This is a genomic window from Rhizobium sp. AAP116, from assembly GCF_001295785.1.
Lineage (GTDB): Bacteria > Pseudomonadota > Alphaproteobacteria > Rhizobiales > Rhizobiaceae > Allorhizobium.
On the sequence record NZ_LJIB01000002.1, the window covers coordinates 56295 to 113965 of the forward strand.

Sequence of the window (57671 nt, forward strand, 5' to 3'; positions counted from 1 at the left end):
CGGTACCTTGCCTCCCCTCGACACCTCGGCTGCGTCAGCGCCCGCTCCCCCGGCGGCTCCCGCACCGGCCGAGGTGGCCGAGGCGGCGAGCGACCCGGCCCCCGTACCTGCGGCAACCGTGCCTGCAGCCGATGTTCCTGCTGTCGCTCCGGCTGCCGCGCCAATTGAAACTGCGGCCCTGGATCCGGCCCTTGTCGGGCAAGGCGAAGCCGCTTTCAAGAAGTGCTCGGCCTGCCACAAGGTGGGCGAGGGTGCAAAGAATGGAACCGGGCCCATGCTCAACGGCATCTTCGGAGCCGCCGCCGGTCATGCCGAGAAATTCAAGTATTCCAAGGCGCTCACGGACAAGGCGGCAGAAGGACTTGTCTGGAACGAGGCCGAACTGGACGCCTTCCTCGAAAACCCGAAGGGCTTCATGAAGGGCACGAAGATGGCTTTTGCCGGGCTCAAGAAGCCGGATGAGCGTGCGGCGATCATCGCCTATCTGCGCAGCCTGGGGAACTGACACAATGGCAAGCCGTGGCTCGATCAGGCTTGCTCTCGTTATCGGCCTTCTGGCTTGGGAACCCGCTATCGCCCAGGAGTTGGGCAATTCGGCCGACGGCGCTCGCCTTTTCAAGCGCGAGTGCTCGTCCTGCCATCAGGTCGGCGCAGGTGCTCGAAATCGGGTAGGACCACAGCTCAACGGGGTTTTCGGCCGCAGAGCCGGGAGCATTGAGGGCTTCAAGTACTCGAAGTCGATCACCCGCATGGGGCAGGACGGCCTGGAGTGGCACCTTGAAACACTCGACGCCTATCTCACCAACCCGAAGAGCCTGGTTTCAGGCACGCGGATGAACTACCGCGGCGTCATAGAGCCTGAAGACCGCTCGGCGATCTTGGCCTATCTGCGGGAATGGTCGGACAGCCCGCGCGATATTCCCGAAGCCGATCCGACGGTGAGCAAACCAGAAGTCGATCTGGACCCGTCCATCCTCGGGATCAAGGGTGATCGCGAATATGGCGAGTACCTGTCCTCCGAGTGCACGACGTGCCACCAGAGCGACGGCTCCGACAAGGGCATTCCATCGATCACCAACTGGCCCGCTGCCGATTTTGTCGTCGCCATGCATGCCTACAAGCGCAAGCTCAGGCCGCATCCGGTGATGCAGATGATGGCAGGTCGTCTGTCGGAAGAAGAGATCGCCGCCCTCGCCGCCTATTTCGAAGAGGTTCAATAACCACGGGCGGGATCAACCGCTCAGGGAACGACAAAAGGGGAGAACGCTCATGAAACTGACACGACGTACACTCATCGGATCGGGCCTGACGGCTGCAGCACTTCTCGCGGCACCCTCGGTTTTCGGTCAGGCAAAGCCGAAGATCGTGATCATCGGCGGTGGAGCAGGCGGTGCGACGGCGGCTCGCTATCTCGCCAAGGACGGTGCAGGCGCGCTGGATGTGACGCTGGTGGAAGCCAATCCAATCTACACGACCTGCTTCTTCTCCAACCTTTATCTCGGTGGGTTCCGCGAGTTTGAAAGCCTTCAGCATGGATATGACAAGATCGCAGCCGGCGGCGTGACCGTCATCAATGATCTCGCCACCGGTGTCGATCGCAACGCCCGCACAGTGACGCTGGCGGGTGGCCAGACGCTTCCCTATGATCGGCTGATCCTGTCTCCCGGTATCGACTTCAAGGATGGGTCCGTGCCGGGCTGGTCGGTCGAGGCGGCGGAAAAGATGCCGCATGCCTACAAGGCCGGGCCGCAGACGCAACTGCTGAAGTCGATGGTGGAGGCGATGCCGGCTGGTGGCGTCTTTGCGATGATTGCGCCGCCCAATCCTTACCGTTGTCCTCCCGGTCCTTACGAGCGGATCAGCATGATCGCTCATTTGCTGAAACAGAAAAACCCGACCGCCAAGATCATGGTGCTCGATCCGAAGGATAAATACTCGAAGCAGGCCCTCTTCGAAGAAGGCTGGGCGAAGCATTATGACGGTATGATCGAGTGGATCGGCCCGGATTTCGGGGGCGGTGCGGTCGAGGTTCGTCCGGACAGCATGGAAATCGTGGTCGACGGGACGGTGGAAAAGATCGATGCCTGCAACGTGATCCCCGGCCAGATTGCGGGCAAGATCGCCCAGATCGCAGCCGTCACCGACGACAAGGGCTGGGCTCCCGTGCATCCGGAAAACATGAAATCCAAGATGGACGACAATGTCTATGTGCTCGGCGATTCCAGCGCTCAAGGCGACATGCCGAAGTCCGGTTTTTCGGCGAACAGTCAGGCCAAGGTTGCGGCCATGTCCATTCGCGGCGAGCTCCTCGGATCGAAGGTGTTCCCGGCGAAATACTCAAATACCTGCTGGTCGCTGATTGCGCCCGACGACGGCGTCAAGGTCGGCGCGTCCTATCAGCCTACGCCCGAGAAGATCGCGTCCGCGGAAAGCTTCATCAGCCAGACGGGCGAGGATGCGGCTTTGCGCAAGGCGACCTACGAGGAAAGCCTCGGCTGGTACGAGGGTATCACCACAGACATGTTCGGCTGATTGAAGACAAGGGAGGCGGCCTCAGGGCTGCCTCCATCCTTTGGAGGGAATGATGTTGCTGCGGCGTAGATTTCTGGCAGGCATGGGTGCTTTCGGCGCGGCCGCGCTCCTGGGGCCGCAACGTGTATGGGCGTCCGCGCAGATAGCATTCGGTGACGTCCGGATCGACACGCTTTCGGACGGAAACCTGATGCTGCCGGCTGACTTCATCCTTGGCGGCATGCCGGAGGAAGAACTCAAGGTGGTCGTCGAGGCCTTCGGCTTGTCGAGGGATCAACTGACCCCGCCATGCAACGTTACCCTGTTGCGTGACGGAACCCATACCGTTCTGTTCGATGTGGGGGCCGGCCCCGATTTTCAGCCCTCAGCCGGTAAACTGGCCGAAGCCCTGAACCTGCTCGATGTGCCTGCCGAAGATGTCACGCATGTGGTGTTCACCCATGCTCATCCGGATCATCTGTGGGGCGTGCTTGATGAATTCGACGAACCGGTTTTTGTCAATGCCGCTCACCTGATCGGAAGGACAGAGTTCGATTATTGGACAAATCCGGACACGGTTGCCTCCATCGATTCGGCGCGCACGACGTTTGCTGTCGGCGCGGCCCGCCGCTTGTCGGCAATGGTCGAAAACCTGACGCTGCTGGAGGATGGCGCTGACGTCCTTCCCGGTGTCATCGCTCATCTCACGCCGGGCCATACTCCGGGTCACATGTCGTTTCGCGTGGGGGAGGGGAAGGACGCCGTCATGGTTGTCGGGGATGCGATCGGCAACCACCACGTGGCTTTCGTCCATCCCGAATGGAAATCCGGTTCTGACCAGGATGCCGAGATGGCCGCGCGAACACGAATGATGCTGCTTGACGACATGGCTAGGGACAAGACTGCGATCATCGGCTTTCATCTGCCGGATGGTGGCATCGGCCGTGTCGAGAAAGAGGGTCAAGGCTACCGGTTCGTCGCCGGGGCCTGAGCCATGCCGATGACATCGGTGCTGGTCGTGGACTGGTCGATCAGGAAATCCGTCAACACGGCTCCCACCCACATCCAGAAGAGGGCGAGCCAGGCAGTTGCTGCAAACACCGAGCCGCCCGTTACGCCTGCCCCGATCGCACAGCCGCCGGCCAGCATTGCGCCAAAACCCATGAGCACCGCGCCCAGCATCGAGCGGCGCATCTGTGTCTCGTGGGTGAAACCTTCGAATTTCAGCTGCCGGGAAAGGAGCGCGGACAGGAATGCTCCGAACACGACCCCAGGAATCAGGCCGATCTCGAAATCGAGTGCATGGTCTTCCGTCAGGAGGAACATCAGGGTGCTTGCCGAAGGGCCGGAGAAGGTGAGGGAATTGACTGTCACGGGCTCGAAAGCGGATTGTGCCAGAGAGAATGTGAAGATCCAACCAACCGCGACCGCGAAGCCCACGCCAGCGGCAAAGAACAATTTCGTCCATCCAATCTGGCGCCGAATGGCGAGAAACACGGCGAATGCAGCCGTTACCAGTCCGAGTATCAGCCCGCTTCCTGCCGGCGCGCCGATCATGGCAAGTAGATCGACATTCTGGCCGGCCGGCGTCGTCCAGAGTGCAGCAAGATAGCTGCGCGCTGGAGCAAGCCAACCGTGCAGGGCCATCTGGGCAACGACGGCAAAGATCAGCCCCGAGATGAGTGAGCGCAGATTTCCAGTGGAGGCGAGGACCAGCAATCGGCCCGAACATCCCCTGGCGAGCACCATGCCGACGCCGAACATCAGCCCGCCGATGACGGCACCCGACCAACTGCCGGTGATCGACATCACCCGTGACGCGGACGGATCGAACAGGCCGGCCAAAATGGCAGCCTGCACCCAGACGACGGCAGTCGAAAAGGTCAATAGCCACACCGCCATCCGGGGCCCGACCTCGCGTCTGGCGACTTCGACAGTGGCTGCGCGCAGGCAGAAGGATGACCTCTGCGCGGAGAAGCCGAAGATCGCTCCCGTGATTGCACCCAAGAGCGCGCCCAGCTCCGCCTCGTCAAGGAGATCGAGTAGCTGTGCGAAATCCATTTTGAGTCCTGCCGATTACCGCGCGACAATAGAAATATAAGGATAGTTTGAATTATATATGTCGTCAATTCTTCGTTGGCTCTAACGGTGACAGTACCCGGGTCCTCAGCGTGATTGCACCACTGCACTAAACAGCTTCAGATCCGGCATCGACAGGGAGGGTCACGGTTGCCCGCAGGCCACCTTCTGCCCGGTTAGCCAGTTCCACATCCCCGCCCTGGGCACGTAGAATGTCGCGCGCAATCGTCAGGCCGAGACCGTGTCCACCGGTGTCGCGGGAACGGGACGCCTCAAGGCGCTCGAACGGGCTGAATACGCGTTGCAGGTCCTCCAGGGGAATTCCAGGGCCGTCGTCATCGATATGAATGCGGGCGATGGATCCGTCCAATTCACCACTGATGTGAACGTTGCCGCCGTATCTCTGGGCATTTTCGATCAGATTGCGAACGGCGCGGCGCACCGGTAGCTCCCGCAATGGTGTCGTGACGACCGGCATGCTGCCGAGCGTCACCGGGTTCGCCGTCGTGTTGAGCTCGCCCGCGAGGTGGGCGACGAGTGCGAAGGGGTCGGACGGACGCTTGTCACCCGCTTCGCTGAGGCCCCGCGCATAGGCGAGGGTCGTTTCGGTCATCTCCTGCATTTCATCGAGAATGCGGGCGATCCGCTCGCGCAGCTGATCCTCATCGACGAATTCGGCTTGCAGCCTGAGAGCCGTGATCGGGCTTCGCAGATCGTGGCCAAGCGCTGCCAGAATGCGGGTCCGCTCGTGGACTGCGTTCACAAGGCGTGCATGCAGACTGTGGAGTGCCTTCGCCAGGACCTTCACTTCGCTTGGACCGGTTTCGATGCGCTCCGGTGGGCCCCGGTCCAGATCCAGGGCGTCTGCAGTGCCGGCAAGCTGCCGCAAGGGAAGGGTGATGCGTGCCACCAGGAAACGCATGACGATCCAGACGGCGAGGGCAGAGAGGATCGCGCCGAGCAAAAGCCGCGGCGGCATGAATGCGCCTGGCCGCTCCAGGGAGGCCTCGATGTTGAGCCATTGACCGTCCGACGTCGGAAGAGACAAGCGCAGGATTGCTGGTATGAGGCCAGTCCGTCGCGCGAACGCCGTCACGGGTTCATAGCCTGGATGCTCGACCGAACCGCCACGCGCTTCCAGCTCCATGCGCGCGTCTTCATCTGATGTCCCAGCGACGACGGTTGGCGTGTCGCTCAGCCGGAATATCACGCGTTCAGATCCGGCTGCCGAAAGAACGTCGTTCCTCGCCGGTTCAGGGATCGTCGGCAGGAGACCGACCAGGCGTTGACCCTGCCTTACAATATCCGCCCTTTGCTCCTCCACATGGGAGAGGCCCCGCTCGGCACCGAACAAGGCGAGGAACAGGATCTGGGTAAAGATCAGCGCGGCAAGTGTGGTCAGTCCGATCTGGGCGCTGAGATCCCTGGGCCATCCAACTCTCATGGCAAGACTGCCACGTCACAGGCGAGGCTGTAGCCTCCCGCCCGTATCGTTGTGATGATCGTCGGGTGTCCCGGATCGGGCTCGATCTTGCGACGCAGCCGGCTGATCTGGTTGTCGATCGCCCGATCAAAGACGTCTGGGGCCCGACCCTCGGTCAGATCCATCAACTGATCTCGGGACAGGACAAACCGGGGGCGTTCGAGGAAGACGATGAGAAGACGGAACTCCGTAGAGCTCAATGATATCTGCTTTTCGTCCTCGTCACGTGTCAGCTCCCGCGTATCCGTGTTCAGTGTCCATCCGGAAAAGGAAAGGCGTCGGCCGGAAAGGCTGCCGGCGAGGCTGGTCGTTCGACCGGTCCGCCGCAAGATGGCCTTGACCCTTGCCAGCAATTCTCTCGGGCTGAAGGGTTTCGGCAGGTAGTCGTCAGCTCCGACCTCAAGGCCGACAATGCGATCCGTCTCTTCGGCCAAGGCACTGAGCATCAGGATCGGTGGCCCACCTGCGCTGCTCAGCCGACGTGCGATCGAAAGGCCGTCTTCACCCGGCATCATGACGTCCAGGATCACGAGATCGAAGCGTCCGCCATGCAGGCACTTGTCCATCTCGGTCGCGTCGCGCGCAGCCGTGGTCCGGAAACCGTTCTTTTCCAGGTAGCGGACCAGTCCGTCGCGGATGTCGCGATGGTCGTCGACGATCAGGATATGGGGACTTGGGTCGCTCGAGGTCATGGCACGTTTCTAGCGCATGATGGGGACCGTGTTCCACTCCTCCTTTGTCACGCCGGGTGTCAGTCCGCCGATCTGCGACAAACCGTTACAAAAGGGACCGCAGACGGCATCATCGTGCGACATGCATCCGTCATCACATGTCCATCGCAGTCGAGGGGGATGAAACAAACTTCGCCGCTCAAGACGCGCAAACAAGATCCGATGAAGAGGAACGCAAAATGCATAGTCTCAAGAAAACTCTGATCGCTGCCATGGCTCTGGCTGCTTCCGCCGCACCCCTGATGGCTCAGCAGCAGGGCAATCCTGGCGCCCACTTCCTAGAGAACTGGGATCTCAACGGAAATGGCGAAGCCACCCTTTCCGAATTGCAGTCCAAGCGCGGCGACGTCTTCCTCACCTTCGATTCCAACGAGGACGGGTTTATCGATGCCGATGAATACGTGTATTTCGACGAGGCGCGCGCCAACGACATGAAGGCCAATGCCGGCGGACATGGTGGGCATGGTGGCAGAGCCGACCGGGCGTCCCAGGGAATGACACTTCAGAACAACGACGCCGACCAGGACGGCAAGGTGTCGCGGGACGAATTCCTCGGGGGTGTCGTCGCCTGGATGGGCATGCTGGACCGGAACACAGACGGCGTCGTGACCACGGCTGATTTCGGTCGATAAAAGCCAGGCTTGCGTGGCTTTGTCGAATCTTTCCTCACCAGACATCCGCTTGGATGTCTGGTGAGGCTCGCAAACGCACGATATCGAACAACAAAAATATAGGTCTTTTTATATGTGTCTTGTTGCAGCCTAATCGCTGAGGCATCTTTACCGGTTGGGAAGATCGGGACGAAGGTCTTGAAGTCAACATCCCATTCAAAGATCGGCAGGAACGGGTGACCTGCAATATCAGCCACTGATGAAAAAAAGCCTCCCGATCGATCTGAACCTGTCCGAGCCAAAATTACCTCGACAGCGCAGCTGGTTTCGCAAGTGGTAACTGCTGGTGCTGCTGGTCCCAGTCTTCATGTTCTCAGGTGCTGTGCTGGGAATGTCTTTTCAGCTGACGGGATGGCAGAAGTTTCACGCGCTGGCGGGCTTCGACGCCGTCGCAATTCACGTCAAGCAAGGCCATGTCGACGAGTTTCTCGATGCTTTCCGGATCAACTATGAAGGAACCCGCCGCGAACCGGGAAACCTTCGCCTTGACGTGCTACGCAGCCCCGAGGATGACCACCGCAAGACCGCGCATTACTTGGAATGCGTCCGCCACATTGATCCCATCATCACAGGCCCGCGGACGAAAACCTTCTACAATGTGGAGATGGCCGATTTTGCGACGGACTGTCCCATTCAGTTGGCGCGGCCTTGCATATCGGATGGCAAGTCGTGCCGTGGACGAGTAAGTTTCGGACGGACATAGTGTATGTCCGCCCGTTTTGCTTAAGTCTGCTTCAGACGGATCTGATGGCACCACCATCCACGCGGATCTTGCTTCCCGTAACATAGGAGGCTGGCTCGGAGGCCAGGAAGATGGCAACGGCGGCAAATTCCTCCGGCCGGCCATAGCGTCCCGCCGGAATGCCGGCTGCGGATTCGGCGGCGACCTCCTCGACACTCTTGGCTGAGCGGCTGGCTGCGGCTGCGTCGAGTTCGTCCACCCTTTGTGTGTGAATGCGCCCCGGAAGAATCACGTTTACAGTCACGCCTTCCGCGGCCACTTCCGCAGCGAGTGTTTTCGACCAGCCGATCAGGGCCGAGCGAATGCCATTGGACAGCGCCAGCCGTGCGATCGGCTGCTCTACGCCAGAGGAGGCGATCGATATGATCCGACCCCAGCGCTTTTCCCGCATGCCAGGCAGAAGACTGGTGGTCAGATGGAAGATGTTGGCGGCCATCGTCTCGAAATGATTGAGCCAGTCCGTCCGTTTCGCATCGACGGCTGCGGCCGGTGGCGGGCCGCCAGAATTGTTGACGAGGATGTCGACACCCCCATCTGCTACGAGCGACTGGACGGCCTTATTCACGCTGTCGATATCGGAGAGGTCGAGCTGGAGCGGGATGACGGTGCCTGACGTTGGTGCGAGCTCGGAAGCCCATGCCGAGATGGCCGAGGTGTTGCGGGCGGCGGCATGGACCGTCACCCCTTCTTCCGCGAGCCCTCGGGCGATCGCGGCACCCAGTCCGCGGCTTGCACCCAGCACGAGAGCGTTTTTGTTTTTCAAGCCGAGTTCCATCAGCCGAGTTCCTTCAATCGTCTGTCCTGGCGTGCGATGAGGCGCTCGATCTCGCTGATATCGGCGGGAGACAGGGCTCCCCCCGGTTTGCGCAGTGCCGGCGTAGCGATCGCGCCGCGTTTCGCCATGATGTATTTCCGGATGGCGAGGCCGAGGCCCGGTTGCTGTTCGTAGCGCGCGAGGGGAAGATAAGCGTCGAAGATGTCCTGCGCGCGCTCCGGATTTCCCTGCTCGTTATAGTGGACGACGTCGCGCATCATTTCCGGATAGGCAAAGCCTGTCATGGCGCCGTCTGCCCCGCGCGCCATCTCCTCGGGCAGGAAGACGCCGCCATTGCCGCACAGGATTGATATGCGCCTCTTGCCGGTCGTCTCCGAGGCGGTCCTTAGTGCGGTAATCTTGGAAAGACCGGGCCAGTCCTCGTGTTTGAGGCAGACGCAGGTCGGGATCTGATCGATGATCGTCTGGATGACGGAGACGGGGATGGTGACGCTCGTGACGAGCGGGAAATCCTGCAGCACGAAAGGCGTATCGCCGATGAACTCCGCCGCCTGCTTGTAGTAGGTGACGATCTGCTGATCGTTGCGCAGGGACGAGGGCGGAGCGATCATCACACCTGCCGCGCCGTCATCCATGACCATCAAGGTCAGGGCCTGCATCTGGGCAAAGCCCGCAGCAGAGACGCCCGCCACAACCGGCACGCGGCCATCGACCCTGCGAAGGATACGGCGGACATAGGTCTGCGATTCCTCGATGGTCAGCTTTTGCGCTTCGCCCATCATCCCAAGCACGGTCAGTCCCGTTGCGCCGCGCTCGAGGTAGAAATCGACCATGCGGTCCGTGCTTTCCAGATCGAGATCACCCGTCTCCGTGAAAGGGGTGAGGGCTATGACGTAGACGCCTTTTGCCTCTTCATTCAGCCTCATCATTGGCTGTCTCCTTGATGTTTCGGATATCGTGCATGGCCAAAGAAGCCTTCGGGTTGGCCAATCATGTTTTCGAGCCCCATGCGCTCCATCAGCAACCGGGCTTGCCTGTCGGCTTCTGCGACGACCTCATCGAGGTCGGTCAGCAGAGGGCGGCCGCCTTCGAGCAGGATCTGCCCGTCGATCACAACGGTGTCGACGTCATTGCCGTTGGCGAAGTAGGCAAGGTGGAAGATCGGCATCTGGTAGGGCGCGAGGTGAGGGCGCTGCATATCCACCACCACGATATCGGCTTTCTTGCCGACATCAAGGGAGCCAAGGTCCCGATCGAGCCCCAGGGCTGTCGCTGCATCGATCGTCACCATTTCGAGGGCCTTGCCCGGAGGCAGGACCGAGGGATCGCGAAAATGCGTGCGGTGATAGTGCATGCATTGCTGCATGTGCCGGAACATGTCCGCCGATCGGTCTGGCGCAGTTGCATCGGAGCCGATGGCCACCACAGCACCAGCCTCGATCAGTTCGATCGCCGGGCACCGGCCGAGGATGGACGCGATGGCGCTGGGGTTATGGGCGATGCGGGTGCCGGTATCGGCAATGATCCGGATTTCTTCAGGCGTGATGTCGATGGCGTGGGACAGAAGCGCGTCCGGTCCGAGGATGCCGAGCTTTTCGGCGCGGGAGACGGAGCCCTTCCAGTGGCCATCCTGGGTGAAGGCCACGCCCGCCTCGCGCGAGAGCGCCCGCACGGCCTTGGTTTGTGCGACTGCTGCTTCGTAGTCTGCGGCTGACATGTCGCGCTGATGTTCGTCACGCAGGACGGGGGTGAGCAAGGCGATCTTCAGGCGTCCGCGCCCGTGCCACAGATCAAGCAGTTTCCGGCTGACGGCAAACTGCTCCTCGAAGGTTACAGGCCGTTCTGACGCCTTGCCGTCGTGCCACGATGCATAGGTTCGCGGATGCGGAGGGCGAGTCGGTCCGACGGCGACGACCGAGCGCGTGCCGATTTCAGCGACGCCCTCGCAATGGGCGCTCCCATAGGCGACATCATCCGTCCGCATGATCGTGTCGCCGCCACCGAGAAGCGAAACGCCGGTGGTGACGCCGAAGCGCAGGCGTTCGAGGGCGGCAAGCCGCGCCTCTGCGAACCAGAATTCCGGTGTCGAGCCGACAGTATAGGCAGCGTTGCAGATCTCTTCCCAGTGATTGCCTTGCTCCATGCCCATGGTCTTGATCAGACCGTGGCCGGCATGGGCATGCACGTCGATCATGCCGGGCATCACTACCTTGCCTTGGGCGTCGATGTTGCGCTCGGCCTGGTATTCTCTGGCGATCTCTTCCTCATGCCCGACCGCGACGATACGATCGTCGAGAACTGCCAGCGCCCCCTTGTCGAGGACGCGGCGACTGCCGTCCATGGTGAGGATGGTTCCGCCGCTGATGATCAGATCGACGCGCCTCATGATGTTCTCTTCCCGGACTGGAAGTCAGGGAGCCGGGTCACGTCGATCACGCAATCCTGTCGCATGCGCCAGTCCGGCCAGGACCCGGACAGGCCTGTCACCCTCAGGGGATTGTAGAGATAGAGCCATGGGGGATCCACTTGCAGCGCGCGGAAGGCTCTCTCGAAAGTCTCCGCACGTTCACGTGGATCAACAGTTGCCCGCCCCGCGTCGAGCAAGTCTTCGGCCTCGGCATTGTGAAAGCCCAGCCACCAGGAGCCTTGGGCTCTGTGATCGATCTTCTCGGCTAGGATGCGGAAGGTGCCCAAGGGGCTTGAATCGAAGACGCACATGTCGCGCACCTGCTTCAGGCGGACACCATGCGCATAGGCTTCGCGGTCTGTGTGGCGGTGAACGTTCAGCGTCACACCAATTGGGGCAAGCTGCTCCGCAAGAGCGGCTGTCAGTGCCTCGGCTTCATCGGGAAGGCGTGTCGGGCAGTCGACCTCGATGGTCAGGCTTTCGGCAAAGCCGGCCTCGGCAAGCAGCTTTTTTGCCTGATCGCGGTCAGGGCGCAGATCCTCCGATGGCAGGCTGCCGAAATGCACGGGGCTGACGAAGCCGGTCAGTGGCTTTGCTGCACCTCTCACCACCCGATCGATCAGGGCCTGGCGGTCAATCGCCAGATTGAGAGCGCGGCGGACGCGGCTATCGGTCAGCGGCCCCTTGAAGGCATTGAAGAGATAGATGATGGCGACGGGGACGAGCGATGTGACCCGCGTATGCCTGGCCGTTTCTTCGAGCGCCTTGGATGCTTCGAAATCGAGGCTGTTTGCCACCTGCGCCTGGCCGGAGATCAGCATCTCCAGCCGCGCTTCCCGGTTTGGTTCCAGGCGGAACGTCAGTTCGACATTGGCTGGTCGCTCGCCATGCCAGCTATCGAAACGCTGGAGGTGCAGGGCATGGCCGGGTTCGTAGGAAACCAGGTGGTACGGCCCTGTGCCGACCGGCTGCGCTGTGTCTCCCGCCTCGTAGCGGTCCAGTGCCGAGGGAGCGACCACGTAGCCGTAAACCAGGATATCGAGGAGATCGGCGATCGGCTTCGACAGGCGGATGGCGACTGTCAGGGGATCGACTGCCTCGATCTCCGCGTCTCCGAGATACTGATGCCAGACCCCGGGCGCGCCGAGCGTGTAGCCTTTGTCAGGACGGGCCATGCGTGTCAGGGATTGGCAGACGGCCGTCGCATCGCAGGGGGTGCCATCGTGAAAGCTCAAGCCTTCCCTCAGCCTGAATATCCAGTGTCGCGCATCCGGTGTAACATCCCAGGAGCTTGCGAGTGCTGGCACGTAGCCACCATCCTTGCCATAGCGCACAAGCCCGTCGAACAGGGCGTCGAAGAGGGCCAGCATGTCATTCGCATCGGTGCAGTCATGCGGGTCTTCGAGGGCAAGGCGCGGTTGAACAATGACGACGGGCGAACTCACTGGCTTTTCCTTTCGGCATCGTTCCGATCATGGAGGTGGCATGCAACGGCGCTGCCATCCGGCTGGGGCGTCAACACCGGACGGTCGACCGCGCATCGATCGAATGCCATGGGGCAGCGGGTCCTGAAACAGCAGCCGGAGGGCAGGCGCAGTGCGCTTGGCACTTCGCCGACGATTTCAATCTTCGGTTTTGCCAGCGACTTGTCGATGGTCGGCGCGGCCGAAAGCAGAACCTGCGTGTAGGGGTGTTTCGGCTGGCTGAACAACTGGTCGCGGCTGGCCGTCTCCACCATGAAGCCGAGATACATGACGCCGATCCGGTCGGCGATGTGGTGAACCACCGAGAGGTCGTGCGAGACGAAGAGATAGGAGAGGCCGAACTCGTCGCGCAGGTCCATCATCAGGTTGAGGATCTGCGCCTGGATCGAGACGTCGAGCGCCGAGACGGGCTCGTCGGCGATGATGATTTTTGGCCGGACCGACAACGCTCGTGCGATGCCGATCCGCTGCCGCTGACCTCCGGAAAACTGATGCGGGTAGCGTCCAGCCTGTTCGGCATTGAGGCCGACCTTTGCCAGAAGTGCGATGGCTTCGTCATTGAGTTCGCGCCGGCTGAGCTTGCCCCCGGCCTGAGCGCGCCTCGGCTCCATCACGATGTCCCTGACCCGCTGCCGGGGGTCGAGGGAGGCATAAGGGTCCTGGAAGATCATCTGCAACTTGCGCCGGATCGGGCGCATTTCGCGAAACTGCATCCGAGAAATGTCTTCGCCGTCGATCCGGATCTCGCCTGATGTCGGCTCGTAGATCCGGGCAATCGTCTTGGCCACGGTCGACTTGCCGCAGCCGGATTCTCCGACCAGCGCCATGACCTCGCCGGGCGCAATCGACAGGTCGACACCGTTGACCGCCCGCAATTGCTTCTGGGGAGCGAGAAGCTTTCCCTTTCCAAACTGTAGCCGATCGAAAAGACCTCCCACGGGAAAGGCTTTGACCAGACCTCGAACTTCAAGCACGGGGGTTGTCATAACGCCGTCTCCTCCAGCGGGAAGTGGCAGGCTGCATCGAGCGAGCCGCGTACGGGGGTGAGCGCCGGCGTTTCTGCCGAGCAGATGGCCTGGGCCCGGAAGCACCGGTCCCTGAAGCTGCATCCCTTTCCGAGCGTGCGGATGTCCGGCACAGTGCCGGGTATCTGGCTGAGACGTTCCCGGCGATCGGTGATCTTGGGAATGCTGTCGAGGAGCCCGCGCGTATAGGGATGGGCAGGGGACTCGATGATCTCGCTCGTGAGTCCCCGCTCGACGACCTTGCCGCAATAAAGCACGACCACCCGGTCCGCCATCTCGGAGACGACGGCGAGATCGTGGGTCACGAGGATCATGGCTGCTCCGCGCTCGACAATCTGGCGACGCATGAGCTTGAGGATCTGGGCCTGGACGGTAACGTCGAGGGCCGTGGTCGGTTCATCCGCAATGATCAGGCGGGAACCGGCAAGGAGCGCGATGGCAATCACGACGCGTTGGCGCATGCCGCCCGAAAACTGGTGCGGATAGGCGTCGAGGCGGCTGGCGGCCTCCGAGATGCCGACATCCTCGAGCATCTCGATGCAGCGAGCACGTCGTGCCTTCTGGTCTAGGTCGGTATGCAGGCGCAGCATTTCGTCCATCTGGCGCCCGACCGTATAGACCGGGTTGAGAGACGTCATGGGGTCCTGGAACACCATGGCGATCTGGCCACCGCGCACAGCGCGCATCTGGTCCTCGCTCTTGCGCGTCAGATCTTCGCCGGCAAAGACAATGCTGCCTGCCTCAATCCGTCCGGGTGGGTCAATGAGGCCGAGAATGGAAAATCCGATGACGGATTTCCCACCGCCGGACTCGCCGACAAGGCCGATCACCTCGCCCGGGCGGACGTCGAAGCTGACGCCGTCGACGGCTTTCACCACGCCGCCGAACGTATGGAAATGTGTCTTCAAATCCCGGACTTCGAGAAGTGCTTCACCCATGGTCGCTGTTTCCTTCGTCATCTCAGCCGCGGATTGAGTTCGTCCCGCAGGAAGTCGCCGAACAGGTTGATGCCGAAGACGAGGAACATGATGAACAGTCCGGGAAAGGCAGAGGTCCACCAGATGCCCGAGAACAGGACGTCGAAGCCCTCCTTGACGAGAAGGCCGAGCGAGGGCTCGGTGATGGGGACGCCGACGCCAAGGAAACTGAGCGAGGCTTCGATCAGAATGAAGGTACCAACCTGGATCGTAGCGACCACGATGAGCGGCGTCATGACGTTCGGCAGCACGTGGCGCAGGATGATCGCGCCGTTTCCGAGCCCCGCCACCTTGGCCGCCTGGATGTATTCCTTCTGGATCTCGCTCAATGTCGATCCGCGAACGGTACGGGCGTAAACCACCCAGCCGACGGCGGTGAGCGCGATCAGAACCATGCCGATGCCCGTCCCGAAGGCCGACATGAGGAAGAGCGCGATCAGCATCGAGGGAAACGACAGCTGAATGTCTGCGATGCGCATGATGATGCTGTCCACCATGCCGCCGTAGTAGCCGGAGATCAGCCCGAGTGCCGTCCCGATCACGCAGGAGAAGATCATGGCGGCGAGGCCGATGAAGGCGGAAATCCGCGCGCCATAAACTATGGATGCGAGCACGTCGCGACCCTGCCCATCTGTCCCGAGCAGATACCTGCTATCACCACCCTCCAGCCATACCGGCGGCTTGAAGCTGTCCATCAGCTCCAGCTGGGATACGTCATAGGGATCCTGGGCGACAAGCAGCGGCCCGAATGTCGCAAGCAGGGCGAAGAAGGCGAGCAGTGCGCTTCCGAAGACGGCCGGCAGGTTTCGGCGGTAGTGAAAGAAGAATTCCGAAGAGAAGAACCCGGTCATGCGATCCTCACTTCACGGTAATGCGGGGGTCGATCAGCGTGTAGACGATGTCGACGATGAAATTGATGGCTACGAAGATGAAGGCAGTCAGCATCAGGTAAACGACGATGACGGGGCGGTCGCCGCGGTAGATGGAATCGATCAGCAGCTTGCCCGTGCCGGGCCATGCGAAGATGGTTTCGGTGATCGTTGCGAAGGCTATGAGGTCACCGAGCTGCAGGCCGAAGATCGTCACGACCGGAATGAGAGCGTTCTTCAGGCCGTGCCTGAACAGGATGTTCTGGCGGGATGCGCCTTTGGCACGGGCGAACCGCATATAGTCCTGCCGCATCACCTCCATCATGCCCGCACGGGTCATGCGCAGCATGATGGCTAGGGTGGCCAGCGCCAGTGTCACGGATGGCAGGATGATGTGCGACCAGCCGTCCGCCGTGAAGATCGATATGCGCAGCCCTAGGATTTCGACCGTATCGCCGCGTCCGGAGGAGGGCAGAAACTGGTAGCGGACGGAGAAGAAGAAGATCAGCATCATGCCCACCCAGAACCCGGGGAGGGAAATGCCGAGCAGTGAGCCCGCCATGATGCCGCGAGACAGCGGCTTGTTCGGATTGGCCCCGGCATAGACGCCAAGCGGCACGGCGATCACCGTCGCCAGCATGATTGCCACGAGCACCATCTCGATCGTTGCCGGCAGACGCTCCAGGATGAGGTCCATGGCGGGCTGGCGGAACACATAGGAGCGCCCGAAATCGCCCTGCAGCATGTTGCCGAGGAAGATGAAATACTGGCTCAGAAGGGATCGATCGAGACCCAGCAGACGGCGGGCCTGTTCGATCTCGGCGGTGGTGGAATCGATCGGGATCACCATGAAGACGGGATCGCCGGTAAAGCTCATCATCAGGAAGACGATGACCGATACGCAAAAGAGTACCAGCACCATCTGCAGGAGCCGCTTGATCGTATAACCCAGCAAGGCAGTGTCCCGTCATGAAGAAGTGAGAAATTCGGGACTGTCTCCCTAAAGGTCGACAGTCCCGCGCTCGTTCGGGTCGGGGCTTATTCCTTGACGTCGATCTCGTAGGCCCAGAGGAACTTGTCCGCACGCGGTGTCATCTCGACATTGGTCTTTGCGGCATAGAGATCCTGCTCGTAGTGGATCGGGATCATCGGGATGTCTTCCATCAGGATCTTGGTGACTTCCTGCAGGTATCCGTCGCGCTCTTCAAGCTTGGAGGTCGCATCGGCCTTGTCGATCAATTCGTCCACCTTCGGATTGGAATAGGATCCGCGGTTGACCTGGCCATAGCCTTCCTTCTTGTCGCGCGAGTAGAACATAACGCTGTACATCGAGCCGCCGTCACCGGAGGGAACGTCCCAGCCGCTCATGATCATGCTCGACATGTCGCTGGGAACCCGGATATAGCCGAAGAAGTTGGACTTCGGCATCAGGTTGAGCTTGAGATCGACCTTGATCTTGCCCAACATCGACGCAAGCGCCTGCGCGATCTGCTGATCGTTGACATAGCGGTTGTTGGTGGTGTCGAGGGTCACCGTGAAGCCATCGGCGTAGCCGGCCTCCGCCATGAGAGCTGCCGCCTTCTCAAGATCGAAGGGATACATGTCTCGGAAGCTTGCGCCGTCGACATAGCCCGTGTGGGAAGCAGGGATGTATTGCTCTGACGGCGTCGACAGGCCGTTCATGATGATCTTGTTGATCGCATTGACGTCGATCGCACGGACCATCGCTTCACGGACGCGACGATCCATCATCGGGTTCTTGTCGAGCGCGATGGTCGGGCTCTTCTCACGATGGTCGATGGAGACCACGACGTTCAGCAGGCTCGGCTTGGTCATGACCTTGTAGCGGTCATCCGTCTTGACGCGGTCGACGTCGCGGACGTTGAGATCCTGGATGACATCGACTTCGCCGGTCAGCAGGGCTGCCGTGCGGGTGGCGCCATTGGTGATCGGACGGAACGTGACTTCTTCGATCTTCGGCGCACCGGCGAAGTAGTCGGCATTGGCGGCAAGCGTGATGTGATCTTCCTTGATCCATTCGACCAGCTTGTAGGGGCCGGTGCCGACAGGCTTCAAGTCCAGCTGCTCGTCGCCCACTTCCTTCGCATACTTCTCGCTGAGGATCAGGACGGCTGCCAGATCGTTTGGCAGGACTGCGTATGGCTTGGGTGTCTTGATTTCGACCGTGTAGTCATCGACCGCCGTGAAGGACGCGATGTTGGCACCGAGATTGGCCATCAGCGACTTCTTCAGCCGGTCCAGGGTGAAGACGACGTCGGACGCCTTGAAGTCTTCACCATTGTGGAACTTGACGCCCTGGCGCAGCTTGAACACCCAGGTCGTGTCATCCTTGAGCTCCCAGCTCTCTGCAAGGCCGGGTCCGAAGGACAGGTCGGCATTGCGGCGGACCAGGGGATCGTAGATGTGGTAGAACATGATGTTGCTGGACAGCTCCTCGCCCGCCTGGGGGTCGAGATTGACGGCGTCCGACGTCAGGCCGACGGTCAGTTCCTTGGCATGGACCAGGCCGCCCAGGGCCGTCGAGCTCAAGAGGACGAATGCGGCAAGGGCCGCGATACGTCCAGATTTCATGCGAAGATTCAGCATTCTTAGTTCCCCTTTTTTGGTATGCCGACACGTTTGCATGCGCGTTTTCACCGAAGTACGGATTGCACCTCGATCTGGTAGCCTTCCGGATCTTCCAGCACGAAGGCTCGAATTCCGAGAGAGACGCTGTCCTTTGGTTCCGTCAGCCCGATCGCGTTCTGGCTCGAGAGAAAGCGATGCCAGGCGTCGACATCGGGCACGCGTATGCAAAGCTGCACAGGCTTGATCGGATTGGCGCGATGCATTCCGCGGGTCTCGTCGACAAGACCGACATAGGCATGCTCGGCAATTCTCAGGATCTTCGACCAGCCCTGATCGATCTCGAGCGGGAAGCCCATGACCTCTGTGTAGAAGTCCAACGCTCTGGGCAGGTCGACGTAGTAGAAGAAGGTGATGGCCTTCTCGACGATACCGTCATCGGGCCGGGTGGGTGCCTCAGTCATGTTGTGAGATCCTTGGGAAACCATGTGCTTTCGCTGCGGCGCAGATAGCGTCCGCTGCCGGGCGTGTTGAGAACCGATTGGCCGTCATAGGCGAGCCTGCCCGCGTGATAGGTTGCGGCCACCCGGGCGGCGAAACGTCGTCCGTCATAGGGGCTCCAGTTGAGGCCGTCCTGGGCACGGCTCGCGTCCCAGACATCGTCCTCCTCGGCGAGGATCGTGATGTCGGCATCGGCACCGGGGACGAGAGCCCCCTTGCGTGGATAAAGGCCGAAGAAGCGGGCGGGGCGTTCGGCGAGATATTTGGCGCTGTAATGCGCAGCATCGACGCCGCGCTGTTTTGCGACGGTGTAGAAGGCAGGCAGCAGCGTCTCCATTCCGGGTACGCCCGCTCCGGCATCGAAGATGCTGTCGGTGAACTTGTTGTCGATCGGCCAGCTGGAATGATCGGAGCTGACAAAGGCAATCCGGCCCTCGATCAGTTCCTGCCAGAGCCGATCGATCTGGCCGGGGCGAATGGGTGGGTTGACCTTCATCCGCGCGCCGAGCTCTTCACCGTCGCGTTCGGGATCGAACCAAAGGTAATGAACACAGAGTTCGCCGGTCGCCCTGAAGCCCTCTTGCGCATAATTGTCGACCAGCTTGAAGCCGCGCGGCGTGCTGATATGGACGATGTGGGCATGTCCGCCGGCATTGGCGGCGAGTTCGAGGAAGTGCACGGTCGATGCCAGTTCCGCGACTTCAGGCCGGCTCGACGAATGCGCGGTGATGCCGTTTCGACCCTCGGCCCTTGCGCGCGAAACCCGTGAGCGCACGATTTCCTGGTCTTCGTTGTGCAATCCAAGCGGCAGGTCGGTTGTGGAAAGGGCTTCCAGCAGGTCGAGGGCGAGGGCCGCATCGATCCTCGGAAAACGGGTGGGGCTGCTCTCGAAAGCGGAGATCTTGAAGGCAACGACGCCACCATCGGCGAGCGATTGCACTTCGTTCAGGGATTGCCCGGGCATGACCGTGCCGTAGAGCGCGACATCGCAATGGGCAAAGCGTTCCACGGCTTCGACCTTGGCGTCCAGATGCTCCCTGGCGCTCAGCGGGGTCGGGTTGTCGTAAGGCATATCGACGATGGTCGTGACCCCGCCGGCAATGGCAGATCGGGTCGTCGGTTCGATCCCGGGGAGGCCGAGATAGCTGCCCGCATGGGTCTGGCCGTCAACGATCCCCGGCAGGACGAAAGCGTCTCCAGCGTCGTGCACGGTGGCGGCTGCAGGGGCTTCGCCTTCTCCGATTGCGTGGATGATCGAGCCTGAGATCGCGACCCAGCCATTGAAGATGGTCGTTTCAGGCGTAACGATCCGCCCACGAATGATGAGATCAATGCTCAAAGCGCCCTCCTGCGATAGCCGAGTTCAGCCTGCATACAGGCAAGCGCGACGCCGGCCTGAACCGGGTCGATGACGGGCAAGCCCAGTTCTGTCTGCAAAGCCTCGCGGTAAGTCCCGAGGCCGGCGCAGCCGAGGATGACTGCCTCGGCACCATCCTTATCGCGAAGCACGGAGGCGATGCGCGTGACAGGAATGACAGCGTCTTGGGCGATGAGTTCAGCAACGGTCATGTCGATCGACCGATCGCCCGCGAGCCTGCCATCGAGTTGAAGGTCCTCAAGGTAACGCCTGTGGCGGTCAATCGAGGACGGTCCCATCGACACGATCCCGAAACGCTGTCCAAGCCCGAGCGCTGTCAGATACGCCGCTTCAGCAATGCCGACGACCGGGACATTCGTGGCGGCTCGTACGGCCGAAATGCCGGGATCCGAAAAGCATGCGATGACGATGGCGTCTGCCTTTGCCGCTTGCACAGCTTCGATCAGCATCGGCACGACTTCGGCGACATGGGCATCCGTTTCGATACCCACAGGCGCGCCCTCGAGCTCAGTGCAGCGGATTTCGTGGCCATTGCCTTCGAACGGTTTCAGGCACGCCTCCATCGAGCGTGTGACTACCTTCGAGCTGTTCGGATTGATCACCAGGATCTGTGCCACTGTTCCTCCAGGGACGGCTCTCCCAAGTCGTCATGCTGTGATATGCATCGTAGTATACTACGAAATATCTCATGTCAAAGGCCGGCCGCCTTGCGAAGTCAGAAAAAGTGGAGGAAGACAGAATGGGGCGTAAAGCCTTATGATCCACGAGTGGGTCCACAGACCCCATCGAGTTTGGAGAGAAGCCGTCTTGCAGAGCCTCAGCGTTGAAAGTGATACCTCGCCGGCCCGGCAGAAGAAAATTTCCCTGACGGAGACCGCATATGTTTCTCTGCGTGCGCGGGTGCTTTCCGGCTCTTTGAGGCCCGGGGCCGAGTTTTCCGAGCTCGAGCTGGCAGACCAGCTTGCCATGAGCAAGACGCCGGTGCGGGAAGCGCTCGGTCGATTGGTGGCGGAGGGGCTGATCGAAGCCTTTCCGAGGCGTGGCTACCGGGTCACGCCCGTGACGGTAAAGGACATCAATGATCTCTTTGCGATCCGCGCGATGACCGAAGGCACGGCCGCCGCCATGGCCGCGCTCAATCTTTCAGCTGCAGACCTCGATCGGCTCGAAGCGCTGGCGGAAGCCCGCTACGACCCGCACCAGGGCGAGAGTGTGCAGTCCTTCGTCAAGGCCAACCGCGATTTCCACCTGGCGATCGCCGAGGGCGCGAACAATCCGCGGCTGTTGGCGCTGGTTGCCGCGCATCTCGACGAATGCACGCGTCTCTTCTACCTCGGCGCCGTTAGTCGCGACGTCAATCCGGAAACCAGCGCTGATCATCGACACATTGTCGATGTCTTGCGCCTGCGTGACCCCGACCTTGCCCGTGCGGCGATGGTCGAACACAGCGAGCACACACAGAAGGGCGTGCTGAAGGCCCTGATTTCTAGCGACACCACGGCGCTGACGCTATAGTGAGAGGCCGAGCATGCCGCGCCATATGTGGGGGTTTGCACAATTCTCTGCGCGATCAGGCCGCCGCAACCAAAACATCCAGACGCAGGAAACTGAACGCGGTTTTGCGTGTTTGCGCTATGGGCGGATCTCACAAGACCGATAATCCATGCTCTGATCCCCCTGGAGTGTGCCCCGTCTGTTGTCGAAAACGGCGGAAATCATGATCGGCTCCAGGCTTGTTGGAAGGCCAGCGGGAACATCAGTCGCCGGTCGGAGAGCAGGCGTTTCGGACCGCTCTCGATCTTCAGCGGGCTACCGGCCTTTCAAGTGGCTCGCTTACTGCGCTCGACGGTGGCTGGAGTGAGAAGGCATCGGCTAGAGCGCAGGCCGCTCGAAGCGTGCGAGATCGGGCTGCCACAGGTCCTGAACCTCCAGCATGTGGCGGGCCTGACAGTAAAGGGAGAAAATCGTGGTCAGTGATACGACCAGATCGGGACGATCAACAGATGCTCGGTCAAAGGCCCTGACCAGAGCGTATTCAGCCGGTCCTCGCTTCACAAGCTCCCGGGCGAGCAACGCTGTTGGCCCGGCGAAAAGCGCTTGGCGCTGGAAGTCCTTCCTTTCGCCGGAAAGAGCCACATAACGCTCAAGGCGGGTCATGAAGTGAATGGGTGCGAATAATCGGTTGAGAAGCCACGTCATCCCCGATCGCAATTGCTCCTTGCTCATCTGAGCTGGAATGATGTTCGTGCTGATAAGTGAGGCTGAGTGATCGGATCCTTCGGTCAGGCGTCCCTCTTTGAGCAAGCGCGTATGAAGCGGGGTTGTCTCGGGCGCGACGAGCACTCCTGGACTGATCAGAGGAAGAGGCATGCTCTGGATAAAGTCGAACTGCCGTTCAAAGATATCGACACCATCCTGATCGAAGCCGACGATGATGCCCCCATACACCATCATGCCATGTTGAACGATCGTTTCGACCTGAGCAATCATGTCGTGCCGCAGGTTCTGGCGCTTGCCTGCCTCGGCGAGGCTTTGTTCATTGGGTGTTTCGATGCCGACAAACAGGGTTTCGAAACCGGAATTTCGCATCAATGCGAGAATGTCGTGGTCGCGACTGATATCGATGGATACCTGCGTAGCGAAAGCTAGGCGCTCGTCCGGTGGGCGCGTATTCCAGTCCAGAAGCCGTTCAAGTAGCGCTCTGGTGCGTCGTCGCATCACCGTCAGATTGTCATCAGCGAAGAAGACACCGCGAACACCGCGATCACGCAGGATATCGAGTTCAGCGGTAATCTGGTCCGGCTCCTTCCATCTCTGCTTGCGCCCGAGATACTGGATCACGTCACAGAATTCGCAGTCGAACGGACACCCGCGAGACGTCTGGACCTGTGCAGACCAGGTCCGCTCGAGCGGATAAAGGTCCCAGCGCGGCACAGGTGAATCGACAAGCGCAGGCTTGCCTCCTTGATAAGTGGACTTGTATTTCCCTAAGGCGAGCTCTTCGAAGAGCTCGCCGGCAATCTCTTCGATCTCGCCGATGACGAGAATGTCGCAATGCTCTCTCAGGGCATCCGGGGACAAAGAGGCATAGGAGCCCCCGATCAGCACGATCTTGCCGCGGCGTCTGAACTCTGCCGCAAGCTCGATCATCCGGGCCTGTTGGGTCACTTTCCCCGTGATGCCGACGTATCGAGCCGGATGGGAGAAATCGACAGGATCGAGACGCTCCTCGCAGATCGTCACCTTCCAGTTGTCAGGGGCGAAGGCTGCGACTGTCGGGGTTGCCAGATCGGCAATCGCTGTCGCATTGACACCCGTCCATGCGCCGAGAACCTCCAGGCCAAAATAGCCCGGAGCGTTTTCTGCCGGATTGATCAGATAGATTTCGTGCATTGCGCAGGTAACCGCAGCGGGTGAGACCTCAGGAGAAGCAGACCTTGACGTTACGTCTGCCTCCCCCAAGCATTCCGGGTTTTGTTCTGTCTTCCTGCCCCGCGTTGGGGCGGACACCATGGCAAGGGTGCTACTCGCGCAAGCCCTTAACCGAAGGATATTTTCTGACCGCTCGACTGCTTGATCCTCGGCGGAGCCATGATTCCCCCTGCGACGAGTTCCAACTCGTCATCAGACAGTTCATCATTTGTGGAAGCGTGATGGGCCAATGCCACGCTTAGCTCCTCGCTGGTGAACGAGAACCCTTCGCGCTCTCCAAGGGCAACGACGGCGTCTGCACCTTCCTGCAAGGCCACAGTCGCCTGCGCCTCCAAGGCCTGGTCGCTCCGCACGTGTTCGTAGAATTTTTCCAAAGCATCGATCGACATCATATGTCCTTTCTAGTTTTCAATTGTGAGCGGGATATACGCTTGAGGGTCCATGTGATCTCAAGATGGTTTCGACCCTGTCAGCGATCGGGGCAAAGCGGCGGCGGGTCAGGTGGACCATGCGTGGCCGCGAGGTGTCGGTGTAGTAAAGGGCCAGCGACTGGGGGCCGAAGAGCTCAACCTGCTTCCTGTAGCAGTGAAAATAGGCACCCACGGCGATGGCCGTGTGCCAATAGCTCGGATCGAGAAAGGCCTCAAAATACTCGATCAAAGGATCGGTTGGAGTGCCGTTCAAGCTCTCCGAGCCGGACAAGGTTTGCCAGCGCTCGCTGGAGGGGCCGGCCAGTACCCAGCCGACCAGTTCGCCCTGACGGCGCACCAAGCAACTGACTTCTGGCTCCAGTCGCGGCCACAGTCGCAATGGCCCTTGCATTTGCGCAGCATCATCGACAGCCAACAGATCCTTGACCCTTTGTTCGTCGGCGGCAGTCAGGCACAGCGGATCGAAACTGTAGACTGATTGCTTTGTCAGCTTCTCAGAGACCGGCGCCCAGCTTCCGACTGCCCCCACCATTGGGCCGGCTCTTCCGAGTACGAAAAGCCCGTCTTCGACTGGCGCGGTCCAGCCGGCCCGGACCAGCAGAGCACAAAGAGCTTCATGCCTTAGTCCGCGCTCCACAAATCGCACGGACATGGAGAGCGCGCCGCGTCCAAGCGCATCAGCCATCCAGGTTTCAAGAAGCCGCTGGCCTAGCCCCCTGCGGCGGTGCGCTGTTGCCACAATCAGTGACACCAGTTCTGCCTGTCCCTTATCGTCCACGAAGCCGAGTGCCAGGCCTACCGGTAAGCCTGCAACGACCGCGCCAATGGCAAACCAGCGGGGCGGAAGTTTCGCCATCAATGGACGCAGGCGCGGAAAGGTCAATTGAGAAAACAGGCTGGCATTGCCTTGAAGAGACAGGAGCCGAGCCTCGCCGCATGAGGCGGCCGGTAGGGAGGCTGCGTCAGCAAGCAGTGACGTTCCTCTGTGTGTCTTGTCCGTGATCATCAGCATGCACCTTTGGTCACCGGATATCTCCCGGCACCTGATTGGCCGGCAATGTGAAGCGACAGGTTGCTGATGAAAAGTGATCTGCGACGTATCTCTCCGTTGCGCCCAGATTTGGCCTCGCTGTTCGAAACCGATTGGTCGCACTTGCAATCGAGATCCGATAAGCCCTCAAATTACTGTTTTGGCTGAAGGGGCAAGCCACACCATGACGAAGATGCAGCGGGGAGACTTGGTCGATGAGCGCTGACAAGCTCTTTCGTCAGGAAGCGCTCCAGAAGCTTGCTTCCCCTGAACGGCTTGATGAAGCCGTACAAATCAATTCCAGAGGAACCTGGATTGCGGTCACGGCATTCGTAGCGCTTGCCTTACTCTTTGGGCTGTGGAGCGTGCTTGGACGAATTCCCTCGCGTGTCGAAGGACAAGGGATATTGCTCCTTTCGGGGGGAAACGTCATCGACACAGTCGCGCTCGCATCGGGCACTCTTGTCACGCAAGGTGTGGCGGCTGGTGCGGCTGTCACGCCGGACATGACGATCGCGCGGATCGAGCAACCTGACATCGCGCTACGTTTGGCCGACATGAACCGTCGCCTTGAAACACTGATTGCAAACCGGCAGCAAGCATTGCTGGATGAAGAACAGCTGCGTCAGGCAAGACTTTCCAATACGAAAGCACGACGTGTTGCCTATGAAGGAAGGTCGCGAGACGCCCGACAGCGCCTCGAGGCCTATCAGGCGCAACTGAAACGGCAGGAAAATCTGGTCGCCACTGGTGCGCTGGCTGTTGCAACCTTGCAGCAGACGCGCGAACAAATAGAGCTTGCGTCCCAGGATCTGTCCAATGTCGAAGCCAGCCTTCTGGAGATGGAGGCCTCAGGCTTTGCCTCGGATGCCGAGAGCCGGCGTCTGATCAGCACGCTTGATCAGGAAGTCAGCAAGGTTGAGGCAGAGCGGGATCAACTCGCGCAGACGCTGAGTGAATTCGGCAAGGTTCGTGCGCTTCAGTCTGGAACGCTGGTCGAATGGAAGGTCCCGTCCGGCACCTTTGTCGTGTCCGGAGCACCGGTCGCAAGCATCGCAACGGGCGGTGGCGGCTTGGAAATGCGCCTTTTCTTGCCACCGGCCAGTGGCAAACGGGTGCGGCCGGGCATGCGCGTCGACATCGAAATTTCCGGTCTGCCGCGCGAGCAATGGGGAACGCTGACCGGCCATGTCCACTCCGTCTCCGATTTTCCGGCGACCCGGGAGGGAATGCGCGCCATCCTGCAGAACGACACGCTGGTCTCAAGTTTCTCGTCAGATGGGGCACCTTTCACAGCGGTGATAACGCTTGATACAGATCCTTCTGCGGTGAGCGGCTATCGCTGGGTTGGAGGACCAGGCCCGGCCCAGGCGCTCAGCCATGGTGCCATCGGCAAAGCCAAGGTCACCATCGAAGAGCGCGCTCCCATCGATTTCCTGGTCCCCATGCTTCGCAGACTCGCGAGCGCATAACATGGCACCACGACCTCATGCCAAGCGGCGCAAGCCGGTGCCGACTATTCTGCAGATCGAACAGACCGAATGTGGGGTCGCTTGTCTCGCCATGATCCTGGCGTCATATGGGATGCATATCGGCCTCGAGCGACTGCGCGAAATGGCCGGTGTCTCGCGTGATGGCACGAGAGCAAGCAACCTCTTGAAGGCTGCTCGCAGAGTAGGCCTGACGGCGAAGGGGTTTCGCAAAGAGCCTGAACAACTCCACGAAGTTCCATGGCCCGCCATCCTGCACTGGAACTTCAACCACTTCGTGGTTCTTGAGGGTCTCAACGCAAGTTTCGCCTATCTCAACGATCCCGCGACTGGTCGGCGCAAGATCCCTCTGGATGAGCTCCGCCAGGCATTTACCGGTGTCGTCATTGCGTGTGAACCAGGCGCCGACTTCGAACCCTCAGGAGCGCAGCCATCCGTTCTTTCCGCTCTAGCGGAGCGGCTCGCAGGCACCCGGGCACTCTTGCCGCAGATCATCATCGCATCCGGTCTCCTGGTCCTGCCCGGGGTCGCTCTACCGGTGCTGTCCCGGGTCTTTGTCGATGACATATTGACCACCCGACAGACAGACTGGATCATCCCCTTCACTGTCCTCCTGGCGACCATCACGCTTGCGCAGGCGGCGCTCGTCCTGCTGCAACAGATGCTGTTGGCAAGGCTGGAGGTCCGCCTTGCCTTTCTTCCAGCGACGAAAATGCTCTGGCATATGCTGCGCCTTCCGATGAGCTTTTATGCTCAGCGTCATCCCGGCGAACTGGCAAATCGGCTGGACGCCAATGAAAAGCTGGCCGGTCTTCTGTCAGGACAGTTCGCAACAAGCATTTTCAACCTCTTGAGCATGATCGTCTACGCAGGCGTCATGCTGCTGCTTGACCCGGTGCTGGCTGTCGCAATCATTCTCTTGCAATGCATCTATTTCCTCACGCTCAGCGTATCAAACCGTCTTCAGTCCCGTAATGCCCGGCTGCAAGCGGCGCAGTCGGGGAAACTGATTGCGGCGACGGTTGGCGCGATCCGAGCTATCGAGACCATCAAGGCATCGGCAACGGAACGGGAGGCATTCCAGCGCTGGGCGGGGCATCAGGCCCGGCTTTTAAGCCTGCGCAGCAGCCAGGGCAGGGTGGAGGCTCTGATTGGGATCGTGCCTGGGCTTCTTTCTGCCTTGTCAGCCGCAGCAGTTTTGGGCTTGGGCGGGCTGCGTGTCATGGACGGCGCAATCTCGCTGGGAACCCTGATTGCCTTTCAGGCCCTGGCGGTCAGCTTCTACACCCCCATCGCCAGCCTCGTGCAGCTTGCCGGTCAAATACAAATGGTTAAGGCCGACATTGATCGTGCCGATGACCTTATGAGGGCGCCTGCCGCGCACTTTGAGGCTGAAGATGCAACACCGGCCAGTTTCGAATTGCGGGCCGAAGACCTGGTCTTCGGCTACAGTCCTCTCGACCCTCCCTTCGTCAATGGGTTCTCGCTGACATTAAGACCGAGTGCGCGGGTGGCACTTGTTGGCGGGTCCGGCAGCGGCAAAAGCACGGTTGGTCGCCTCCTGGCAGGTCTGTTCACTCCGTGGTCAGGCACGATTTCCATCGGTGGGATTGGGCTGAACGAATTGGATCCAGCACGCCGGGCGGCGATATGTGGCTATGTCGACCAGGAGATCTTCCTGTTCGAAGGCACGGTCGAGGATAATCTCAGCCTTTGGGACCCGGGCGTTTCAGATCGGCGCCTTATCCGGGCACTCTCTGATGCCGCCGTTCTCGATGACGTCATCATGCGTAAGGGCCAGCTCCTGTCTCAGGTCAATGAAGGGGGTACCAACTTCTCGGGAGGGCAGCGCCAAAGACTGGAAATTGCCCGCGTTCTGGCCGCCGAGCCATCCATTGTCATCCTCGACGAAGCTACCTCAGCGCTTGATCCGGCAACGGAAAAGCGGATTGACGACAACCTGCGGGCACGCGGCTGCACGACCATCATTATCGCCCATCGGCTCAGCACCATCCGAGACTGTGACGAGATCATCGTCATGAAGGACGGGCGGATCGTCGAACGCGGTGACCATGAGACCCTGATGGCGGCTGCAGGAGAATATGCCGCGCTGATTGCTGAGGGTGCGGGTCATGGCTGAACGTCAAGCGACCATTGCCGGTGGCGCCAACAGACCCCTGTTTCTTGACGAGGCCGACCGCTTCTACAGGTTGACGCGTGGTTACGCCGATCTTTTTGCGATAGGCGGAGACGGTCTCAGACGGCATCTGTTCCGTATCGAGGTCGGTGAATATCTGTTTCCAGCCGTCTCTTTCGGCCAGCATCGTCTGTGCGCTATCGGTTCTCTTGGTTCGGAGTTTGCGGTCTGCGAGGCAGGCGCCCCAAAGCCACCGCCGGAAGCCGTCATGTCTTGGGTTCAGGCGATGATCGGTGTCCTAGGCCAGACGCCGCAGGGCTGGACTGATCGCATCCTCTTGACGGGAGAGTTCGATCTGCCTCAGGGCATGACAGTCTCTGCACCTCATCGGACACTCTGCTTCGTTCGCCCCTTGGACGGAACCGCGACCTGGTGCGATCGAACCTGGCCAGTTGGCCTTGAACTGCCGATCACCTCGACGACCTCGGTGACCGCCATTTCCGATGCGACCCTGCAGGTATCAACCGAGTGCCCCGACCACGCGATTTTGGCAGAAGGCCTCTGTTTCATCGGTGGCGAGGTCCTGTCGCAACTTGATCGCGAGGCGGCTCAACATGGCGCCCAGCTCGAAGATCGGCTGAACATCCGCCGTCAGGCCATGGACCGAAGCCTTGGCAAAAGCCTTTCGGATCTGCTGACCTTGAGGGAGCCGAAAACCGGTCAAATGTCATCTGCCCGGCTTTCGGTTTTTGTTGCCGTCATGCAGACGAGCGGATTGGATGTGCCTCAAGCTCTGCGACGGGATCTCGAGGCCCTGGGCGACAAGGGCTCTTACGAGCCGCTTTTGCGATCTGCGGGCCTTTACTATCGCCAGGTGATGCTCGACCACGACTGGTGGCACCATGACGGCACTGCGATGCTCGCAACGCTCAAGGACGGATCGCCCGCAGGCCTGGTTCCGGGCAAAGGCGGCGGTTGGCTGCTGGTGACGAACGAAGGTATGCGTCGCGTAACCAAACCGCTTGCGCAAGAGGTTTCAACGGGGGCGCTGCAGATCTATCCGCCGCTTGAGGATCGCCCCATAGGCCTCCTCGAAACCATGCGGTTTGGCTTTTCCGGCACACGCTACGATGTTGTCGCCACAATCACCGTGGCGCTGGTCGCCAGTTTGGTGGTCATGGTCCCGCCGATCGCAGCCACCATGCTTTTTCAGCATGTCGTGCCAGCTGGCGACCGGGGCAATCTACTATTCATACTGGCGTCACTGGTCGCGCTTGCCTTTGGCCAGTCTGCCTTCGAACTGATGCGCAGCCTTTGCGTCGCACGGATAGAAACGCGTCTGGATTCGTCGATACAGGCTGCGCTTTTCCAGCGCCTTCTGAGGCTTCCAGTGAATTTCTTTCGGGCCTATTCCGCAGGTGATTTGACGGAACGGGTGCTGGGCATTCAAGAGGCACGCCAGATGATCACCGGCGCGACCATGTCTGGACTCTTCGGCGCGATGGGTGTGATCGCAAGTGCCGGGGTGCTGGTGTTCCTCGACTGGCGACTGGCATTGACGGGCATCGCTGTCCTTGCCCTCTTTCTTGTCATCTCGGCAATCCTATCCTTCAGGCAGCTTGCACAGGAAAGACGCCAAGCAGCGATCCGGGGCCAGAACCAAGGTTTCGTGCTTCAATTGCTGATCGGCATGACAAAGCTGCGCGCCGCCCACGCGGAGAAACTGGCCCTCGCCCAATGGGCCTGGAAGAGCCTTGAGCACCGAAAGGCTTTTGCCACGTCAAGATCCATCCAGTCCGTGCATGCAGCACTTCTGGAACTGATGCCGTGGTTTTCCTTGCTGATGATCTATGTCACGCTTTTGTGGCTGATGAAGTCTGATCAGCAGCAAGCGGCGCTGCTTGCTCTCTTGCCGTCAGGTGGAAGCACAGCTTCCGCCGCGCTGCGCGAGCCTTTGACGGCCGCAGCCTTTATCGGTTTCACGACCGCCTTCGGGCAGATGACGACCGGATTGAAGGCGACAGTCGAGGCGTTTACCCATCTGGCAAGCGTGGCCCCCTTGGCAGAACGCACAGCCCCCGTGCTGAAAGCCGTGCCAGATGATGCCTCGACCAGTCGGGGATCATCACCACAACTCACCGGCAATCTTGTGTTCCGCAATGTCAGTTTCCGCTACGGCATGGATAGCCCCCTCGTTCTGAAAAACCTCGATCTTGAGATACAGCCGGGCGACTTCATCGCGGTCACCGGCCCTTCTGGGAGTGGCAAATCCACCTTACTGCGCCTCATCCTGGGCTTCGAGACACCGGATACTGGCGAGATCTTTTATGATGGTATCCCATCGCATGGGATCGAGCTTGCGTCGCTCCGGTCCCAGATCGGCATCGTGTTGCAGAATGGGGGCTTAAGCGCGGGCTCGATCTACGACAACATCGTCGGATCCTCCGGTCTCGGCGTTGCCGATGCATGGGCTGCGGCCAGAATGGTGGGCCTTGCAGAAGAAATAGAGAGCATGCCGATGGGCATGCACACCGTCCTGAACGACGGCGCCATGACCATCTCGGGTGGGCAAAGGCAGAGGGTCCTGATTGCCCGAGCGCTGGTCAGAAAACCGCGGATCCTTCTGTTCGATGAAGCAACCAGCGCCCTGGACAACCGGACCCAGGCGATCGTCACACGCAGCCTGACCAGTCTCGAGGTTACGCGCATCGTCATCGCGCATCGTCTGAGCACCATCAAAGAGGCCGACCGGATCATCGTCCTCGATCGTGGCAGCCTCGTCGAAAGTGGCACTTACAACGACCTGATTAGCGCGGGCGGCACCTTCAGTGACCTCGCCCGCCGGCAATTGCTCTAGGAGATGGTATGCGCAAGGTTCTCTACATCCTTGGCCAGTTGAACGATGAAGATGCCGAATGGCTCGCCCGAACGGGGCGTATCAGGACCTGTAGGGAAGGTGAGGTTCTCATCAACGAGGGTGTGGCAACCCAAGATCTCTACTTCGTCTTGGACGGAGAAGTGGGCGTGCAGATTAAGGGCGTCGGCGAGGTTGCCCGCCTGGGTCGCGGTGAGGTGGTGGGCGAAATGTCCTTTGTCGATTCATCGCCGCCCTCCGCAACAATCCTGGCGCATGGTGGTGCAAGAGTGCTGGCGGTTGAGAAGGCCGCGATCGACGCGCGTCTGCGACGGGATAACGGATTTGCCGGCCGCTTTTACAAGGCCATCGCAATTTTTCTGGCCGATCGACTGCGCTCGACCATGGGCCGCATGCGCAGCACGGAAGGCTTGCACCGCGACCAAATCATGGACGATGAGCTCGATGAGAGCATTCTCGATCAGATTTCCCTCGCCGGCTCAAGGTTCGAACACATGCTGTCAATCCTGTCCAAGGTAAACTGAAGCCCATGGGGGGGCCAGCGAAGCTGACCCGCCGTAAAGACCGTCAGCGAAGTCTAAGCAATCCAGACGATGAGAGACAAAAGCAGAAGGATCACGCTCAGCATGGCCAATGGACCGGGCAGACTGGACAGCCTCAAAGGGCTGTCGAGATCCTGGGTTGCCGAAAGCCTGCTGAGCGCTTGTGAACGAAAAAGTCGAGCCCCCTTGATCAGGGGCAAATCGGCGTCTTTCTCTGAAGACATGACACAGTGAACTCCCAGACATCAAAGTGGCAGCTAAATCACTCTGCAGCAGGGCAGCAAGAGGATATTGACGCCCCAGCTTTCCTCGGACGCCTCAAAGGCTTGATCAAGGGCAATAGGCGGTCGGTGCATACACCGCAGCTGCGCCAGTCTGCGCTCACCGAATGCGGTCTCACGGCATTGGCAATCATCTTTGCCTGGCACGGGGTCGATGTTTCACTCGAGAGATTGCGCAATGAGATCGGCTCGAGCCGACTGGGGCTCACGGCCCGCCAACTCCTCGAACTTGCCCGACGCTATGATTTCGAGACCAAGGCTTGTCGGCGTGAGATCGATCAACTGGCGACGCTTCCCCTGCCATTCATCGCCCACTACCGCTTCATACATTTCGTCGTCGTCGAGCATGTTTCAGACCAGCATGTCACGATCAACGATCCTGCAAGCGGGCCACAGCGTCTGACGATTGAAGAATTTGCCAGGGACTTCACCGGAATCGCCCTGACATTCATCCCACGCTTTGCGCCGCCGCCGCCGGTCCATCCAGCAAGGCGTGAATTCTGGCTGCAGCTGAGCGACAATCGGGTTGCGGCAACCATCATTCTCCTGCTTTGCCTGCTGCAAACATCAGCAGTCGCGTTCGGGCTCGTGAGCATGGCCAAGGCTCTGGACGGACATCAGAAACCAAGCGTTGCGCTTCTCGCGTGGATCCTGGCGGCCATCTTGCATTTATTGCTGCACTGGAGCACCGAGAGCTTTGCAGAGCGCCTTTCCAATCGGGCACGAGACCTCACATGGCTGCGTTTCAAGAGTATGCCGCCCCAATGGTTTTCTACAAAGACGGCAAACCAGCTCGCGGATATTTTGATCCTCGGTGAGCGCTGGTCTTTGTTGCTACCCATTGCCGTTTCGCTTCTACGGTCGCTGCTCTTGATCCCGGTCGTTCTGGTTGCGCCGTTCATCCAGCTGCCCAATGGACTGGTCATCACATCGTTGACGGCAATCGCCTCTTGTATTGTTCTTGCAGCATGCCTTCGTCGCGGCGAGACCCGGATGAGAACTATGCGTGAGGCGCAGCTTCTTATCCTGCCCGATACGCATATCCTTGCAGATCTTGAGAGCCGACAGTTTGCAGGGCGCGACAGCGAGCTCACCTCTTATCTGGCAGCAGAGCACGCTCAGATGCATTCGCAAGCACAGGTCAGCCTGGGCTGGCGGGCGAAACTCGATGTCTTGGTGTCTCTGCCGATTGTCCTCGCTCTGGCGATCATCATGACCGACGGGCTAGTCAGTCAAGATTGGGGAACTGCCGCAGCACTTGGCACAGTTTGTGTCGTGATTGGCCTCTGCCTGCGAACGGCACGACGCAGTTTTCCGGTTATTTCAGAAGTGATGGGACTGCTCTCGCGTTTGCACGACCTGCGTAACACAGACGCTGATCTAACAGGATTGCAGTCGCACCCGGGATCGCCCGCAGGCCTCGCCATTCATCTTGATGATACGAACCTGTTTTTGACCAAGGGTAATCTGCTGCAGATCACTGGACCGTCTGGAAGCGGAAAGACACGACTGGCTCGCCAGATTGCAGGCCTCGAACCAAGCCCGAATGGCGCCATTACCTTTGGTGGAATGGCGACCGAAACGCTCTGTCATCAGGGATCGCCGCAGGTGCTGCTTGTCGACGAGCAGGTTCTCACGATCTCCGGCAGCCTGGCGGAGAACCTCTGTCTCGGTGATCGCTGCTTCGACCGCGAGGCCTTGGACGAGGTGCTGGATCTGGTCGAGCTCAATCAGGAGCTTTGCCAGCGTGGAGGGCTGTATCTGGAGCTTTCTGCGGACAGGCGGCTGTTGAGCGGCGGCCAGCTCCGTCGCCTGGCGCTTGCCCGCGCGCTGTTGCGCCAACCTTCGGTCATCGTTCTGGATGGAGCCCTCGATGCCCTGGATGCACCGCTTGCTGGACGTATCGTCAAGCGGCTGCGGGAACGACATATACTGGTTCTGATTGGTGAGCGTGGCACGCAATCACGCCGGCCGGACGCGACCATCGATCTGGGCCGTTGTTGATGGTCGATGTCGCGCGTTGTCTGGCAATCTTGGCGCAGGGCCTTCACCATAGGCAGGAAGCAGAGCTTCTGGTTGCAGCGCAAAAGCGGGGGCTTTCGCTTCGGCGCGTCCTGATGCAAGACCGGAACTGGAGAAGGCAGGATCTTGGGATCCTGGTCGCCTGGCAGGCATCGACAGAGCAATTCGTCGTGATCGATGCCACTGGCTGCGGATCACCATCTCGTGTCAGCATCGATGGCAGCCGGCAACGGCTGTCCAGGGTCGATTGCGCAGCCTTGAATACAGACATGCTTGCTCTGGCAAAGCCGCAGGGGCGCTCGATCCACGCAAGCCTTGCTGTCGCACTTCTCGTCATGCTGGCGGCACAGGCCTTGGTTCTCCTCGTAATTTCGGGTCATCCGCCTGGAATGCGCGCGGCATTGATCTTGTCGCTGGCGGGCCTTGCATGGATTGTGGCGCGCGTTGCCCATTCAATTGCCTTGTCGCGGGCGTCCATCTTGCTCGGATGGCGTCATCATGACGACCTTTGGGCCGAAATACTCGACGGAGGAGTGACGATCCTTCAGAGTCGCACGCCTCACGACTACGCTCGGGCGATGCGTGCATTGTTGAAGAACCGGGTCAAGACCTTGCGCGGAAGAATGGCCCTTCCGATGGGGCTTGCCAGTCTGTTGCCGGGTCTTGTGGCCTTGAGCATTTCGGTTCCGCAACTTGGTCTCTACTACGCTCTCACCTGGGCACCCCTGCTGGCTGGCGCAATCGCTTCTCGCCGTTTGGTGGGACTGATCGAAAATGCGGAAGGGCAGAGTTTGGGCGAGATGGAACAGCGGCTGGATCTCGCGGCGCAAGGCAGCTTGGGTTTGCGGCCGTTGGGCGCGGAGAGTTTTGCCCTGACGCGTCTGGAGGCTGCTCTGAGACGTCAGAGAAGACTTGCCAGTCGAAGGAGGACACTGCAGCAGGTTATCCTTGCGTGTGAAGCACTGTTTTTCGTACTTCCAGGCGCGGTATCGATCATCTCGACACTGGACACGCCCCTCACCGCCTTGGTCACTGTGGCCAGCTTTATGGTTGCGCTGGGACTTGTGGAAGTCGGTCGCGCAGCAGCCGCCATGACTGCGAGCGGGGGATCGTCACATGATGACGCGTTCAAGAGCCGGTTCACACGCGATCTGGCTGAGGAGCACGAAGCACTCGAATCCATCGAACTGATTGGGGTCACCTTCCAGTATCCTGGCGCGTCGCGCCCCCTGTTCAAGCCGCAAGATCTCAGCATCCGGCGGGGCGAGATTGTTGCCATCACAGGACCGTCCGGTGCAGGTAAATCGACCTTACTGAGGCTCGCCCTCGGCATCTTGCCGCCGACCACGGGTGAGGTGAGGATCAACGGGAAATGCGTTTGCGCACAAGAGCAGAAAATCTGGCGAAGACAGCTTGGTGTTGTTCTCCAGGATGAGCATATGGCCGTCGACACCCTCAAGTCCTTCCTGCAGGGGATGAGCGGCCTTTCACTTGAGACAGCGCTTCGAAGTTCCGACAGGCTTGGCCTCCTGAAGGAGATCGAGGCTTTGCCCATGGGCATTCAGACACTTGTTGCACAAGGGATGGTCCCGGCGGGTTTGCGGGAGCGCTTGCTGATTGCAAGGGTTCTCTTGCGGCAGCCATCACTGCTGATCCTGGACGAAGCGACAACTGGTCTCGACGAAGAGTTCCAGACCAGACTTCTCCAAGAGCTGCGCACAGCCGGGATCGGTGTACTGATCGCAACACACCGTAAAAGCGTGGTGGCAATCGCTGACAGATGTGTGACGGTGACCCCAATCTAAACAAACCAGGCCTCAAGGCCGCAACACTTCACCGGGTCAACAAGCCTGGTTCTTCCACTGCGAGTTTTAGGACAACAGCGGCTCAAAGAGGCGATGCCGTTCTTCCGACCAGCTGGCGCGTGGGGTTTGGTCGAGGCTCTAGGGGTTAGGTCGCCCAACAGGGAATAGCCGGGCGACCCTGAGGCAGGTCCTTACTTCGGCTTCCTCTCCGGGTAAGGAGGACCGTAGAGAATAAAGGCGCTGAAAGATGTGCCGCCGGATGCAAGGTCCAGCAGTTCATCGGGCAATTCATCAAGCTTGAATGGGGCCCGCAAGACGATCGTGGCTTCGCCTGGCTTTTCCTCGATCACGTTGATCTTCAGGTTCGTGAGTGGGTTTTCCCGCTCCAGAACTTCGGCCAACGCCGCATGGGGGTCCTGTTTGAGACGTTCACGGAAGGCAGTGTCGTTGTTCGCCTTTTCAACCACGGCCTTTTCAATGTGAAGTCGCAGGTCGGACATCACATCAGTTTGCGCATTTAACATATTATCACCAGCATCTTTATAGACATCTGAATATTCAGACTTTCCAAGTATCGAGTCTTAATCGGTAAGGTCAATAATCATCCTGATGTTGGATACCGTCCAAAGCTGGGCAGAAATAACTTAGGGTTTTGAAGGCGGTCGCACCACACTGTAGATAATTTCCACGCTGATATCGCAGGGGCTTTGCTTTGGAACGACTGAATGACTCCATACATTTCATTCAAATTGAAAGCATACGTGAGAAAGAATTTCTGGAAGACTGTGCCGGTCTCACCTGGAAAAGCTATCGGCCGTTTCTTGAGGCAGCGCAGTGCGACAATCGCCTGGCTCTGGCCGCATGCGCGGGAAGCGTCCCCGTGGGATTGTGGTTGTCTGCCAGAACTCCTTCTGAAGACACACCGAAAACCCACACCCTTCTATCGCTGTTTGTCGCTCCGGAATGGCGACGTCGCGGCTTGGCGACTGACCTCATGCAGGCGGCTGAGGGCGAGCTTTCAGCTCTTGGAATCTCATCCGTGACCACCAGCTATTCGTCGATATTGCCTGGCGCCGACGCGATGTCCTGCTTGTTGCGCAAACAATCATGGGCTGAACCTGTACCAGACCGCATTCGCATCTGTGGCCGTGTCGGTGATACGTTTGCCACCTCAAGGGCCTGGGATTTGCTGCTCAAGCGGCTGCAGCGCCAAGGTGTCCGCTATCTGAGTTGGGAAGAAGCCGGTGACGGCGTTCTCGAGCAAGCTGCGGCGATGGTCGACGCAGGTGAGGCACCCGCGTGGTCTGACCCGCGCCCATGGAAGGACGCCCTTTCCGCAGAATTTTCACTGGCTATCTTTGATGGGGCAGGGGGACTAGCCGGTTGGGTCATATGTGAGCGTCAGGAGAAATTGGACCGCTGGTATTTTCCCATTGGCTGGGTAACGCCGCCCGAACAGGATCGCGGGACCTTGGTTGGCGCATATCTTGAAGGCTCGATGCGCATTCAGACGGGCAACGGCGCGTCGGCACTTGCCGTACTCGAAGCCTCACCCAGACAAGGCCGCGCATGGAGATTGTTCGAGAAGCACTTCTCCACGCTCGCACTTTGGTCCGATCGCCTGCTGATCTCACAGAAAAATCTCGGCATTGAACCGACACTGCTGATTGAATAGCTGCGAGAGCCACCGCGTTGGCCCTGTTTCGCAGGCGATAACCGACCAGCCCGCGCATTTGCAATCCAGGCGGCGACCATACCCAGAAGGGTATTCTGAAGGCGCTGACCTCTGGCGATACCTCGGCGTTGACATTCTGATAGGCCGCCTCAGTGATTGGCTGAGGTTGCCTTTATCCAGCGGAACGGCGTTCGCCGGCTCACCAGCCGCGAATGCGTGTGCCCCAATGCTCTACGGTCTATGCTCGGACTGAATTGCAGCGCGACCTTGCCTCAGCGGCTGGCGACCAGCACGCCCGCCCCGACCATCAGGGCTCCAGCTCCGCGATTGAGCACGCCGATCTTTTTCGGATCAGACAGGGCCGTCTTTGCTTTGTAGCCGAGGAGCACATGCCCTCCGACTACGATCACCTCTATCAGGGCAATGATAAGCAGCAGTTCCACGGTATCGGACACGGTGAGGGGACGGATTCCGAGCACCCCCGGCAGTAAAGCCAAATAGAAGATCGGCATCTTGGGGTTGGAGATGTTGAGGAGGAAGCCCGTGAGGAACAGGCGGATCAGGCCACCTCGCATCACGCGAGGTTTGATCTCTGGCTTCGAGCGCCACATCATGATGCCCGTGTAAATCAGGTAGATAGCACCGACATATTGGATGAAGCGCAGATTTTCGTTCATGTATTGGGCGATGGCGTTGAAGCCGATGGCCGCAAGGATGACGAAGAGAAAGATGCTGCAAACGACGCCGACACCATAGGCGACACCATGGGCGGGGCCGCTGGACACGGTCTTCGACAAGATCGTCAGATTATCAGGACCGGGGCTCGCCGCAAACACGAAGAACGCCAGGCTAAACGTCAGGACTGTTTGTAGATCCATCATGCGCTCCTTTTCTCCGTTAACTCATCGAATTTAAAATATCCGCCTTTGAAGTAATCGGTTCCGAGCTTCTTATAACGCTCGGCAGGGGCAGTATAACCGAACTCGAGGAAGAGCATTAGTGCATTCCGCACCTGCGGTCCGTCGATATTGATGTCTGGCAAAACGACGTCGCTGGTCTGGATGTCAGCCAGTGCATTGAAGATCTGGTCATGGATGCCGATCCCTTCCGGCATCCGGATTTTCGGGCGGTCGATCATGTAGGAGGGGATGTCCGATCTGAAGGCTTCGCGAAGGACATGTTTTTCGACGCCGTTGCGCACCTTCATGTCGAATGGCAAAGACATCGCGAGTTCGATCACTGCGCGGTCGAGGAACGGCACCCGGCACTCGATAGAATTCGCCATGCTGCTTCGATCCGTCCGTTGAAGATCGGTGCGGTAGAGATTGTTCAAGCGGTAGGTCGATAGGCCATATGGGTCCATCGCGGTTTTGAAGAGATCATACCCTGCGAAGATCTCGTCGCTGCCGTCGCCTGAGAGAGCCACCTTGAAACCATTGGCACGGACGGCGGCATAGACTGCCGCCATGGTCAGCATGTCGGAAATGTCGACCGGTTCGAAAAACTCGCCGTTGAATATCGAATTGCGGATGTTTCTGTTGATCTGCGCGTGGTGAAATTCCGTGACTACATGCGGAATGTCTTTCTCTGCGCAAAACCGCCGGGCGAAGGCAAGGTCGGCGGAATCGTTCGTGCCTATGGAGAACGCCGTTACATCGCCGTGAAACTTGGTTGCCAGATGCAGGACGATCGTGCTGTCGAGGCCGCCTGAGAAAATGACTGCAACCGGGAGGTCGGTCGCCACCTGCTTGCGAACGGCGTCTTCCAACCTCTGTTTGCAATCTTCGATGGCAGCGTCGTGCTTCATCCCGAAGTCCGGGCTCGCTTCGAAGGTCACATAACGCTCAACATTCCTGTTCTGCCAATAGCTGCCTGGCAACAATTCTTGCGTGGTCATACCCAAGCCCAGAAAGCACTTCCGCTCGGAGGCGAAGCAGACGAGCTCATCGCCCTCGCTGTAGTAGAGTGGCTTGATGCCGATATGATCGCGGGCGGCGAAGCAGTCACCGGTCTCCGGATCATAGATGATAAAGGCGAAGATTCCGTCGAGTCTGTTCAGGGAGGCTGGTCCCCAAGCTGTGAAAGCCTGTAGCACCACTTCGGTATCGCTTGATGTCTGAAAGGCACAACCCAGTCCCCGCAACTCGATCTGGAGTTCGCGATGATTGTAGATTTCGCCATTCATGACGATCACCCTGCCCGTGGCCGGATCGACAATCGGCTGCTTCGCCTGATCCCTATCGATGATGGCTAGACGATTTGTACCCAATGCGGCACTGCCGGAGACTAGTCGTTCGGCGAAATTGTAAGCATCCCCACGGTGTCGGATCGCGCCAAGCATATGCAGCAAGGTAGCCTCAAGACCCCTAGGATTGATTGGATTGTTTGAAGATGAAAATACAGCGGCGATTCCACACATGATTGATATCCCGCTACGATTTCGTGCCGACGGCGACGAGCGCCTTGCGCGGTATGGTCGCGATAAAGGCGGCCTCTGTCTTGCTGACCTGTATTTCGCCCAGTGTCTGCTCAACGCAACGTGCAACACGATTGATGATGTCGTCGCTATCGTTGGCGATCTTCACGAGGTCGTACATGCGGTACATGTGCATAAGCGCGTTAGAGATGGCCTCGTCAGCGGTTGCGCCGGGTAGCGTGAAAGGATCATTCAAATCGAAAACGCGCACGTCACGAAAACCGGCCACGCTGAAGCGCTCCCACATTTCCGATCGCGTAAAATGCGGGTGAGGATGGCCTGTTCGCGAGTAAACGTGCACGACCTCCTCAAACCAACGAGCGGCCTCGCCGCCAGTCTCGAAATCATGCAGGACCAAACGTCCGCCGGGCTTCAACGTCCGATAGGCTTCCGAGATCGCCAGTTGGCGGTCATCCTCATCCAAATGATGGCTGCCGTATGCGATCAAGACACCATCGAGAGAATTGTTTTTGAACAGGCTCCGAGTAGCCGACTGACGCACGCATGGCAGCCCGTGCTTCATGCAGGCATCCACCATGAAGCGCGATAGATCGGCGGTGAAGATCGCCGGCCTTGGCCCATCAATGCTCGCAACAAACCGGGCAATCGTCCCGTCTCCGCCAAGCACATCAAGAATTCTGGTGTCGGTATCCGGCATGTCGCTGAAAGTAGACGAAAAGCACTTCAGCAGAGCGACCATCCCCTCTTGGCGATTGCCGACCACCTTCTGCGCGATGTTATAGGCAGCGCCCCTGCCACCATCTGCCAGATCTTCGAACTCCCAGGAGAGTGAATTCATGACACGCACATAGTCGTCGAGCCTGTCGCCTGTAATCGCGGCCTCATCCAGAAGGCTGCATAGACCGGGGAACGTTGACGCCGCGGCACGGTAGTAGTCTGAAAAGGTTGTATCGGTCAGATATTCCAGATTCGATGAAACGGCTTTCTTCAACATTCAGGCGTTCTCCTGACGGCGCGATTGCAATCTCAGCGGAATTCGCTGCGTTAAAAATCTCGTAAGTTGCATGTTGAATCATGAGTGAGTGGGCTCGGTTCAGGCGGGGAGGGCTCTTAAAGGATCGCCGGAAACCGGGTTGTGTAACCCTGCCTGTCGTTCGTAGAGCCCAAGACGATGAAACGCCGCCGCCTTTCCAGGCTCTCATTGGGCGGTGGATACTGGAATTGGCGGGGGAGCATCAGTGAAGTTCATGCTGAGTTGCCCAGATCTGCACCCGGGTCCGTGTCCGCCACAGTTGAGGCAGATGTCAGCAGTCGCTTCGCATTCTCGAACGTTTTTGGTCAGTTGCACGCTGGTGAAACATTGCAACATAGACTTGTAGGTAAGCTTGAACCTTATGCGGTCTCCGACGTGATAGGGAAAATTGCATTCCGTGATGTCGACGACCGTATAGTCGGAGTTGCTGGTGATGATCGAAAGTCCAGGCACAGTTGAGATCAAGGACGCGGGATCGGTATCGACGACGCCGAAATCTAGAATGGCTCGCGTCCGGATGCCGCGGTCCTCAGGTTCACGGCAGACGCCGAAGGCATCCCCTGTTTTCTCCCCCGCCGGAAACGATGGCTTGGATTTCAATTCGACGATCACCGCTTCGAAATCCAGCGCGTCGTCGTGCAGGGGCGTGTAGATCTTCTGCGCGCCCGAGAGCGTTCCCAGCAGAAGGGGTTCGCCGACCCGGATCTGGTTTACAGAGGGGGGTAGGCCGTGCCTGTCCAGCCAGTCCAGCACGACGGATCCACCGAGCGAGACGATATCCGGAGTGATGCCGAGGCCTTCGCTCATCTGCCTCGCCAACCCATCGATCAACCCGATATTTTCGAAGTTTGGCAGGACGCCGTTCACGCAGCCGTAGTTGGCGCCGATCCCTGCAAATCGTATCCCCCAATCCTCAAGGGCGCGAATCCGGGAGACCATCGGCAGCACGTCTTCGGGTAGCACGCCTTCACGCAGATCTCCGACCTCCACCATCAGAAGCACGCTGTGTCTGGTCTGCTGACAACGGGCGGCTTCCGCAAGTTGCGTAATCGTGTCCATCTCGGAATTGAGGCTGATGTCGCAATATCTGACGACATCATCGGCCAGGTCGGGTCGCGGAACGCAGGTCAGCATCAAGGGCTTGTGGATCGCGCCGGCGAGCCGCTTGGCAGCGTGGACCTTGGAAATTCCCAGGCATGCCAGGCTCGACTGGTCATAGAGGTCGACGATGGGATCGAAGTCCTGGCAGGGTTTTACGACCCCAACGACACTGATCCCGTGATTTTGGCAATGGTTGATGACGGTGTCTATGTTGTTCCGGATCAGAGGGAGGTTGATGTTCAAATGGGCCATCTCAGGCTCCTGAGCCATGGGAGTACGGTAAGGCGGCAGTCTGGCGCTAGGAAACGACCGGTTGCGGAGCCAATACCGCGACGATCGATCCCGCTCGCGAGGCGGCTATACGGTCTGGCCGCTTAGTGATGCACTTCCGGCTCGCCCTTTGACCATGCGTTCGCGCAGTTCAGAAATAGCGGAGGGACGTCCCTTCGTGCTGAAGACAAGCCCACTGCTCGCATGACGCTCGTATTCAGGCGAAGCGCGCCGCATCAGGCGATCCACGCCGGCCAGGTAGTTCCATCTGACCGCCGGAAATAGGGAGTGCGCGAGGTGGTAGGAGTCCCCGAACGGAAACAGGTTGTTGCGGATGATTGCACCACTCAGTCCCGGAAAATCCGTGGGCCGTCCCAGTTCGATCTCCCGCTGGTGATAAGGGATATCGTCTGCGCATTCCGCGAACCAGCGATGCAGGGAGACATGGGCGATCCAGTAGAAGAGCGGATAGATGACCAGGACCTGGGCGATGTATAGCCAGAACAGTTCGGCGTACCAGCCGATGCTGACATAGACCGAGACGACCGCGAGGACGCAGATGATCCGCAGGTAGAAAGCCGGCCGGCCGAAATCTTCCACGAGATAGCCCGCGCATTCCTTCAACCTCGCAAGGAGGCCTGCTGGTGTCAGCGGATGCAAAAAGCCGAGCCAGAAGGCGGCCTCGCCGATGCCGGGCGTGAAGCCCTTGTCGGCAAGCTCCCTTAGATCGGGATCGTGGGGCATGTTCACGGATCGGTGGTGGGTGACGACATGGATGTGATGGCGGGCGCGTATCTCCGGCATGAAAGCTGGAAACTGGTAAAGCAGGTTGGTGATGACCTCACCGAACTTGTGGTTCGGGCATAGCGAACCATGCGCCGCATGGTGCCCAATCTCCTGCAGCGATCTGAACCGTCCGGCCACGAACAGTACCATGAGGACATCGACAAGGAGATTGTCGACTTCATGGAAGACGATGTTCGCGGCCAGTATCCAGAGGAAAACACGAACGTAGATGAGCGGGGCGAGGATATTGTCATACCGCTTGCTTGTCAGTGCCCGGAACTGGCGCCGGTAGTGTCGGACGGCATCGGCCGACTGGGCAGGCGCGGGGAGCGTCGCAAAATCGAACCTGTGATAGAACAGATCTACCGCTTGGATACACAACGCCGCGAAACACGCGATTATTGCGCAAAGCATGATTGCTCTCCATTTTTTGGCTGAATTCGGATCAATGCAACAGCTATCAGGCGGCCAAGTCGCGTTCGCCTGGCGGCATTCAAAATAAACGTTTTGAGTGCTGTATGGATATTTTTCTCATCATGGTTGCGTTGTTTTGCGTTTGTCAACCGCCAATTCGCGTTTTCATATTTTTTTCACAATTCAGCTACCTTTGGTTGACTAAATAAAAGTTGTGTAGTTCAATCTGAATACTCGCTGTTTCGTTGGAGCATATCCGGCAGCCTAGACTGAAGTTGCAAGCATTATCATTTACATTTCCGTCGTGTTGATCCGCAAAGCGAATATTGTTTGCGGGTGTTCTGGAGATTTTCGCAAATGATACTGACAGGTGATGCTATCAAGAGTGAGATGATAGGCGGCGATATTCTGATATCACCCTATTCCGACCAGTTCGTGGAGCAGAACTCGTATTGCGTGCATCTTGGGCCGACGATCGTTGAATATGACACGATCCTCGTCGACGCCCGGGCGGAAAACGCGACCACTCGGCGCGACATTCCTGAGGAGGGGCTGATCCTCTATCCGGAACGGTTTTATCTTGGGCACACGCAAGAGATCATTGGCGGCAAGGCCTATGCGTCCGAGCTCTATGCCAATCTGTCGACGGCCCTGTGCGGAATGTTCATCCAGACAAGCGCGCCGCTCGGGCATGTCGGCGCGGTCATCAGTTGGACGCTCGAGATCATCGTCGCCCACCCCCTCGTCGTCTACAGCGGCATGCCGATCGGTAAGGTCTGCTTCTGGCGAAATGCCGGCAGCCACCGCGCCTATGAAGGCAGGTACCTGAATTCGAAGACTGTCGTCCCTTCGCGTATCGGATTGGATCCAAGATGATACTCACCGGCCCTGAGATTGTGAACCGCGTCGCCTCCGGCGAAATCGTCATCGCGCCTTTTCTTCCGGAGAACGTCAATCCGAACAGCTACAACTTCCGGCTTCATCATGAGATGAAGGTCTATGACGAAGGCGTCATCGACGTGCGTAAGGAAAACAAGACGAGCGTCGTGAAGATCGGCCCCAAAGGTTATGTGCTGCATCCGCGGCGTCTCTACCTGGCCACCACCATGGAGAAGCTCGGCAGCAATCATTTCGTACCGACCTATGCGGCCCGCTCTTCGGTCGCCCGGCTCGGCATGTTCATCAACCTGTCCGCTTCGCTCGGCGATATTGGCTTCATCGGCCAGTGGACCATTCAGCTGTTCGCCATCCATCCCATTCGCGTCTACGCCGGCATGTGCATCGGCCAGATGATGTTCTGGCACACCCAGGGGCATGTCGAACTCTACAACGGCAAGTACCAAGGGGCGACGGGGGCAATGGCCTCTCGGATCTTCGTCGATTTCGACGAGAAGATGTCTCAGCACGTCTACAACGAGCTCCCACCCGCCCCCTTGCTCCCGGCGGATTCGGAGGCGGTCCGATGAATGTCGTCGCTCTGCCAAGCAAGTTTCACAATCTCGATCGGCTCAAGACCGAGGTTTCTGTTCCTCCATGCCTTTGCCTCGGGGAAAAGGAACTGTCTCTCCTGTTTTGCAACTTCAATGCGATTTCCGACGCTGCCGGTAAAATTCTGTGCCGCATCGCGCTTACATCGGGCGCCTTCCTTGCCGACGATCTGCGCGAACTACGGAACCTCACCGAGGCGCTGGCACCCGCGGACGACGCCCGCCGCAAACTTGTCGACCTTCTGAGCCTGTGCTTTGGCGAGGATGGCTCGGCCGGAGCATTTGCCGTGCGGTCTGCCAATACGATCGAGGACAGCAGCTCGAGAAGCTTTGCGGGCCTCTACGAGACCTTTCTCGACATTCGTGGCTCGGCGGACATGCTGGATGCCATCCGAGCGGTTTGGCTGTCGGCCTATTCCCGTACCGTCATCACCGAACGCATTCATGCCGGCCTGCTCGATGATAGCAACCCAATGAATGTCATCATTCAGCGCATGGTACCTGCGACCCATGCCGGCGTGGCCTTTTCCCGCAATCCCGTGACGGGAGCGGACACCATCCTCGTCGAGATCGTCAGTGGCCGCGGCGACAGCCTGGTGTCTGGACAAAGGGCCGGGGACCGCTACGCGATCGACAGAGGCCGGCCGGATGGATGCACGGTCGCCGATCAGGCGGACCACAAGATCATTCTGGATGCCGTGTTACCCCTGTTGCGCCGCGTTGAGCAGCAATTGGGGCCGGTCGACATCGAATGGGCATGGGACGGACAGACCGTCTGGCTGCTGCAGGCGCGGCCGATCACCAGCATCGATCGCATTGAGGCTTCAAGCGAACCCATGTTGGTCGTCGTCGATCTCTACGGTCAGGACGGTGCCGTGCTTGAGCAGATGCGCCCACTGCCGGATTTTATCTCCTATTTCCGGGACAAGAGAATGCGGATCGCGGAGTTCGCGAGACGCCACCATCTTGGGGTCGCGACCGCCTTGGTGCTGAAGCTGAACCGAGGCGGCATCGAGCTATCCGCTTTTTCGAGCGAAGTGGTCGGCGCCTTTGGCAGTGACGAAGTCATTCTGGATTTCAGCGCAAGCTTCCGGCAGATCATTCTGCCCCGCGACGGGCTTGCAGACGAGTTGCGGATGCTGATGAGCGACCCGCTACGACTGCACACGATCGTCGTCCGGGACTTCATCCGGGGTGATGTCGGCATCATCACCCATGTGGCGGATATGCAGGACGCTGTCGTCGGCGAGTGGTCGAGCGATGGCCTGCTTGCTATCAACCGCGGCACCGCCGAAACCCGCGTTTTCCGCCTGGCAGGCCCTGGTGACGAAGACGACGACCTGCCTCAGGTCGCGGTAGGTCAGCTCTACGACGCGACGCTTGCCGCCCATCGCGAAATCGGCCCCGTGCAGATCGAGTGGGTGATGAGTGGCAGTTGCGTCTATCCGCTCGACTTTTCGGTCCTGTCGGCCCAATCGATGTTTGCAGGGGCCGTCGAGGGCACTGCGATTTCGCGCGGTTACGCCTTCGCTCCGACGCTCGTGCTCGATGACGACCGCGATCTGGAGATCCTGAGCATCGCGCCCTCTGTCAGCCTGACGGATATTCCCGATGCGAGCGAGATGGGCCCGGTTCTTGCCCGGCTGCTGGCGCGCATCGGCAGTTATCCGGTTGCGCCGATTGTTGTCTGCAGGCGCCCCCTGGCGGCGCTTGCCCCCCTGCTGCCGCTGGTCAGCGGCTTCGTGTTCGAGCGAGCCGCAGTGCTGTCGCATCTGTCGATATTGATCCGCGAGAAGGGCCTCCCCGCGGCGCAGGCCCCTGAACTTTACGCATACGCGCGGGCGAAGAACTCGCTGTTGATCGATATCGGCGACAGCATTGTCATTTCCTCTCCCGGCGAAGGCGCGGCCGATCTGGGACACGTCCCTGTCAACTCCTCCGAAACAGATGGTGATGAACATGCATACGCGTGATGGGAACGACCCGCATGATGTCTTTATCTATCTCTTCGAGCCGGGCGAACATCTTGCCCCGAAAGACGAGCATTCGCCGCCCTCGCTCATCCTGAAAGGTCAGGTGCAGGCGACGACGGTCGGCGAGAACGGCATGTTCGTCCGTCCCGGCCAGATCACTGTTACCGACCTCCTTGCGCCCGGCAAAGAAGCGCTTGCGATTGATCCCTTCGCTTATGATTTCCTCTATTTTTCCGAGGAACAGCGCCACGTCCGGTTGCGCAGCAATGAGACATTGCAGGGGTGGATGTCGATGTCGCGGGGCGACGCCGCCGACAAGCCTGGGGCTGCGGCAGTGGACCTCGTTCCCTTCATCATACTGGTCGATCATGGCAATCGCGCGTCGCTCTATCACTTTGCCGAAATCGGTTACGCCGGCGGACTTTACTTGCGCTTCGCGGACCACGAGAGCGGCGAACGGCCGCTCCGGTATGTCGACCTCGACGTTGCTCTCGGCGAGACGCGGGCCCGGCTTCTGCGCCGCCACGAACTCTTCAACGACAACAGCGGATTCAGCCGGTGGCAAGCGGAATTCGAGCTCGAGCGCAAGCTCACCTTCGCCGGCATTCCCGACACGTGGAGGCTGACGCAAGAGCTCTACCAGCGCATATTGTCCGGCAGCTTTCCCGGCTTCGTGCCGGAACTGGGCATGGAATTCCAAGTCTACGACTACGAATCCCATGTGTTCGAGGTGCTTGGGCCGCCGTCGGAGGCCGGGTACATTTCCTTCATTCCCCAGTCTGACGGCAAGATGACGATCAAGCGGAAATGGTTCGTCGAGAACGCCGAGCTACGCAAGGAAACCATCATCGGCAATCAGGCGATCGCCTTTGAGGATATCGAGCGTCACGTCAAGACGATGACGAGCGGTCGGACCAGACGTCTGTCGGCATTCCGGCGCAAGCGCTTCGACGTCCATATGGAATCGCTGAAGACGGGGCATATTTTCGGCATCTACTTCGATATCTGCCGCATCGTCGGTGACGAGCAGTCGGTCATGTCCCAGTGCGAAGTCGAATATTGCCGGTCAAGGACGCTTTTCGACCTGAGCGACGTCTATGAGGAATTCGAACTGATCGCCGCGCATGCGGAAGCATTTCTCGTCGAGCACGGAGTCAGCTTCGAGCGAAATCTCTACTCGAAACTCGATTTCGTCAGAGGGCATTTCCTTTCACGGGCAGCTTGAACAGGGGCGTGAAGACCATGCGCATCGTCATTTTTGGCAGTTGGAAAATCCGTCATGCTGAACCTCTCGATCGGAGCGAGCGCATATTGGTGTTCTGCGCAGTCCCCGACCGACTTCAGGTGGGCGCGTCTATTGCAGCCGACCTCAGGGGGCAACTTGCCCGGGTCGCGATCTATCGTGACGGGCTCCAAGAGGCGGACGGCGTCCACGTCGCGCAGAACCTTTCGGGCGATGGCGTGCCGCTCGCCATTGCGGAGCTCGTCGGGCCGATGGTGACAATCACCCACCTGCTAACCCGCGTCGAGGTGCACAAGAGCCATTTTCTCGGCGTGCCGCCGCTGTCAGTGACGATACCCGACCAGGATCTCGTCGGCGCGCTGTTTGCCCTGTGCGACCAGGAGCATCTGCGGCTGTGCAATTACGAATGCCTCTATTACAAGGGGCTGCCGGACACCGAGCTCGAATTCAAGTTCAACATCCGTACCCCCTATAACTTCTACAGTATCAACAGGCTGTTCTACGAGAAGCTCGATCGTGGGGAGATCGAAGGTTTCATGCCGCAGCTCGGTGATGAGATCCAGCACTGGAGCTACGACAACAATCTCTGCGAGATCCTACCCAATGCGGAGGGCGTCGGCGGTTATGTCTCCATCATGTACTGGAGCAAGAAAAAGCGTGCCAACTGGGACGAGCGGACGGTCACGTTCAAGAAGAAGCTCTTCCATGAAGATACGCTCGAACGATGGGAGCGGAACTACCATAACCTCTATGTGCAAGGCACGCCCGAGGAGAGCCTTGCCAGCTACTTCGATCTGCCACTGGCAAGTTGCCCCGATTGGCGCCGTACGCGATTGGACATCGCCTGCGAAGCCAATGACACCGGCAACATCTTCTTTCTGAACTTCGAGGACAGCCGGGTCTATAACGATAGCTCGCCGCAGGGCCGGCTGCAGCAATGCGAGATCGAGTATCACAAGAGCCGAGGCGTTCCCGATGACGACCTGATCTATCGGGACTTCGAGCGCATCGGGCAGGCGATGGAGAGCTTCCTCGCCGAGATTGGCCTGCCTTACGAAAAGACCAATTACTCCAAGCTCAGCTTCCTCAAGGACTACATGGCGTCGAAAGAGCTGGCCGGCCAAGGACGGGGGATGTCGCGATGACGAAATCCGGCGTCCATCAGATCCGGCTTGCGCTGATCGGTCCGAGCGGGGCGGGCAAAAGCACGACGGCGCGGCTTCTCCAGACGGCGCTTCAGGCGCGCGGTTTGTCCTGCAGCGTGCATAAGCTTGCCAAGCCTCTCTATGATATCAAGCAGATGTATTATCAGGCGGCCGGGCAGGTGGTCGCTTATGATGCGCAAGACCACCCTTTGATGGAACAGATTGCCCGTGGCCTGCGCGACCTGTCGCCGACCAGCCTCGTGGATAACCTCACCCTGCGCCTCGCCGACTGCACGGATGACGTCATCCTCAACGACGATTTGCGCGACGACGCAGTCGACTGGCCAGCACTCCGTCGCCAGGGCTTCCGGCTCATCCGGATCTTTGCACCGGAGGGAGTGTTGAGAGACCGTATGATCGGCCGCGCTGATCTGCGGCTGATCGAACATTCGCCGCTCGACGCGCAAGTGCGCAGAATGCGCGCCGACTACGTCCTGTCCAATACGGCGGATCTGGCGAAACTGCAGACGCAGATCGACGGCCTGCTCGACCGGCTCACCGCCGGCGTTCGCGAGCGTGGCGCCGTTACGTCAACGCTTCAGCCGGTTTGAGGGCGCGCGGATGTCGGTCCCGGTTCGAGCCATCCTTTGCGACATCGACGGCACGTTGATGTTCGGCGGCAGCGCAATTCCCGGCTCGGTAGAGGCGATATCAGAGCTGCGCGCAGCCGGCATCGCGCTTCGGTTCTTGACCAATATCAGCAGCCTCGCGCCAGACGCTCTGGCAGCCAGGCTGTCGCAGCATGGCTTCGACATTCAAGCAGAGGAAATAGAGACTTCCGTCACCGCCTGTGCCTCGTTGCTGGCGAGGGACGTGGACCGCACTGTCTGGCTGCTGGTTCCTGACAGCGTTCGGCATCTCTTCGATCAATGCAGCCAGACTACGCGCAACCCAGATACCGTGGTCGTGACGGATGTCAGACATGGCTTTTCCTATGCGGCGATGAACGAAGCCTATCTCATGCTTTCGCAAGGCGCGGATTTCGTCGTTCCGCACCGGACGATGTACTCCGTCGATGAGAGGGGTCGATACCTCGATGCCGGCGCTTTCATTGCTGGCCTGGAGGCCGCAATCGGACGCAAGGCGACTGTGACCGGCAAGCCCAGTGCGACATTTTTCAACGAGGCGCTGAGAACTGTCGGATGGGGAGCTGGCGACGTCCTCGTCGTCGGCGATGATATGCTGACCGACATCAGGGGGGCCGAGCACTGCGGAATGCGCTCGGTTCTTGTCGCGACGGGCAAGGGCACAACCCCTTACAATTCAGCGTCGGCCGGACAGCCGACATTTCTCCTGTCTACGATTGCCTCATTGCCGGCTTTGGTTCACTCCCTCAATCGGAAGACACATCATGCTGCCGACCTCACTGCCTGACAGTCAGACGCAGTTTTTGCTTGAAAACGGCAACGTCTGCATAGCTTTCCAACACTGCGAAAACAGTGCGGGCATTGCCGCCAGACTGGCGGACTTTCTGGCTCCATCATTTCAGATTGCCGGTGACCACCCGCATTTCGATTTTTCCATAGGTTTCGAACCCTATGAGAGCTTTCCCGAAACATGGAAAAACGTCGTTTTAAGCGACCTGCTTATCCGCCGCAGTACCGCCGACATGTTCAACCTGAAGGCAGAGGTTTCCGTTTGGGACGAGAATGTCATTGTTGTTCATGATGCAAGCAAAAGAACAGCCTACCGGATCGACAGGCATACCCGACATATAACTGCCTATGTTTCCGAAGAATCCTTCGTGCATCTGGTAGAATTGATACGATACACATGCCTTATCATCGAGGAATCGAGAGGAACCATACTTCTTCACGCGAGCGCTGCGATGGTAAACGGGGAAGCCGTGCTCGTCCTCGGCCACAAGGGCGCTGGCAAGACGACGACCTTGCTGCGGTTGTTGCTGAACGAGGCCTTCGACTATCTGTCTGGCGACAAGGTTCTGATCGATTCCACAACTGGCGGCCTGAGGATACGCGCCTGGCCGGACTATCCGCACATAGGCATCGGATCCTTGCGGACATATCCCGTCTTTGCCGCAGCATGTGGGGTCGATTTCTTCTGGGAAGACGGCTGCGAGAAGCCGGACAACCACAAGGAACTCATCGAGCCGCATGTGTTTCGTGCCGCCCTGCCGGGCAAGCCCCGCAGAGCATGCGGAAATGTCCGCGCAGTTCTTTTCCCCGATATTGGCAACTCCAGACTTGAGGTGCGGCAACTCCGGCCGGACGAACAGTCTCTTGAAGTTCTTCGGGACAATGTCGAATTTCCGTTCGAATTCACCCCAGGGCGTTGGCATGGTCTTTTCGACGACATCATGCGCCGCGAACGCGTTCTCGACGACACATTGCTGCATCGCCTCATGGAGGTTCCTTGGTACTCGGTGCTTGGACCGGTTGCCTCCCCTATCCGGGAGCTATCGTCATGACGGATCTGCCACGCCTTCTCTGGATGCTGATTGACGGATTTCCGCACTGGCTGGTCGAGCGATATGTCGAGAGCCCTAGGGTAGCCGCGCGCCTTCCGATGTTGCAACAGCTCTGGAGGCAGGATTGCATCAGCAGGCTACTGCCCGTTTCGCCCAATTGTCAGACGCCGCCCTCCTTGTCGACGCTCTGGAGCGGCGTCGAGCCGCTGGGGACCGGCATCGTCGGTTTTCATCTGCCGGATCCGGACGGGGCACATCCAATCGCGGTGAAGGAGGCCTTTTCGGTTCGACCGACGCATGTCCGCTGGATCTGGGATTTCTATGCCGAAGCCGGCCATGCAGTTCGGCTGTGCCATGTTCCTTTCGTGTCGCCTGAGAGACTGGGAGATCGCGCGCGCTATGTCAGCTACGGCTTCGTGCCTCCGCTGCGCGCGCCAGCCTTGGCCTCGCCCTCGTCGCTCAGCCCCAAGGAGTTATGGCACTATGAGGCGATCGACGGAGATGCTCGGCTGACCGCCGGTTCCTGGTCGCTGCAGGATCAGGCCGTCGATATCGAACTGGGCGCATGGCGCCCGCGGCTGCATGGCAATGACATCGAGCGTACGGTTGAGCGGCTACGGCACGCGCCGCCTTTGCTCGCATCCGCGCCCAACACGCTCTATCGCGAAGGAAAACTGGGACCGCGTCTCGCCGACGGCGGCGACGGCACCGCCGAACGTGTTTTCACAGCCTGTTTGATCCAGATGTCCCTCCGCTATCTCGATGAGTTTCTGGATAGCGTCGAGCAGGCCGACAGCCAGCTTGTCATCGGATACCAGCCTGCCCTCGATATCATGCTGCATGAATTCGCTGGCTATCTCGATCCTGCCTGCCTGTTCTGGTCTGCCGAGCGCGAAGCGATCGTCGATGAACTGGTTTTGACGATGCTTGAACGCTTCGATGTCTTCCTATCGCGACTTCAGGCGGTAGCGCGTCCGAAGGACCGTGTCATCGTGTGCTCGGATCACGGAATGGCATCGCTGGATACGATCATATTTCCCAACACGGTACTTGCGCAAAGAGGGTACCTCGCCAGCACGCCGGATCTCAAGATCGATGTTGAACGTTCGATCTGCTTCTATCACCCGGCAGAGACGGGGGCGCTCTGGATCAATCCTGCCGCCGCCGATCGCGCGGGTGTTTCTCGGCGGGCGATCGTGGCCGATCTTTGCAGCGACCTTGCCGATGCACCGGGAGGAGTGCCTGACATTCTGCCGACCGGTGGCGATGTACTGGAAGGCTTCGACCTCCTCGGGCATCTGCGGCCCGGTCACTGCCAGCAAGCCAAGGCGACGATCACGGATGCTCGTTGGGGACCGAGCCGGAAGACGGGGGAACACGGCAGCCATTGCCTCGATCCTCGTCTGGAGGGGATCGTCATCGATCTCAGCGCCGAGCGGCAGCGACCGACAGCGTCAGCGATCATGGCCAAGGATGTTGCGGCCGCATTCATGGGCTGCCGCATTCCGCAGGAGGCGCTCAATGCGTGAGCCGTATTCCAGCGAAGCTTTGCCCGTTCTGGCAGACATCCACGGCAACCGCATGGGCTTCGAGGCCGTGCTCGATCGCCTCGCGACCTTGAATATCCGGCGTCCTCCCTTGCTTCTCGGCGACCTGGTCTGGACGCATTTCTGCGACCGCAGCGCTTCCGAGCTCGTCATGCTGCTTGATCGGATCATGTCCATGCCGCTCACCGGAGCTGTGTGTGGAAATACCGACGCGTTTTTCCTCAACGGCTGGCTGGAGCGCTGGGACCCTGCAGACGCTGAAGACCAGCGAACCCGGTCCCATATGCTTTCCTTCAAATCGTGTCTAAGTGCGGCGCATCTGGCATTTCTGGGCGCAATGCCCAATACGCAGACATTCGTCATGAGCAATCGGACGTGCCTCGCTTGCCACGCATCGCCGCGCGACAACCGCATCGGCCTGACGCTGGACATGCGGACCGACGATGTCGATGCGCACCTGGACGGTCGCCACATGTATTGCCTCGTCACGGGACACCTGCATACGCCCTTCGTCCGCGTTATGGAGAGCGGGCTTCTCCACATCTCCGTCGGAGCCGTTGGCCGTCATCCTCACGAATATGACGGCATCGTCGATTTCGCGATTCTCGATCATACGCCAAGCGGCCTTGTCGCCGTCCACCACCGGCTTCTCGAGCCGCAGCAGATGCATTGAATATCCAGGCCTTTCGTCTTCTCACATTTTTTGTGGAGCCTGACATGAAAGCTCTATCACCATTGGACACTTTGGCGCTTCTCGTCGTGCTGGCACTGTGGTCCGGCAACTTCGTGGCGACCAAGATCGGGCTGAATGGTATCGACGTCCTGTTCTTTTGCGGCTGGCGTTTCCTCATTGCCGGCATCTGCGGATTGCCATTCCTCAGGATGCCAGGAAAGAACCTTTCCTATCTGCTGATCATCTCACTCGTTCTCGGAACCATTCACTTCGCCTTCCTGATGTATGGCATCCGTGGCGCCGGCGCCGGCGCCTCGACGATCGTCTACCAGCTCAATGTCCTCTTCGGGGTGATCCTGGGGATTCTGCTGTTCGGGGAGCAGTTCAGCTATCTGCGCTTCACCTGCATCCTTCTTGCGATCGCTGGGTTGACGGTGACCCTGTGGCAGAAGGCAGAGTTCTCCGTGTCGCTTGCCCTCGTATCGGTGGTGATTGCAGCTTTCATCTTCGCCTATGCCCAGATCATGGTGAAAAAAGTAAAGGGCATGCCGGGTTTCACGATCAACACCTGGGTCAACCTGCTGGCCGCGCCGCAGATGTTCCTGCTGTCCTATATCTTCGAGGGAAACCAATGGGTGGCGATCGCGCAGATACCCCTGAATTCCATCCTCGCGCTTCTCTACACTTCTGCACTGTCGGGCGTTTTCGCTTACGGGTTCTGGTATTACCTGCTGCAAAAATATCCGGTCGGGACCGTGCTTCCGATGACGCTGATCGTGCCCCTCAACGGGGTGCTCCTTTCCGTCTTCCTGCTTGGTGAAGTCCTGACGCCGGAACTGGCTTTCGGGGGAGCCATGATCTTGCTCAGCGTGGTGGGCATCTACATGCACGACCAGATCAAAACACTTCATTTCGGCAGGAGGCCCAGGAAATGAGCACAGAGGAAAGAAGACTACTGATCGTCGAGGTTCACGCCCGCGGGGCCGGCAACTATCCCCGCTTTGATATCCTGCGAAGGCACGGCTATGCGATCTTTTATCTCACGAGCAGCGAAGCGGTCGATCCCTACAGCTTTGCCGATATCAGGCGCGTGCCGAGCAAGTTTCTGGACGATTTGCGCAAGGCTGCGGAAGAATGGCACCGCGAGGTCGGCTTCGACGCGGTCATGACGACAGACGAGGCATCCGTAATCGCCACCGCAAGCATTGCCGAGGCGCTTCAGTTGCCTGGTCTGGGCCTGAAGGCTGCGCAAAACAGCCGCAACAAATGGTTCATGCGTCTTGCACATCAGGCCGGCGGGGCACCCCATCCGCAATTTGCCCGCTGCGATACGCTGGAGGATTCTCTGGTCGCCGCCAAGGAGATCGGATACCCGGTCATCCTCAAGCCGACGCTCGGCGCCCTAGCCCAGCATGTTTACAAGATTTCCGGTCCAGCGGAGATGGAGAACCGTTTCGCCGCGGCGATGGAGGGAAGCAAATCCGCCTCGTTCAGCCGGTTCGAGGCCAAATCCGAGGATATCGGACCTTGCACTCTTCTGGTCGAAAGCTTTCTCGACGGATCGGAACATGCAGTCGAAGCCGTCATCGAGGGGGACACTCTCCAGCTCGGCGCCATCGCCGACCGACTGTCGATCGATTCCGAAACCTTCGACGCCGATCTCTACAAGATGCCGACGGCTCTTTCGGCAAATCAGATTGAGTTGGTGCGTGAGGCGATCCGGCTTGGCGCCATATCGCAGGGTATCGGTCTCGGCGTTCTGCATGCCGAGGTCCGCTTCCATCACGGAAGCCCCTACATTCTCGAGATAGCGGCCCGTCCGGGGGGCGGCTCGATCCAATACACCTCTGAGGCATCCTACGGTTACTGCCCCGTCAGTGCCGCCCTGACGGTGGCGGAGGGACGAAGTGTGGACGTCCCGCCGCTAAAGCCGACGGGTGAGGTCTCGATTGCCCTGACCATGTTGTGTGACGAAGGTCATGTCGAGAAGCTGTCCGTTCCTCCGGGTGTGCGAAACATGCCGGGTGTCATAAACTTCCAGGTCGTTCCGAAACCTGGCGGCACGGTCTACCGGCCACCGCTGGGTAATGATGTGCTCGGGTTCCTGGGGACGAAGGGCAACAGCCTGGACGATGCACTCACTCTTGCGGACAGGATTTTTACGTCGATCGAGATCGACCTTACGCCATTGGCCCACACATGACGAACCATGCATGAGCAGACCGCCGGCAGACTTCAACGCATCACTATAGCATGACGCTCCGGCCCCAGTTTCTCCAGTTCCGCACGCAAGACGGCCCGCCATTTTTGCTGGAATTGCCCGCACCCAGGATGGCTTTCGATCGGAGCGGTCGGGAGACGATTTTCCAATGCCTGTTGTTCTCTATTCAGTATCGATGGAGGCCGCCGTGCCAGAGACCCCGGAGTACCTACATGCCTTCGCGATCATGCTGCCTGCGATCGCGCTTTGCTGGGGCCTGTGCCGGATGTTTCTCAAGGGCCCGCAGTCGGCATTGCTACCGGATTTCCTGCTCTACATATGTGCCGGGTTCCTGGTGAAAACGGTCTGCGGTACCTTCTTCCCGGACAGCATGGCGCTGTTGACGAAACAAAACGACAGCTTCGTTGCGATCCAATTCGTCGCTCTGTTTTTCTTCATGATGCCGAGCTGTGCAAATCTGCGTTTCGAGGGCCTTGGCAGTCACGCGAAGGAGGTCGGCAGTCTGGTGACAGGCTGCGTCCTGGCATTCTTCCTCGCCCTGCTATCGGCCCCCGCCATAGCCAAGTTCGCGCCTGACCCGTTGTTCGTCGATACCGATGAACACACCCGTTTTGCACATTTCCTGGTCTTGAGCCTCGGCACGATGGTGACGTCCATTCCGTTCCTGACCAAGATCCTGCTGAGTAACGGTTTGCTCAAGTCTCGCTTTGGCAAAAGCCTTCTGCTTTCGGCCTGCATTGTCGACGTTGTGGTCTGGATCATCTTCTCGATTGCCCTTTCGATTTCTTCGAGTGGCGGGGCGGATATCGGCACGGCCGGCTGGCAAATCCTGCGAGCGATCGCTCTCATAGGGCTGACACTCGGTATCGGCATTCCGCTTGCTCGGTGGGGTGCGGCTGCGCTTCAGCGCAACA

Annotated in this window: 50 protein-coding genes and 1 pseudogene (2 of these 51 cut by a window edge); 27 read left to right on the forward strand and 24 right to left on the reverse strand. The window is 59.4% G+C overall.

The genetic code is table 11. The annotated features are described in order from the left end of the window. The 4 genes in view from IP85_RS22665 to IP85_RS00330 are tightly spaced (at most 49 nt apart) and all read left to right on the forward strand, a layout consistent with a single transcriptional unit that may run on beyond the window. Positions 1 to 505, forward strand: partial view of a c-type cytochrome gene (locus IP85_RS22665; protein ID WP_054147670.1) — the end only. The gene continues 647 nt to the left of window position 1, outside the view; only the last 505 of its 1152 coding nucleotides appear in the window; its start codon lies beyond the left edge, outside the window; its stop codon occupies positions 503 to 505. 4 nt (positions 506 to 509) lie between these two features. After that, positions 510 to 1220, forward strand: coding sequence for a c-type cytochrome (locus IP85_RS00320; RefSeq protein ID WP_054147671.1), 711 nt, complete (start codon positions 510 to 512; stop codon positions 1218 to 1220). A 49-nt stretch (positions 1221 to 1269) separates the two neighbouring features. After that, positions 1270 to 2532 (forward strand): NAD(P)/FAD-dependent oxidoreductase, encoded by a 1263-nt coding sequence (locus IP85_RS00325; protein WP_054147672.1) that lies wholly within the window; start codon positions 1270 to 1272, stop codon positions 2530 to 2532. A 49-nt stretch (positions 2533 to 2581) separates the two neighbouring features. After that, positions 2582 to 3502, forward strand: a complete 921-nt coding sequence (locus IP85_RS00330; RefSeq protein ID WP_054147673.1) for an MBL fold metallo-hydrolase — start codon at positions 2582 to 2584, stop codon at positions 3500 to 3502. Here the strand turns inward: IP85_RS00330 and IP85_RS00335 are convergent. The 3 genes from IP85_RS00335 to IP85_RS00345 form a co-directional block, all read right to left on the reverse strand. Next, positions 3478 to 4572 carry a YeeE/YedE family protein gene (locus IP85_RS00335; protein WP_054147674.1) on the reverse strand — a complete coding sequence of 365 codons (1095 nt, stop codon included), beginning with the start codon at positions 4570 to 4572 and terminating at the stop codon, positions 3478 to 3480. The two genes, IP85_RS00330 and IP85_RS00335, sit on opposite strands and share 25 nt — an antisense overlap. Positions 4573 to 4699: 127 nt before the next feature. Then, the gene (locus IP85_RS00340; protein ID WP_054147675.1) at positions 4700 to 6034 is read right to left on the reverse strand and encodes an ATP-binding protein; all 1335 of its coding nucleotides are present in this window, start codon (positions 6032 to 6034) and stop codon (positions 4700 to 4702) included. Further along, on the reverse strand, positions 6031 to 6765 hold the full coding sequence (locus tag IP85_RS00345) for a response regulator (protein ID WP_054147676.1): 735 nt from the start codon (positions 6763 to 6765) through the stop codon (positions 6031 to 6033). The genes IP85_RS00340 and IP85_RS00345 overlap by 4 nt, the downstream gene beginning before the upstream one ends. A gap of 218 nt (positions 6766 to 6983) precedes the next feature. Between IP85_RS00345 and IP85_RS00350 the strand changes: the two genes are divergently transcribed. Together IP85_RS00350 and IP85_RS00355 are read left to right on the forward strand one after the other, a co-directional pair. Beyond that, a complete protein-coding gene (locus IP85_RS00350) occupies positions 6984 to 7436 on the forward strand; it encodes a calcium-binding protein (protein WP_054147677.1) in 453 nt (150 codons plus the stop codon). A gap of 370 nt (positions 7437 to 7806) precedes the next feature. Beyond that, positions 7807 to 8091 (forward strand): annotated as a pseudogene (locus tag IP85_RS00355) (antibiotic biosynthesis monooxygenase); the annotation flags it as partial. 118 nt (positions 8092 to 8209) lie between these two features. Here the strand turns inward: IP85_RS00355 and IP85_RS00360 are convergent. The 12 genes from IP85_RS00360 to IP85_RS00415 all read right to left on the reverse strand — a co-directional run bounded on the left by IP85_RS00360 (position 8210) and on the right by IP85_RS00415 (position 20836). Next, a complete protein-coding gene (locus tag IP85_RS00360) occupies positions 8210 to 8992 on the reverse strand; it encodes an SDR family oxidoreductase (RefSeq protein WP_054147678.1) in 783 nt (260 codons plus the stop codon). Beyond that, complete coding sequence (locus IP85_RS00365) at positions 8992 to 9921, reverse strand: dihydrodipicolinate synthase family protein (protein WP_054147679.1); 930 nt, start codon at positions 9919 to 9921, stop codon at positions 8992 to 8994. The genes IP85_RS00360 and IP85_RS00365 overlap by 1 nt, the downstream gene beginning before the upstream one ends. Further along, positions 9918 to 11378 (reverse strand): amidohydrolase family protein, encoded by a 1461-nt coding sequence (locus IP85_RS00370; protein ID WP_054147680.1) that lies wholly within the window; start codon positions 11376 to 11378, stop codon positions 9918 to 9920. Before IP85_RS00370 ends, IP85_RS00365 begins: the two co-directional genes overlap by 4 nt. Then, positions 11375 to 12844, reverse strand: a complete 1470-nt coding sequence (locus IP85_RS00375) for an ABC transporter substrate-binding protein (protein ID WP_054147681.1) — start codon at positions 12842 to 12844, stop codon at positions 11375 to 11377. The genes IP85_RS00370 and IP85_RS00375 overlap by 4 nt, the downstream gene beginning before the upstream one ends. After that, complete coding sequence (locus IP85_RS00380) at positions 12841 to 13869, reverse strand: oligopeptide/dipeptide ABC transporter ATP-binding protein (protein WP_054147682.1); 1029 nt, start codon at positions 13867 to 13869, stop codon at positions 12841 to 12843. The genes IP85_RS00375 and IP85_RS00380 overlap by 4 nt, the downstream gene beginning before the upstream one ends. Next, positions 13866 to 14846 (reverse strand): ABC transporter ATP-binding protein, encoded by a 981-nt coding sequence (locus IP85_RS00385; protein WP_054147683.1) that lies wholly within the window; start codon positions 14844 to 14846, stop codon positions 13866 to 13868. Before IP85_RS00385 ends, IP85_RS00380 begins: the two co-directional genes overlap by 4 nt. A 17-nt stretch (positions 14847 to 14863) precedes the next feature. After that, positions 14864 to 15736, reverse strand: a complete 873-nt coding sequence (locus IP85_RS00390) for an ABC transporter permease (RefSeq protein WP_054147684.1) — start codon at positions 15734 to 15736, stop codon at positions 14864 to 14866. 7 nt (positions 15737 to 15743) lie between these two features. Next, on the reverse strand, positions 15744 to 16709 hold the full coding sequence (locus IP85_RS00395; RefSeq protein WP_054147685.1) for an ABC transporter permease: 966 nt from the start codon (positions 16707 to 16709) through the stop codon (positions 15744 to 15746). 83 nt (positions 16710 to 16792) lie between these two features. After that, positions 16793 to 18361, reverse strand: a complete 1569-nt coding sequence (locus tag IP85_RS00400; RefSeq protein WP_054147686.1) for an ABC transporter substrate-binding protein — start codon at positions 18359 to 18361, stop codon at positions 16793 to 16795. Between the two features lie 47 nt (positions 18362 to 18408). After that, entirely contained in the window at positions 18409 to 18804 is a 396-nt protein-coding gene (locus IP85_RS00405; protein ID WP_054147687.1) for a VOC family protein, read from the reverse strand. Further along, on the reverse strand, positions 18801 to 20180 hold the full coding sequence (locus IP85_RS00410; RefSeq protein ID WP_054147688.1) for an amidohydrolase family protein: 1380 nt from the start codon (positions 20178 to 20180) through the stop codon (positions 18801 to 18803). Before IP85_RS00410 ends, IP85_RS00405 begins: the two co-directional genes overlap by 4 nt. Continuing rightward, a complete protein-coding gene (locus IP85_RS00415) occupies positions 20177 to 20836 on the reverse strand; it encodes an aspartate/glutamate racemase family protein (RefSeq protein WP_054147689.1) in 660 nt (219 codons plus the stop codon). Before IP85_RS00415 ends, IP85_RS00410 begins: the two co-directional genes overlap by 4 nt. 190 nt (positions 20837 to 21026) lie before the next feature. On the opposite strand from IP85_RS00415, the gene IP85_RS00420 reads away from it, so the two are divergent. Next, positions 21027 to 21734: a GntR family transcriptional regulator gene (locus IP85_RS00420; protein ID WP_054147690.1), complete on the forward strand. Its 708-nt coding sequence runs from the start codon at positions 21027 to 21029 to the stop codon at positions 21732 to 21734. A 357-nt stretch (positions 21735 to 22091) separates the two neighbouring features. On the opposite strand, the gene IP85_RS00425 is transcribed toward IP85_RS00420, so the two are convergent. The 3 genes from IP85_RS00425 to IP85_RS00435 all read right to left on the reverse strand — a co-directional run bounded on the left by IP85_RS00425 (position 22092) and on the right by IP85_RS00435 (position 25094). After that, a complete protein-coding gene (locus tag IP85_RS00425; RefSeq protein ID WP_197277968.1) occupies positions 22092 to 23681 on the reverse strand; it encodes a radical SAM protein in 1590 nt (529 codons plus the stop codon). Between the two features lie 77 nt (positions 23682 to 23758). After that, complete coding sequence (locus IP85_RS00430; RefSeq protein ID WP_054147692.1) at positions 23759 to 24043, reverse strand: Nif11-like leader peptide family RiPP precursor; 285 nt, start codon at positions 24041 to 24043, stop codon at positions 23759 to 23761. Positions 24044 to 24059: 16 nt separating this feature from the next. Further along, positions 24060 to 25094: a GNAT family N-acetyltransferase gene (locus IP85_RS00435; RefSeq protein ID WP_054147693.1), complete on the reverse strand. Its 1035-nt coding sequence runs from the start codon at positions 25092 to 25094 to the stop codon at positions 24060 to 24062. Between the two features lie 233 nt (positions 25095 to 25327). Here IP85_RS00435 and IP85_RS00440 point away from each other — a divergent pair, with 233 nt between their 5' ends. From IP85_RS00440 to IP85_RS00470, 6 genes are all read left to right on the forward strand, one after another. Beyond that, on the forward strand, positions 25328 to 26584 hold the full coding sequence (locus IP85_RS00440) for an NHLP bacteriocin system secretion protein (RefSeq protein WP_054147694.1): 1257 nt from the start codon (positions 25328 to 25330) through the stop codon (positions 26582 to 26584). 1 nt (position 26585) lies between these two features. After that, positions 26586 to 28742: an NHLP family bacteriocin export ABC transporter peptidase/permease/ATPase subunit gene (locus tag IP85_RS00445; protein WP_054147695.1), complete on the forward strand. Its 2157-nt coding sequence runs from the start codon at positions 26586 to 26588 to the stop codon at positions 28740 to 28742. Then, a complete protein-coding gene (locus tag IP85_RS00450) occupies positions 28735 to 31596 on the forward strand; it encodes an NHLP bacteriocin export ABC transporter permease/ATPase subunit (RefSeq protein ID WP_054147696.1) in 2862 nt (953 codons plus the stop codon). Before IP85_RS00445 ends, IP85_RS00450 begins: the two co-directional genes overlap by 8 nt. A gap of 8 nt (positions 31597 to 31604) precedes the next feature. Continuing rightward, a complete protein-coding gene (locus IP85_RS00455) occupies positions 31605 to 32138 on the forward strand; it encodes a cyclic nucleotide-binding domain-containing protein (RefSeq protein ID WP_054147697.1) in 534 nt (177 codons plus the stop codon). Positions 32139 to 32482: 344 nt separating this feature from the next. Continuing rightward, on the forward strand, positions 32483 to 34441 hold the full coding sequence (locus IP85_RS00465) for a cysteine peptidase family C39 domain-containing protein (RefSeq protein WP_054147699.1): 1959 nt from the start codon (positions 32483 to 32485) through the stop codon (positions 34439 to 34441). Then, complete coding sequence (locus IP85_RS00470) at positions 34441 to 36264, forward strand: ATP-binding cassette domain-containing protein (RefSeq protein WP_054147700.1); 1824 nt, start codon at positions 34441 to 34443, stop codon at positions 36262 to 36264. Before IP85_RS00465 ends, IP85_RS00470 begins: the two co-directional genes overlap by 1 nt. 191 nt (positions 36265 to 36455) lie before the next feature. Here the strand turns inward: IP85_RS00470 and IP85_RS00475 are convergent, their stop codons facing one another. Further along, the gene (locus IP85_RS00475; protein WP_082347527.1) at positions 36456 to 36788 is read right to left on the reverse strand and encodes an NHLP leader peptide family natural product precursor; all 333 of its coding nucleotides are present in this window, start codon (positions 36786 to 36788) and stop codon (positions 36456 to 36458) included. Positions 36789 to 36976: 188 nt separating this feature from the next. Here IP85_RS00475 and IP85_RS00480 point away from each other — a divergent pair, with 188 nt between their 5' ends. Next, entirely contained in the window at positions 36977 to 37939 is a 963-nt protein-coding gene (locus IP85_RS00480) for a GNAT family N-acetyltransferase (protein WP_082347528.1), read from the forward strand. A 272-nt stretch (positions 37940 to 38211) separates the two neighbouring features. Here the strand turns inward: IP85_RS00480 and IP85_RS00485 are convergent, their stop codons facing one another. The 5 genes from IP85_RS00485 to IP85_RS00505 all read right to left on the reverse strand — a co-directional run bounded on the left by IP85_RS00485 (position 38212) and on the right by IP85_RS00505 (position 43980). Then, positions 38212 to 38820 carry a LysE family translocator gene (locus IP85_RS00485; protein WP_197277969.1) on the reverse strand — a complete coding sequence of 203 codons (609 nt, stop codon included), beginning with the start codon at positions 38818 to 38820 and terminating at the stop codon, positions 38212 to 38214. Then, positions 38817 to 40358, reverse strand: a complete 1542-nt coding sequence (locus IP85_RS00490) for an asparagine synthase-related protein (RefSeq protein WP_197277970.1) — start codon at positions 40356 to 40358, stop codon at positions 38817 to 38819. The genes IP85_RS00485 and IP85_RS00490 overlap by 4 nt, the downstream gene beginning before the upstream one ends. A gap of 13 nt (positions 40359 to 40371) precedes the next feature. Beyond that, positions 40372 to 41370, reverse strand: a complete 999-nt coding sequence (locus tag IP85_RS00495; RefSeq protein ID WP_054147705.1) for a class I SAM-dependent methyltransferase — start codon at positions 41368 to 41370, stop codon at positions 40372 to 40374. 204 nt (positions 41371 to 41574) lie between these two features. Then, on the reverse strand, positions 41575 to 42762 hold the full coding sequence (locus tag IP85_RS00500; RefSeq protein WP_054147706.1) for an alanine racemase: 1188 nt from the start codon (positions 42760 to 42762) through the stop codon (positions 41575 to 41577). A gap of 105 nt (positions 42763 to 42867) precedes the next feature. Then, on the reverse strand, positions 42868 to 43980 hold the full coding sequence (locus IP85_RS00505) for a fatty acid desaturase (RefSeq protein WP_054147707.1): 1113 nt from the start codon (positions 43978 to 43980) through the stop codon (positions 42868 to 42870). A 357-nt stretch (positions 43981 to 44337) separates the two neighbouring features. Between IP85_RS00505 and IP85_RS00510 the strand changes: the two genes are divergently transcribed. The 13 genes from IP85_RS00510 to IP85_RS00570 all read left to right on the forward strand — a co-directional run. Next, the gene (locus tag IP85_RS00510; RefSeq protein ID WP_054147708.1) at positions 44338 to 44856 is read left to right on the forward strand and encodes a deoxycytidine triphosphate deaminase; all 519 of its coding nucleotides are present in this window, start codon (positions 44338 to 44340) and stop codon (positions 44854 to 44856) included. Further along, positions 44853 to 45446 (forward strand): dCTP deaminase, encoded by a 594-nt coding sequence (gene dcd, locus IP85_RS00515; RefSeq protein WP_082347530.1) that lies wholly within the window; start codon positions 44853 to 44855, stop codon positions 45444 to 45446. The genes IP85_RS00510 and dcd overlap by 4 nt, the downstream gene beginning before the upstream one ends. Next, on the forward strand, positions 45443 to 47440 hold the full coding sequence (locus IP85_RS00520; protein ID WP_054147709.1) for a PEP/pyruvate-binding domain-containing protein: 1998 nt from the start codon (positions 45443 to 45445) through the stop codon (positions 47438 to 47440). The genes dcd and IP85_RS00520 overlap by 4 nt, the downstream gene beginning before the upstream one ends. Next, entirely contained in the window at positions 47427 to 48665 is a 1239-nt protein-coding gene (locus IP85_RS00525) for a hypothetical protein (protein ID WP_156322679.1), read from the forward strand. The genes IP85_RS00520 and IP85_RS00525 overlap by 14 nt, the downstream gene beginning before the upstream one ends. Before the next feature lie 17 nt (positions 48666 to 48682). Next, positions 48683 to 49828 (forward strand): hypothetical protein, encoded by a 1146-nt coding sequence (locus IP85_RS00530; protein ID WP_156322681.1) that lies wholly within the window; start codon positions 48683 to 48685, stop codon positions 49826 to 49828. Next, a complete protein-coding gene (locus IP85_RS00535; protein ID WP_054147712.1) occupies positions 49825 to 50439 on the forward strand; it encodes a hypothetical protein in 615 nt (204 codons plus the stop codon). The genes IP85_RS00530 and IP85_RS00535 overlap by 4 nt, the downstream gene beginning before the upstream one ends. Before the next feature lie 10 nt (positions 50440 to 50449). After that, positions 50450 to 51262, forward strand: coding sequence for a TIGR01458 family HAD-type hydrolase (locus tag IP85_RS00540; protein WP_054147713.1), 813 nt, complete (start codon positions 50450 to 50452; stop codon positions 51260 to 51262). Further along, on the forward strand, positions 51240 to 52316 hold the full coding sequence (locus tag IP85_RS00545) for a hypothetical protein (protein ID WP_054147714.1): 1077 nt from the start codon (positions 51240 to 51242) through the stop codon (positions 52314 to 52316). Before IP85_RS00540 ends, IP85_RS00545 begins: the two co-directional genes overlap by 23 nt. Further along, entirely contained in the window at positions 52313 to 53845 is a 1533-nt protein-coding gene (locus IP85_RS00550; RefSeq protein WP_054147715.1) for an alkaline phosphatase family protein, read from the forward strand. The genes IP85_RS00545 and IP85_RS00550 overlap by 4 nt, the downstream gene beginning before the upstream one ends. After that, positions 53838 to 54536, forward strand: a complete 699-nt coding sequence (locus tag IP85_RS22330) for a metallophosphoesterase family protein (protein WP_054147716.1) — start codon at positions 53838 to 53840, stop codon at positions 54534 to 54536. Before IP85_RS00550 ends, IP85_RS22330 begins: the two co-directional genes overlap by 8 nt. 44 nt (positions 54537 to 54580) lie before the next feature. Further along, the gene (locus IP85_RS00560) at positions 54581 to 55471 is read left to right on the forward strand and encodes an EamA family transporter (RefSeq protein WP_156322683.1); all 891 of its coding nucleotides are present in this window, start codon (positions 54581 to 54583) and stop codon (positions 55469 to 55471) included. Further along, positions 55468 to 56739 (forward strand): ATP-grasp domain-containing protein, encoded by a 1272-nt coding sequence (locus IP85_RS00565; protein ID WP_054147718.1) that lies wholly within the window; start codon positions 55468 to 55470, stop codon positions 56737 to 56739. Before IP85_RS00560 ends, IP85_RS00565 begins: the two co-directional genes overlap by 4 nt. Positions 56740 to 56905: 166 nt before the next feature. Then, positions 56906 to 57671, forward strand: partial view of a cation:proton antiporter gene (locus IP85_RS00570; RefSeq protein ID WP_054147719.1) — the 5' portion only. The gene runs 539 nt beyond the window's last position; only the first 766 of its 1305 coding nucleotides appear in the window; the start codon lies at positions 56906 to 56908; the stop codon falls past the right edge of the window.

What these genes read in the sequence shown, in the direction of transcription:
- IP85_RS00560 (WP_156322683.1), top strand. Translation starts at nt 54,581, where the DNA reads ATGAAAGCTCTATCACCATTGGACACTTTGGCGCTTCTCGTCGTGCTG.
- IP85_RS00405 (WP_054147687.1), bottom strand. Translation starts at nt 18,804, where the DNA reads ATGACTGAGGCACCCACCCGGCCCGATGACGGTATCGTCGAGAAGGCC.
- IP85_RS00445 (WP_054147695.1), top strand. Translation starts at nt 26,586, where the DNA reads ATGGCACCACGACCTCATGCCAAGCGGCGCAAGCCGGTGCCGACTATT.
- IP85_RS00360 (WP_054147678.1), bottom strand. Translation starts at nt 8,992, where the DNA reads ATGGAACTCGGCTTGAAAAACAAAAACGCTCTCGTGCTGGGTGCAAGC.
- IP85_RS00540 (WP_054147713.1), top strand. Translation starts at nt 50,450, where the DNA reads ATGTCGGTCCCGGTTCGAGCCATCCTTTGCGACATCGACGGCACGTTG.
- IP85_RS00325 (WP_054147672.1), top strand. Translation starts at nt 1,270, where the DNA reads ATGAAACTGACACGACGTACACTCATCGGATCGGGCCTGACGGCTGCA.
- IP85_RS00505 (WP_054147707.1), bottom strand. Translation starts at nt 43,980, where the DNA reads ATGCTTTGCGCAATAATCGCGTGTTTCGCGGCGTTGTGTATCCAAGCG.
- IP85_RS00400 (WP_054147686.1), bottom strand. Translation starts at nt 18,361, where the DNA reads ATGCTGAATCTTCGCATGAAATCTGGACGTATCGCGGCCCTTGCCGCA.
- IP85_RS00365 (WP_054147679.1), bottom strand. Translation starts at nt 9,921, where the DNA reads ATGATGAGGCTGAATGAAGAGGCAAAAGGCGTCTACGTCATAGCCCTC.
- IP85_RS00340 (WP_054147675.1), bottom strand. Translation starts at nt 6,034, where the DNA reads ATGAGAGTTGGATGGCCCAGGGATCTCAGCGCCCAGATCGGACTGACC.
- IP85_RS00490 (WP_197277970.1), bottom strand. Translation starts at nt 40,358, where the DNA reads ATGTGTGGAATCGCCGCTGTATTTTCATCTTCAAACAATCCAATCAAT.
- IP85_RS00370 (WP_054147680.1), bottom strand. Translation starts at nt 11,378, where the DNA reads ATGAGGCGCGTCGATCTGATCATCAGCGGCGGAACCATCCTCACCATG.
- IP85_RS00320 (WP_054147671.1), top strand. Translation starts at nt 510, where the DNA reads ATGGCAAGCCGTGGCTCGATCAGGCTTGCTCTCGTTATCGGCCTTCTG.
- IP85_RS00485 (WP_197277969.1), bottom strand. Translation starts at nt 38,820, where the DNA reads ATGATGGATCTACAAACAGTCCTGACGTTTAGCCTGGCGTTCTTCGTG.
- IP85_RS00470 (WP_054147700.1), top strand. Translation starts at nt 34,441, where the DNA reads ATGGTCGATGTCGCGCGTTGTCTGGCAATCTTGGCGCAGGGCCTTCAC.
- IP85_RS00345 (WP_054147676.1), bottom strand. Translation starts at nt 6,765, where the DNA reads ATGACCTCGAGCGACCCAAGTCCCCATATCCTGATCGTCGACGACCAT.
- IP85_RS00525 (WP_156322679.1), top strand. Translation starts at nt 47,427, where the DNA reads ATGCATACGCGTGATGGGAACGACCCGCATGATGTCTTTATCTATCTC.
- IP85_RS00450 (WP_054147696.1), top strand. Translation starts at nt 28,735, where the DNA reads ATGGCTGAACGTCAAGCGACCATTGCCGGTGGCGCCAACAGACCCCTG.
- IP85_RS00390 (WP_054147684.1), bottom strand. Translation starts at nt 15,736, where the DNA reads ATGACCGGGTTCTTCTCTTCGGAATTCTTCTTTCACTACCGCCGAAAC.
- IP85_RS00435 (WP_054147693.1), bottom strand. Translation starts at nt 25,094, where the DNA reads ATGCTGATGATCACGGACAAGACACACAGAGGAACGTCACTGCTTGCT.
- IP85_RS00330 (WP_054147673.1), top strand. Translation starts at nt 2,582, where the DNA reads ATGATGTTGCTGCGGCGTAGATTTCTGGCAGGCATGGGTGCTTTCGGC.
- IP85_RS00530 (WP_156322681.1), top strand. Translation starts at nt 48,683, where the DNA reads ATGCGCATCGTCATTTTTGGCAGTTGGAAAATCCGTCATGCTGAACCT.
- IP85_RS00385 (WP_054147683.1), bottom strand. Translation starts at nt 14,846, where the DNA reads ATGGGTGAAGCACTTCTCGAAGTCCGGGATTTGAAGACACATTTCCAT.
- IP85_RS22330 (WP_054147716.1), top strand. Translation starts at nt 53,838, where the DNA reads ATGCGTGAGCCGTATTCCAGCGAAGCTTTGCCCGTTCTGGCAGACATC.
- IP85_RS00550 (WP_054147715.1), top strand. Translation starts at nt 52,313, where the DNA reads ATGACGGATCTGCCACGCCTTCTCTGGATGCTGATTGACGGATTTCCG.
- IP85_RS00565 (WP_054147718.1), top strand. Translation starts at nt 55,468, where the DNA reads ATGAGCACAGAGGAAAGAAGACTACTGATCGTCGAGGTTCACGCCCGC.
- IP85_RS00350 (WP_054147677.1), top strand. Translation starts at nt 6,984, where the DNA reads ATGCATAGTCTCAAGAAAACTCTGATCGCTGCCATGGCTCTGGCTGCT.
- IP85_RS00380 (WP_054147682.1), bottom strand. Translation starts at nt 13,869, where the DNA reads ATGACAACCCCCGTGCTTGAAGTTCGAGGTCTGGTCAAAGCCTTTCCC.
- IP85_RS00535 (WP_054147712.1), top strand. Translation starts at nt 49,825, where the DNA reads ATGACGAAATCCGGCGTCCATCAGATCCGGCTTGCGCTGATCGGTCCG.
- IP85_RS00495 (WP_054147705.1), bottom strand. Translation starts at nt 41,370, where the DNA reads ATGTTGAAGAAAGCCGTTTCATCGAATCTGGAATATCTGACCGATACA.
- IP85_RS00455 (WP_054147697.1), top strand. Translation starts at nt 31,605, where the DNA reads ATGCGCAAGGTTCTCTACATCCTTGGCCAGTTGAACGATGAAGATGCC.
- IP85_RS00335 (WP_054147674.1), bottom strand. Translation starts at nt 4,572, where the DNA reads ATGGATTTCGCACAGCTACTCGATCTCCTTGACGAGGCGGAGCTGGGC.
- IP85_RS00475 (WP_082347527.1), bottom strand. Translation starts at nt 36,788, where the DNA reads ATGTTAAATGCGCAAACTGATGTGATGTCCGACCTGCGACTTCACATT.
- IP85_RS00440 (WP_054147694.1), top strand. Translation starts at nt 25,328, where the DNA reads ATGAGCGCTGACAAGCTCTTTCGTCAGGAAGCGCTCCAGAAGCTTGCT.
- IP85_RS00520 (WP_054147709.1), top strand. Translation starts at nt 45,443, where the DNA reads ATGAATGTCGTCGCTCTGCCAAGCAAGTTTCACAATCTCGATCGGCTC.
- IP85_RS00500 (WP_054147706.1), bottom strand. Translation starts at nt 42,762, where the DNA reads ATGGCCCATTTGAACATCAACCTCCCTCTGATCCGGAACAACATAGAC.
- IP85_RS00510 (WP_054147708.1), top strand. Translation starts at nt 44,338, where the DNA reads ATGATACTGACAGGTGATGCTATCAAGAGTGAGATGATAGGCGGCGAT.
- dcd (WP_082347530.1), top strand. Translation starts at nt 44,853, where the DNA reads ATGATACTCACCGGCCCTGAGATTGTGAACCGCGTCGCCTCCGGCGAA.
- IP85_RS00545 (WP_054147714.1), top strand. Translation starts at nt 51,240, where the DNA reads ATGCTGCCGACCTCACTGCCTGACAGTCAGACGCAGTTTTTGCTTGAA.
- IP85_RS00430 (WP_054147692.1), bottom strand. Translation starts at nt 24,043, where the DNA reads ATGATGTCGATCGATGCTTTGGAAAAATTCTACGAACACGTGCGGAGC.